Genomic DNA, 53615 nt, shown 5'->3' on the forward strand with positions numbered 1-53615 from the left:
CTGTGACGTGCTCAGGTCAAGCGCCTGTTTCAGCAGGCGGGCATGGACCGGGCCATAGATATTTTCAATAAGCGGCTTATCTTCGGCGGTAAATACCGGCATATCTTCTTCATCAAGCAGGACGTCGATAAACAGCACCACGTCAGCGCTTTTGTTGCGCAGCGCACGTTCGGCTGCGGTCAGCGTTTCCGGCTCGCCTTCCGGGTTAGGGTTAATTATCTGCTGCCACTCCAGCCAGGCCTGACCGGATGGCTCGCGCAGTTTAACTTTTGCCTCTTCCCATTCCGGGACAGAAACGACCTTGCTGCGAAATCCGGCCATCGGAGCCAGCGCCAGCGCGCGTAACGGGTTGGTTGATGCCTTTTTTGACATTTAAATATTCTCTGACTGATACGGGGAAAAGCGGCCTGCGCCGCTGTTATTATGCTGCGGCCGGCGCCGGTACGATCGGTACTGGTTTTCCTTTCACACGCAGGGTAAACGATGCGGTTACCACGCCAGCGGTTGAAAGGCTCCAGCTGTTCTGGCGCACTTCTGCCAGAAAGGCGTAGCCGTTGCCGGACGGAAAGAGCACCTGGAAAGCATGTACCGCGTCAGTGTCGTAGGCGGTGCGCAGCGTGTTCTGCCCGACCTCATCCGCTGACCAGTTCCCGGAAAGCGTAACCTCGCCTGGCGCGGCCAGGCCGTTTGTCATTTCCTGCTCGGTTGAGCACAGCGTGGTGGTTTCAATGTCAGACTTCTGGCCGCCCGTATAGCTCAGCTCTTTGGTCGAACAGTTAATGCTTTGCCAGGTCGCATCCGCCGGGTTCGCTTCCGTGGCCGCATCGGCAGAAACGTTGATTTTCGTTCCCTGCGTTTTTTCATATTTTGAGGTCATAATTCTCTCCGGATAATAAAAAACCGCCAGGCGGCGGTTTCGACAGGGTTAATCCCAGATTTGTACTTCAAGCGTGGCCCGGTAAAGCGACGTGTCAGGCTCGTAATCGTTCATTTCATTCACGGATACCGGATTAAGCACCTGTAGCGCGCTGCGTGCCTGCTCGCGGATGCTGCGGGCTTCGTCCGTGGATTTGGCCCATACGTCAATCTGCAACGTGGTAGAGGTTTCCGCCTGACCGCAAAAAACGTCACCGGATACCGCAGACGGCAGAATATAAACCACCCAGGGCGCTTCCGTGCCGGATGGCGCGACGTAGGGATAAACCTGTAAGTTAGCCAGTTCGGCTATCAGCGGGTAAACATCGGCTTCCGTCATTTTGACAACACCTCATCAATGGCCTGATTCATCCGCGCCAGCGCAACGCGCGTTGCTTCTTCCTGCCTGACGTCAAAGGCAGGACGTACAAACGGATGTGCGGCCATTTTAGACGTGCCCATTTCCACAAAGCGCCAGTAATAGGCGTTTCGCGGATTGCTGGCCTTCATGGTGTTGTCGCTGTTACCTGTGCCGGGGTTAACGCCGCGAATATGCACGCCGGAGGAGATTTCCCCACGTCGGCGGGCCTTTTGCGTCATAACAACCACGTTTTTTTTCAGCTTACCGGTTTGCACGGGCGCTTTTGCGATGACTTCGTCACGGAGCACATCAGCGCCAGCGCGCGTGGCATCACGCAGCACCTTGTTATTTTCTGCCCGGCTCAGCGTTTCAAGATCTCTGGCAATGTCCGTCAGGCCGGAAAAGTCCAGCTTCGTGTCGATCACTGTTTTACTCCCGTTTCACAAAGCAGTTCCAGCCGCTGGCCGTTTTCAGCACGGGTAACTGACTTAATGTCGTATGTCTCGCCGCTGCCGGTTGGCGGTAAATGCACAATGCGCCAGCCGCCGGTAACGGTGACGCCCGGAACACGTCGTATCCAGATGCGGGAAGTGGTGCCGGAAAGGGATGCGCCGGAGTCAAGCAACTCCCGGCCAGAAACATCAACAATGGAAGCGCGTATGCTTGCCACATCCGTCCAGCCGGTAGCCGGTTGCCCGGACGGCAGGCGCCCGGGAGCGGGTTTTTGCAGCGTCACCCGGTAACGCATCGGACCCGCCCTCATACGCCGTAAATCCGGTAGGGCTGAAGAAACGCTTCCACGGCAAAATCCGGCGTGGCCACGCTGACGCCGGTTACCACCGCCTCGCGGTTTGCATACCAGTGCGCTATCAGCATCAGCATGGCCGTTTCAATGTCCTCGCCATAAAGCAGCGCATCCGGATCGGCCAGGTAAACGGGATCGGCGGCGTCATCGTAAAGCGTGCGGCGCGTGTAGTTTTCCACGTACCGCGCCGCTGCCTTAATGCGGGCCGCCAGCCAGGCGTCATCTTCAGTAAAGTCCTGCTCGATATTGCAGTGATGCTTTACCTGATCAACGGTCAGCATATAAGCCCCTTACTTCGTTTTCGCTTTAGCCTCGGCCTCGGCTTCTGCCGCCGCTTTGGCGTCTGCGTCTGCTTTGGCCTTTTCATCAGCCTCTGCTGCTGCTTTGGCTTTAGCCTCTGCCTGGGCTTTCGCTTTGGCTTCTTCCTCGGTTTTAGCTGCGGTATCGTCCTGAACCTGTTCCGCATAACCGATTTTGATTAGCTCGCGGCCGTGCTGCTCCGGCGTTTCAAATTCGGTGCCTTCGGTCAGTACATTGCCTTTATGATAGATAGGCTTAATGGTGCGCATTTTCATGGCTGTTTCCTCATAAAAATGGCGGCACAAAGGCCGCCTTCAGGGGTTACGCAGCGGTGGCGGCCGGTGCGGTAAAGGCGCCATAGATAAACGCCTCCGGGCGCTTAACGGCCAGCGCCAGACGCTCTTCACAGCGGATAGAGATCATGTTCTTCTCGAAGTCGTCGGCGTTCTCGGTGGAGATAACAACGTTAGACTCTTCGCGATCAAAGATTTGCGCGCCCGCGTTGAATGCGCCGGTCAGGAATTTACCCTGGAAGGCGGTGGCTTCAGTGGCCACAACCGGCAGCCCCCACAGCGTCGGGCCGGTCAGCGCCGCTGGATTTGCCAGAATGTAGCGGCCCAGCGAGTCTTTGATCAGTTCAATCTTCGCCCAGTCCAGGAAGTGCAGAACGTGGCCGGATGCCGGGAAGCGCGCCAGCTGCGCCTGTAGCATTGCCAGACGCAGATCGTCGATACCGTTTTGGTTCGCCACGTCAAACGCGGCCTTATAGACGGAAGCCTGCGGAATGATGCCATCCAGATGCGCGCCAGTACCGTCCCCGAACAGGATTTCCTGCTCTTCCACATATTTCAGGCCGAATTGAAGCTCGGCATCAACCGTGGATTGCAGCTGCGCAAAATCATCCAGGATCTGTTTGGATGCTTTAAACAGATGCGCAATGGTGCGCACCGGAGTGATTTTCTCCGCAAACTGGATATCGCTGTACGGCTTGGTTGTGTTTTCCGCGACCGCTGCTGCGTTGTTGGTAAAACCCGTCTGCTGGACCCAGTAAATGGTGTTTGACGTGGTGGTGCCCGGCGCAATCAGATCGCGGATAAAAAGGCGCTGTTTTGGGGTTGTATCGATGCCCGGCAGGCGCTGAGGCGCCACAATCTGACCGGGAACATTAACGCTCAGCAGCGCAGCTTTTACCGGCACGCTGAGGCGCTTATTGCCTTCGATGCTGGATGCAAAAGCTTTCAGCGCTTCTGATGAGATAACCTGCTGACCAACGCTTTCGATTACGGTTTTGGCATTGTTCAGCGGCATGTTAGCAACATGTTGCTCCAGATCCCCGAGAGCCGCTTTCAGTGTTTTTTCCGCTTCGCGCATGGCGTTAAATTGTGCTGCCATTTTGTCGACAGCTGCTTTTGTTTCTTCTGACAGAGAGCCGGATTTTTTGGCTTCTTTCAGGGCTTCTTCTGCCTTCGCGCTGAATTTGCCGTTGGCTTCTTCAATGCTGGCGGTGACTTTCTTCAGGATTTCGTTTACTTCAGACATGGTAATTCCTTATTTGCCGAACGCGGCCAGCGCGTTTTCAAGTTGTGTAATATTTTCAGGATTGATTTCGTCGGTAGCGCCCGGCATACCTTCAGGACTGGCAGCAGCGCCTGGCTTGCTGCCGGATAAAGCTTTAAGAAGTTTTCGACGCTCAGAGCGTGGCGTATCGGTTTTCGCTAACAGCGCGTCAAGTTTGCGCAGCGCAGCGGCCGGACTGTCGTCGTCGTCCGCGATTTCATCAGCGGAAAGCAGCCTGTCGGCAAAGCCTTTATCAACGGCATCGCTGCCGCCGATATAGGTTTCTCCGTCCATCATGGCGGCCACGTCATCAGCGCTGAGGCCGGTTCGAGCCGAATAGATATCACCCATCGCTTTGTCGAAAGGCTCCATATCCGCCGCTATCTGTGCCAGGTCGTGACGGTTTCCCATCGCATAAACCCAGCAGTTGTGGATCATCAGGAACGCGCCGCGGCCAATCTGAATATCATCCCCGGCCATCGCAATTATCGAAGCGGCCGATGCCGCCAGGCCCATCACCTTCACGGTGACCTTGCCCTTGTATTCGCGCAGCAGGTTATAAATCGCCAGGCCTTCAAACATATCGCCGCCCGGTGAGTTAATGTTTACCGTCACGTCCGCGCCGTTCATCGAGCGCAGCGCACCAGCGATACGGCTGGTCGTCACGCCATCACCCCAGTAATCAGCGCCGATCACGTCAAAAATAGAAATGCTGTTGTCATCAGCGTTTGCGGCTCGTATGCCGCCGTTCCAGCGCTCCATAGCAGCAGACGGCAAATCCCGTTTTGAGAGTGCAGAAGGCCGCCCCGCCGGTGCTGCCGGAAGGCTTTTCAGTGTCATGGGAATAGCTCCTAAGCCGCCTGTTTCAGCGGGGATTGCTCGAAAGGTATGTCGGGGAAAATATGGTTATGTAGTTTCAGCAGCTGCGCGGCCTGAGCGGCCTGGCTGTTAGCTTTCAAATCTTCCAGCGGCGTCAGGTTCAGCTGAACGGTATAGAGTTCGCCACCTTCAATCGGCGGCATGTTCTCAAGGCGGCGCACGTCGTTGCGTGACATCCAGCCATTTTGCAGCGCGGTGGTGTAGTAGGCAGCACGCCCCGCGCTGTCGGCGCGCAGCAGACCTTCAACTGAAAACTCTGCGAAATAGTCCTCGTCACCGTCCAGCAGGCAGCGCGCGATTTCCTGCTCAATGTTGACCAGCAGCGGACGCAGCGTGTTGGTCAGGAACTGTAGGTTCATCCCTTCCACGCTGGACGCCCAGCTGCTCTGTTTGTCCGCATGACCCACCATAAACGGCGGAATGCGGAACCAGCGGCAAATCTCCTCAATGCTGAATGATCGGCTTTCCAGCATCTGTGCGGCTTCGGGGTTCATGGTAATGCCCTGATAGGACAGGTCACCTTCCAGAACCATGACCTTGCCTGCATTTTTTGAGCCGACAAAGGCCCCAAGATTTTTCTTTAGCCTGCCGCGCTGCTCCTCGTTCAGCGCCGTTTTCGCGCTGATAAAGCCGGAGTTTTGAATACCGTTCTCGAATATCTTGGCTGCTGATTCCTCAACCGACATGGCCGAGCCAATCACGTCGCGGCCCACCATCATCGGTAACATGCCGCAGACGCCATCGAGGCCGAACCCGCGAATGTGCATAATTTTTTTGACGGGTATGATCCGCTGGCCAAATTTATCGGTGTAGGTGTATTCCAGCTGCCCGCTATCCAGTCGTTTAACCACCATGTTCTGCGGTAAAAGAGGATTGAGGCCCACCAGCCGATCGCCGATCATCAGCTTTTCGATAAAGCCGTTGCCCCGCAGGCAGATGCTGGCCACTACCATCAGCATGAACCGCGAAGGCGTCATTTCCGCGTTAGGCTGTCGGCAAAGCGCGCGATAGGCCGGATGATCCTGGGCCAGCTTTCGCGAGCCATCCTCTTGCCGCTTATAAACTTTAAGCGGAAGCGTAGATACCGATTCGCTTAATAGCCTGGCGCAGGCCCACACGGCAGAAAGCTTGATGGCCTTATCGACCGAAACGGTTTTTCCGCTGCTGCTCGTCCCCATCCCCTCCTGCCAGAAGTCGCCAGTAGTCAGGCTGATAGGGACACCCAGCCAGTTTAAAAGGGCGCTTTTTACGCGTCCAGGTTGTTTATTAGATTTCATCAAACACCTATCATTATCGGATCGTCAAAAAACGCGCTGTTGTCCGGCTTATCACCTCCATTGACGATCAGGCGGCTTTTCGCTGTAAAGAGCGCCACCGGTCCATCAATTTTGTTTTCCGGCGTGGACTTGTTCGGAAAGACGTTGTCGTTTTTGTCGGGCTTGACGGTCACATTGGACATCATCCACGTCATGACGGGGTTGCCGTCGTGATGGAATTTGCAGCCGTATATATCCGCCTGCACCGTTTTCATAGACTCGGACAGGTTTTTGACTGTCTGCGCCACCTCCACCAGCGGCAGGCCCTCATCGGCCAGCGCGAGGCTGAATTGCGTTGCGCTCCACGGGTCAAAAGCTATTTCTCGCAGATTCTCGCCCTTAACCCACGCTTCCACCTCGGCCTTGATATAGCCGTGATCGATAACGTCACCGTCGGTCAGCTCAAGATAACCTTCCGCCGACCATTTCCTGTAAAGCTCGGAGATATGATTCGGTGCGGTTTCAAGCCGCCCTTCCGGTATCCAGAATTTATATTTTGAATAGGTATGGCCTTTCGGCGATAGCCACGTTTTGGCAGCGGCGCAGATGTCGATTTTGTTCGACAGGTCGATACCGACCCACATCGGCCACTTGCCCAGCTGCTCGTCCGTTGGTAAACCTGCGCACTTCGCCCAGCGCTCCATATCCATCCACGCGCTTTCCGCCGTAACCCAGATATTGAGGTGTTTGGTAAAGAAATTGGGACGCGCGGCGATCTGCTCTTTGGCTTTCTTGGCGAGACGACGCATATCGTCCCAGCGCTTGCAAATCCCAAGGCCCGGGTTTGCCTTCGGCCAGTTCTTCTCGTCAAAGAGATCGTCTCCTTCGTCAAGGGTGTAAATCATCGCGAAATAGGTATCGTCCTCCACTATGCCGCGCAGCACCTTGATGGCGTAGTCGCGCTGCTCGAAACAGATGCCGTCTTTGTTGGAACCTGCCGTGGTAATGGCGAAAAGCAGCGATTGCAGCCGCGCGCCGGTTGCCGTTTCCAGCACGTCCCAGACATCACGGGTGCGGTGAGCGTGAAGCTCATCGACAATGCCGCAGTGGATGTTCAAACCGTCGAGATTGTTCGCGTCGCTCGAAAGCGGCTCGAACTTGGAGGCAGATCGCTCTTGGTGAATGTTGAGCTTTACGTGACCAAACAAGCGGCCCAGCGAACGGGGCGCTTTCTTAATCATGTTTTTGGCATCGTCGAAAACGATATGCGCCTGGTCTCGGGTCGTGGCCGCCGAGTAAACCTCCGCGCCGCCCTCGCCGTCCGCGCCGGTCATGTACAGGCCGATGCCGGAGGACAACGTAGACTTGGCGTTTTTACGCGCCACCTCGTCGTAGGCAGTGCGGAAACGGCGCACCATAATGGCATCGCCGTCGTCGTCAAACATCTGCTCGCCGGTCGTCTCGTCAATAAGCGGGATAACAAAGCCAAAAAGGTTAATCAGGATAAAGATGTGCCATGCCATCAGCTTTATCGGCTTTCCGGCCAGCGCGCCTTTGACGTGGGGAACAAAATCATAAAAATCGAGTATGTGCTGGGCGCGACCCTCGTTGAAGTAGATGCCGCGCTCAGGCCCATGCTCTAAATCGTTAAGGAATCGCCGGCACGCAAGCTGTACCAGTTCGCCAGCAACAATCTCGCCAGCCAGCACGCGTTCTGCGTACTGAATACCTTCCGAAACGGTTGCCATTCATCATTTGCGCTTGTTAAGAAATGCTTCTAATGGGTCAGCCTCCGCAGGGCCTTTAGCCCCAACCTTGGAACGGCTGGCGGGTGTCATGCCGAATTCGGCGAGCATGGTTCGAACTCTCTTCCAGGCATCAGCCTTCATAACAGCAGCGGGATGCTGCTTGATCATCCGAATGCTACGCTCCTCGCCTTCGTCCTTATCCTCATCGTCATACACGGCGTAGGTATAACCCTCACGATCAAGTGTTTCGCAGTGATGCCGATATTCGGTATAGGCTTCGACCAGCAATTCCAGTGCCTTGCCATCGAGTGATGTCATCACCCCGATGCCGTTCAGCTCGTCACCGATCCGCTTGAACCAGTATTTCCCCATCTTGTCGAGATTCTTCGGAATTGGGGGTACCCCTGAAGGGGGCTTTGGCTCATTTTTATTGACGGCGCGCTTGGATGGGTTCCCCTTCACCAAAGTCAGGTGTGTCGGGGTTTTCGGCGGTCCTGGCATAATCGAAAACTCCTATTAATGAATTCTTGGGGAACCCCAAAAAAAGGTTTCTAACCTGCGGGTGTGTGAAAAAAACTTAGGCGGCGGTCCTTTAGGCCCAAAGCCCTGAACTCTCGACCCGCCCTCCCCTTGCTTGACCTGATGAGAATGACTCTCATTTGAATGGGTTTCTTTACATTTCAGCAGGTTGCTGGTGGGTACCCTAACGACTCCTCTCGGTTGCCGTCTTGGCCCTGTGACACGGCCAGCATAACGATTGCAGGTTGCTGTCATCGTCTGTACCGCCGTGGGCTTTCGCTATGATGTGGTCAACGGTGGATGCGGGTACAGGCTTACCAGCTCTCAGGCATTGCTGGCAAATGTGGTAGTCACGCTTCAGGACACGAGCACGGATAACATCCCACTTACTGCCGTATCCTCTCTGGTGCCGATTCTGTCCGCGCTGATGCTGCTGCCAGCCTTCATTACGATGGTCATCACAGTAGCCTGAGCGATCTGTTGTTGTCTTAGGGCAACCATGCTTTCGACATGAACGAGGGATTGCTGATGGCATATCGGTTCCAATAAAAAACCGCCCACAGGCGGCTTTGAAAATTCTTATCAATATTCATGATTTCGTAGCGTGTTATGCAATGCCAAACCAATCACTCCTATTCCTATGAAAATCAGAAATCCATATCCAAGTAAATGAAAAAGCCATATTCCTGCTATACCTCCTGCGAGAAATGATAGTAATGTGAAAGCGTGTAGACCAAGTCTCTCAAGATAAATTGGAGCGTCCTTTGGGGACTCTTTTCGCCTCAGCACATCAAACAGCATAGCCAGCTCTATACCGATATCTGTAGACGTCCCTGATATGTGCGTCGTCCTCACTCGTGCATTGGATATTCGGGTCACAACTGCATTTTGTAACCCCATCAAAAAACTCAGGCACAAGATAAGTAATACACCGGGCGAAAGCGGATTCATCCAGCATTCAACAATGCCCAGCAAAACCAGTCCAACTCCTTCAACAACAATATTGAAGGCGTAAATCGTCCGTATATTCCTTCTCCGCCCTGCATTTATAAGGATGGTGGAAAATGCGGAGCCAGTAATGAAAAGACAGACAATCGAAAGGAAAAAAATACCTGGTGTAAGGTCCGCTTTAGCAAGATGATTCGATAGTGAAGAAACGTTGCCAGTCATGTTAGCTGAGAAAAAACCTACAACTTCAAATGCTGCAGTGTTCAGGGCCCCGGCAACGGCAGCAAGAGTACAAGCAAGTTTTCTGTCTGCAGTATTGCTACGTGAATTCTCAGTGCTGATTAGCATGAAGCCTGCTGTATTCAACTTAGGTGATCACATGATCCGCCTATTCCAAATTAGTAACAAGATGGCAAATACAAAAAAAATCTCTGCTTATTGGTGGTAAAAATCCCACTAGTGTGAGGCTCGAGTGTCTTCAATTTGTCTTATTCCGGCCCGATCGACATTACACTGCCCCAGCGCGCCATACAGCTGTGCTGAAAGCTCTACCGACTGGCCGAACGTCATATTATCCGGCACCGGCGGCACGTCAATCGGGCTGGTTAACTCAGCGGGGATCGGCAGGTTTGGCTGACTGATTGTCCGGTACTCCACCAGCGGTTTTTGCTGCGTCCCGCAACCGGTCAGCAGCGCCAGCGGGAACAGCAGCAACAGCGCATTTGTTCGCCGCGAGGTAACGCTTGATTTCATCCTGGAGATTCCTGTTTTGCTGTGCTGTTTCTGCCCGTTGCTCAGTAACCTGAGACATGACGGCGTTTTGTTGCTTCACTGCTGTGACCAGGTTATTTACTGAGGATGCCAGGCCATCGTTTTTAGATCGCAAATCATTAATCTGGTTGTCTTTGCTGTTTGTCAGCTTTTCCAGTCGGTCGTTTGTAGCCGCCAGCTGTGAGTTGCGGGCGTTCAGTCCCCATAGCGCAACGCAGATAAGCCCGATGACGATAACATGCGAGTAGTTTTTTATGGCGGTGATGATATTCATGTGAGGAACAGCTCCCTTTCTCGCTTACGACGCGGCAGAAGCAGATCCGTATTTTTCCCGGCCCGCTTCCATAACAGGAACTGATCGGCGGCGCCTTTATAGTTGCTCAGGTTCAGATAGCGCAGCAGCGTGGAACCGAGGAAAGCATTACCGCCCACGTTGAAAACGAAGCTGCACAGCGCGTCATACTGGTTTTGCGTCAGCGGCACTTTCACATTGCTGTTAATCGCCGCCTCTACCCAGACCAGATCGCTCAGCAGCAGGCCGGTTGATTTGCCGGGCGTTATCGTCATGCCGCGAGTAATAGTTTTCCCATCTACCGTTCCGGTATGGCCGACGCCAATTGTCCAGACGTCAGCAGAGTCCTGATACGACGTCAGCCGTTCGCCTTCCTCGCGCATAATAAATGCGATGCCGTTATTGCTGAGTTTCATTCATGTCCCCTGTCTTTCTGGCTATCCAGCCGTGAAGCTTCGCGCTGATGTAATCATTGCCGACATAACCAATGTAAACTGCAAAGACCTGCGCGGCAGCGTCCGGTACGTTCCAGTTCATCAATACCCCAACAACCTGAAGCGTGGGCGCAGCAAAGAACGCCAGCGCGCTGCATGAAGCAGCATCCAGCACACGTTTACTCCATGAGTTTTTTGCATAAGCACTACGTAGTAGTGAAAACATGCCTGCTACTCCGGCATATCCCCACTCGGTTTTGTGGCTATAGAGCCACAGCAGTACGCTGGCCCAAAAGCCCGGATCCTTTTCTGGAGGCATACATTTGATTCCGGCCGTCAGCAAGACGGTGGCTAATAGTTATTTGCTTATAAAATAAGGAAAAACTTCTTTAAGGAGGATTTAAAAGATAAATATCAGACACAAAAAAACCCGCAATTGCGGGTTTATTGAATCAAAATTATTATTTTTTGTTTTTTTGAATTATTCTTATGGTATTCCCTGGTGTTGGCCGTATTGGCTCCCCCGCTTCACCCAACCTGTCTGTCATGACTAATGGAGCGGGGATATTTTTTTGCCTTTTTATCTTCTCACTGGGGAACGGAAAGAGATAATCGTTTCAGGCAATTACTGGCATCGGTAAGCACTTCCAATCTGTGGCCATTCTGTGTGTTATCAGACACATCATCAACTGTACTTAAGTATGGTGCCAGGAGTCTAGCTCCTTACTCATATAAACCAATTAGTAATGCTCTGAATTTTGCTGATTCATCAGTTAAATGTGGTGCCGGGTGCCTCCCGGTGAACTCTCCAGTCAAAGAGTTCGCGTGGCTCATTCACTAACGTCATTCGGGAGAATGGTAACTGATACGCCCCGCCGCACAGAGGAGATTCACCACAGGTTCCATTGTAGTACAACAAACAGGACCAGTAATAAAAAAAGGCCCTGCCTGAGCAGAGCCTGGAATTTGGTGCGCCTGTTTATCGTCGTTGATTAATGGTCATTCCGTCGTTTGGGTGGCGCATTGAGTTGGTACGTCATTAATCATAGTTATCATTTGGCGAATGACAAATAAAAATCCCAAACTTAAATTTGTTAACGAATGCACAAATCCCATCGTTAGAGAAAATTTACCACAGTTTCGGGAAAAGTAAATAGCCCACGATAAAATATCAGGCCATTTCATATTACGCTATTCAGTCACTTTCAATAGTGAGTTGTTCGCCCACGCCTCTTCAATTTCCAGCTTTATAATTAACTGGTTGTAAAAAGGTTTGACGCTCTTTTTCCAGGTATCAAGGCTTATTAGATCCGTTACATAACAGACGGCGCGGTGTGCTTCAGTGGAAGGTATTCGTTCATATCCCCGGCCAGAGCAGCGCTTACAATCACCCATTACCGGTACGCCTTGTTCCTCCGTATTCTTTCTGTCCATCGCTTTGCCACGCCCTGAGCAGTCATTGCAAGCGGCAGAAACCATGCCGCGCCCCAGGCATGTTTTACAGCGAACCCGGACAATCTCGCGCACGTTCCGCCTGACGCCGCCCACCAGTGGCGATTTCATTGTGAACACTTGCGCTTCAATGAAGCCGATCCCCGTACAGCAATCACACCGTTTAACGCTGGCCGCGCTGCGGCAATAATCCAGGTAAGCATAAGTTGCGAGCACTTGCGCGACTGCTGGTTTAATATCACTTTCGAGTTTGCGGAGGGCTGCAACCCTGTCGCAGGTTTCAAGAGCATATTTGGTTAACAGGTTGATTGCCCGATCGCTGTCCTGCTTACTGATCCCCATCTTTCCCAGAAACGCGCTGTAGCCCATTTCAGCGCGACTTTGAGCCATTCCCATTGCTGCCATAACATCAGTGCCGGTGAGAGCTTCTGAGGCTGTTGCACGCGGTGAATCAGTGAATTGCGGTGATTTTGCGGAGTGGAATTTAATAGCGCTTTCAAGATTCATGCTGCCTCTCTTTGTTTAATCAGCTCTCTGGTTTTCTGCCTGTAATTACGGGCCAGCTCCTGCAATTCTTCCCGCGTCCATTTTTTCAGCTCATGCCCTCCCACCAGACGGTCGAACGCAGCCTGCCCGATTTTGGCGATCAATCGTGGTTTGTATTCACCGATGTTTCCGGACAGGTAGGAATTGCAATGCTCACACTGGAGATGGCAATTGCTCTCGTCGTAGCGGGTTTCTTTACTGGCGCCTACCGTGCGGTAGTGACCGGCGTTCATCTTCGCGCCTGTGTTGCGGCCGCAACTGATACAGGGCTGCCCGGCGTCGCGGGTGCGGATGAATTCGTTAAAGGCTTTCTGGGCTTGACTTTGGAAATAGCTGAGGGGTTTTACTGCGAGCTTGCGAATTTTAATGCTTCGTCGTTCCTGCTGCGCTTCGTCCTTTCTTTTCTTCTCTCTGTCTACCTCCCTTTTCTGAAGAGCAAATCGAGCTCCATGTTCAGGGCAACACCACCACGTTCGGAAATCTTGATAGTGGAACCACTCTCGGCATATTTTGCAACGCCGTCGTTTTGGCTTACTCGTAATAGCCTTCATCATGCCACCTGTTTTTTCCTGAGTTGATTGTATTCGCTATCGGCCGGTACGGTGAGTCTGTACCCAACATTGAGCGCCCATGCTTCTACCTGCGTGAGGTAGTGGTACATATCGCCTGTGTCGAGGTCTGCCGTATGCCGAAGCGTCTGTACCTGAGTTCTTTCACCTGTTACCACATCGACCATCTCACGCGTTTCGTAGCCCAGGTAGGTGTGTTTCATCGCATCCTTAACCCATTCTGGAGACGCGAAGGGCTTGCCACGTCTTATTAGATAAGCGCTTAGCTCTGCGTACCACATGTGCTGTAAGGAGTTCTGAGGGATGCTGCGTTGGTCACGCCATTCTGTGATTTTGATGCGCCAGCGTTTGCCGGAAGATATAAGGTCAAAAAGGTGTTTGGTGAACTGGCTCAGGGTAGATTTGTGAAGACAGAAGTCCTGCAAGGTTCACCTCCCCTTTAACTGCTCCCGGTAGTGCTGGAGATCGATTTCCATCTTCTCAGCAATCAGCCTGCTGGTTTGCTTATTGTGGCCGCCGGTGCGCTCGAACATTTCCAGCAGGGTCAGACCGGCTTTCACATCGGACAGGTAATCACGTTGCTTCATTGGAATGATTTCAGCTGTCATCCGATATACCCCGCGAAGTCCATAAGCCACAGCGCCGCCGTGATGGAAACGGCCACCAGCGCCACGCCTTTGCATAATTGTTGTGTTATCAAAATTTATCCTCTTTCTTTGGTCTACCCTGTTGCTCAAATTGTTGTGTCATTTCATACCAACCCTACCGACTTGCGGCGCTGATACTCTGAATAAAGCCACTGTGCCGGCGTTACGGAACCGAGCACGCGAGCATCCGGCATCCAGCGCATTTTTAAATCGTTACCAGTGGGCTGGTCATTTACCGGAATCACGTCGCGCTTAACTTCCAGACTGACGACCGGATCTGGGATGCTTTGGCCGGCGGCGACCTTTTTCGACCATTCGTCCAGCTGCTTAGCGGCGTACTTCTCAACTTCAGCCTCGCTGAGCTGGCGCTGGTACATGGCGCGGCGGGTATCGCAGACAATCCAGTACATAACCGGCTTCGACCAGGGGAAGCGCTCCGCACCGCCAGTGTGATAACCCTTCTCGCGGCTGTAGCGGTGAAACTCCTGCATGACCTCATCCACGGTTACGCCGAGGATTACCGAGCTGTCTTTGCACCAGCTGATGAACTTGCCTGGTGACGGCCAGAAATCGGAGTTACTCGCCCTGGCGTGCCTGACGCCTGCGGCCAGCTGCTCACGGGTTTTGATGCCGTTCTCAGCGAAGGCAGCGATCCACTGGCGTTTCGTGGTTTTCTCCTCGGCTTCACCGCGCAGGCTTGTACTGACCGCCGCAGGGAAGATTTGCTTCAGCTGTCGAAAAAGCGAATCAACCAGCGTTTCAGCCTCGCTGCTGATTACTTTCTGAGGTTCATAGCGCCCGCCAGCCATGCGAGCCATAGCGGATGCATCACGATTGTTAATCGCCTCTACGAGTTGCAGGCTCATAGGAAATCCTCCCAGCCTTCAAGGCTGTTCCAATGTGGTGTTTGCGTAGTGGATTGTTGTTGCTTACGGGATTGAAACTTCGGCTTAAACAGACCCTGATAGCCGTTTGCGATACTGGTGTTGATTACCTCTGCCGGGTCATGGCCTTCATCAAAACATTCTTTCAGGAGGCTGAAAGCCTTGGTAACCGTCATGGCTGTCTTGATCGGCTTTTTAGACTGGCTGCGGTACTGAACCCATTCTTCCCAAGCCTTCTGGTTTAGCCACTCAGGAACAGGAACCTTAAGCGGATTGAAACCCTTCGATTCCCCTTTGGGGACTATAGGGGCTTTAGGTTCATTGACTGGTTCAAAAGAGTGACTGGTTCTGGGTGACACTGTGTCACCAGGGGGTGGTGACTCTCTGTCACCAGGGGGGTGACTCTCTGTCACTACCCGTGGTGACTCTCTGTCACCATCTAAACTCAGGTGGTAGATGTTGCTGGAGTTCCCTTTTGGTCCCGGCCGATACTCTTTTCGCAGGAATCCAAATTCGCAGAGATCGTCAATATGGCGCATTACCGAGCGCTTACTGATTTCACACTGGTCAGCAATATGCTGGTATGAAGGCCAGCACTCGCCTTTATCGTTGGCGTTGTCAGCCAGCTTAATCAGCACCAGCTTTCTCAATGGATTGCCAACGGTGATGCTCATGGCTTTAGCCATTAAATTCATGCTCATGGTGACGGCCTTACTGTGTTGATGGAGCAATCCCTGCGCGGTACTCAGCCAGAATGCGGTTAATTTCCTCGGACGTGTCCATATACAGCAGGAGATAATCTCCTTCACCGCCACGGTTAAATTCAGCATCCACCAGCAGTTCAACCAGGCGACGAGCTTTCTTGGCGCTGAACTGCGGCATAGCGTCGCTTTTTGTCAGCTTTTTCTTTCCGGCTGCGCGGGCTTTGTCCATCTGCGCCAGCGCTACTGATTCCGCTGCGGCGCCGTGCTGCTGGGAAAGAGCAACTGCCGTTGTCGGTGCCACTTCGCCGGATTTGACCATTGCGATCAGGCCATCGCCACATTCCAGCAGTTGCAGGTGATAATTCACATCAGCTACCGAACGCTTAACTTTCTTCGCTATCTCCGCAGCCTCCCAGCCCTGATTGCTGAGGCGCTGGTATGCTGCTGCCCGTTCCAGCGGGGCCAGAGCCTTACCCTGTGAGCTGGTGACCATGAAGGCAATGCGGTCGGCTTCATTGCCAACAAAATCCTTGCACTCCAGCCTGGCAACTTCATGCCCGGAATCGGTAGCCATCTTTGCGCCGTAATAGCGGTGATGGCCGTCAATAACTTTCACGCCCTGCTCCGTTACCTGTACTGCAAGCGGTGGCACAAACTCACCAGCGATAAATGCATCGCGGAATTCAGCAGCGTGCTCCTGGTCTATCTCGCGGACGTTGTAGCCCGGTTCGACGTACAGCTCGCTCAGTGGAACCAGAAACGTTTTTTTAACGGTCGTTTCGGTACCGTTTTTGTCTTTTGCCTTGTAAAGCAGTGATAAAGAACTCATAATTACTCCTGTGAATTGATCCAGTCTTTTCGCATCAGGCCTCGAAACTGTTCCCGCAGTTCGGGGCTTTTTCTTTTGTCATCTCCAGTTGCAGCCGCGAGTATTCAAGCTGTATCCAGATCAAATGCCGGTAGGTTTCCAGCGGCATTTTCTTTTCCCCGCGCATCACAAAGTCCTCTACACCACTGGCGGCGAGAGTTTCCATAATTTCCGGGTATTTTTCGGTACGGCGAAGGACTGTCGAGTCAGCCACTTCAAGCAGCTTTGCGACTACTGACTGACGGGTGCTTGTTAAAGCCTGGTGAGCGGTAGCCAGAAGATAGCGGCCAATAAACGCAATGTTTGCTGATTTGCGTGGGTTTGCGTGTTCCATTTAATAGTATGTCCGTGTTGGTTAGTTAGTTACGTGTCGGCACCGTGGAGTGCCACATTTGAATGTTTCCCCGCGTTGTCGGCGGGCTAAATTGTGTAAAGAGCGGTATTGCTAAGCGGCTTGAATATCCCGACGAATACTTGGGAAATTCTTTAACTCTTCTGCTGAAACGCTGCCATCTTCATGGACGATGACCGTAATGTTTCGGTTTGACGAAATAGCTTTAAAAATTGCACTTTGGTACACACCCAGATCTTGCGCGGTCTTGGTTTGTCCAAACTGCTTTGCATAGTCTTTTAACTTAATACGCTGCTTCATAAGCTCCTCCTTAGCAGTTAACTCATTATCACCGCTAGAGGTAAAATAGTCAACACCTGCGGCGTTAGTGAAATATCCCATGCGGTGATAAATTTTGCATATGACTAATAAAAAGAAACCTCTATCTACTGAACAACTCGAAGACGCAAAAAGACTTAAGGCGATCTACGAGAGCAAAAAAAGCTCATTGGGTATATCCCAAGAATCAGTTGCGGACGCGCTTGGCGTAGGGCAATCAGCCATTGCCTCTCTGCTAAATGGAGTTAACGCGTTAAATCCAAGTAACGCTGCGGCTTTGGCTAAGGTTCTTAAGGTAGGTATTGATGAGTTCAGCCCATCTTTAGCTGCAGAAATAGCGGACATGTATAGGTCGATTGGCGAGCATAAACCCATTACGACCCACTACGATTACCCCCTATTCACCTGCGTGCAGGCTGGCCCCTTCTCTGAAGTGGGTAGCTACACCGCCAGCGACGCAAAGGCCTGGGTAGCGACAACTAAGAAGGCCAGTGAAAGATCGTTCTGGCTTGAGGTTACGGGTCACTCAATGACCGCTCCGCAAGGCGTCCGGCCAAGCTTCCCGGAAGGCATGCTGATTCTGGTTGATCCGGCAGAGACTGTGGTTTCTGGTGACTTCTGCGTGGCTGCGGCCAACGGAGATTCAGAAGCAACCTTTAAAAAATACGAGAAGGATGCCGGGGTAAGCTACCTGGTGCCACTAAACCCGGCATACAGAACCATCGACTGCGATCATAGCATCCGTATCATCGGCAAGGTGGTTAAGGCGCAGTGGCCGGAAGAGACTTTTATCTAAGGAGCAGTAATGTCCATTTTCCTGAAAATCTCAGTACCTATGCTCTGTATAGCAGGGGTTATGTTTCACCTGGCCTATAAGAGGAAAAACAAAAATTTTCTCATCCCGGGTTTTGCATTGCTGGTTTCGGGTTTGCTTAATGCGGGGATTGGCCTGACCACAGGTTAGTGGCCGGAAGAGACGTTTGGGTGAGATGAGGTCGCAAAGATGCGGCCTTTTTTCTTGCTAAAATACAATTTGCACGTTTATACGTACATATGATTTAATGCTTGTACATTCACAACACGAGCAAATTGCAATGACTGATATTAGCGAAAAAAAAATCGATAACACCCCAGAAGGGAAAGCCAGAGGTGGCAAGGCCAGGGCTGCCAAGATGACACCAGAAGAACGAAAAGAATCCGCTAGAAAAGCAGCAGCAGCAAAGAAGGAGTTAGCCTCCCTTCCAGAAGCAGCATATGGATCACCAGATGAACCGCTTAAAATTGGTGATATTTCTTTAGAGTGCTACGTATTGAATGATGAAAATAAAACTCGAGTACTAGCAGCTGGAGGCGTTGGTAGCGGGTTGGGTTTTCATCCCGCAAGTGCGTCAGCGCGTTTAGTTAATTTAGTCACCAGCGACAGGGTTTTACCTTTTATCAACAATGAGTTAGTTCACCAGCTGCAGAACCCCATAAAATTTAAATATCCATCAAGCAATGTGATAGGAATGGCTTATCCAGCCACGATCCTGGCGGATATTTGTGACGCAATTTTAGCTGCACGCAAAGAAGGAACATTACTCAAACAACAAGCCCATATTGCCAATCGAGCTGAGATTCTCATTCGAGGGTTTGCACGCGTTGGTATTGTTGCTCTTATCGATGAAATTACAGGCTTCCAGCGGGACAGAAAGCGCGACGCCCTGGCTGCAATACTTGAAAAATATATTTCTAAAGAAATGCGACCATGGCTTAAAACCTTTCAGCTGGACTTTTTTGAGGAACTTTGCCGAGTTTGGGGGTATAGCATGCCTGAAAAACCAGGAGCTTACCCACCAGTTTTTGCTGGAGTGATAAGGAATATCGTATATGACAGACTGGCACCTGGAGTAAGGACACAACTTCAGGAAATCAAAAAGAAAAGGGGTGGGAAGTGGCATCAGTGGCTAACTGGCAACGCTGGGTATAATGACCTTACCCGGCACCTTGGCGAACTGACAATGCTCCTAAGAATGACTCCTGATGGAGAAAAAGAGCGGTTTATAGAAACTTTAGATAAATTCAAGCCCGTCCTTACTGTTGAGCAGTTAATCGAGGCTGCTGACAGCAAAAAAAAGTGATATTCACCCCGGCCACCGCGCCGGGTATTTTGTGCTCGCTATATTAATAGCCCGCCCCGAGTGGGCTTTTTTGTACTCGGTGCCAGCCCTTTCGCTACCAGCTTGATTAGCATCAATGCCCGCCCGGCCAAAACATCTATCATACAACCTACAAAAAACGATACACGCTACCTTTGCCCGCAGTCTCCTGCGGGCTTTTTTGTGCCTGCGGTTTGCCATTCCGCGCTGCTGTATGCCCGTCTAAAAAAAAATCTCCTTGAAATTCAACTTAATAATTACCACGAGAGATATTTTATCTCCTGCGGTGTTGACTAAAAAACCACTTGGAGTGATACTAATTCCCATCAGCAGGACGCTGGCAGTTACGAAACGGATAGCATGCTCTTTAACAACATGCAGCGCTGACAAAGCGCGAGACAACCAAACGAGATGGGTTTGGGGTGACTGAATTGCAGCGTGAAAAAGCGCAACCGTGAAGATCAGCGCCACGGCACTTACCACCAAAGTTATTTCAGGAGGCACCATGACAACTATCACTTATGGCAGTTCTGTAAAAGAAACAGCAAAGACTCGTCGCCATGCCCGCCGCCGCGCGGTAGCAATTGAGCGTGGAAAGTTGGAAAGCATTATCGATGAGGCATTCGGCGTTGAGGCTGTAGAGACCGCACCGGTAGCGGTTAAGCACCTTAGCCGCGTACTGAAAGCAGTAAACGCGCCGACCGTACGCAGTAAGCCGCAGCCGAGCGCTGAAAACTTATGCCTGGGCAGAGTAGCTTTATATGCCGCCGGATTCCGTGAAATACGGAAAGGGGCGGCCCATATAGTGAAATGAGATTGTTCAAATGCGCGTTGAAGGCAGCTGCTTAAGACGCAGTAGAAAGCCCATTAATTTCGGCAAGCCCTTCATGATTAATTTCGGGATTCGCCTGATCTACGGCTCTTGATATGGTGAGTAAATCTTGCAGTTCTGTTAGAAGGATAGCCGCATCGGATTTTAGGACATTATCAGAATCAGCGGATTCAATCACCGTATTGATAGCCTTGTTCGCGCTTTCAATCATCTCTGTTACGCCGCCCTTCTTACTGACGGCTAAGACAAGGGCACTTATCAGTAACGATTGTGCTTCTACACGAGCCGTAAGCTGCTTAGTTTCAGCATCTATTTTTGAGATTTTAGCCAGCATGCTCAGAACAACATTTTTCATACTACCTCCCTTGCAAAAGATGAATTTTACTCTAGCAGCATCCAGCTACAAGACAAAAAATCCTAAAAATTTTCCAGTATAAGCTTTAGGACGCCACAACCCATTAATATTCATAAGCTATTTTGTTCCTTAGAGAAACAGACTAAATTCACCCATGAAATTTTCATGATGGATAAAAATCCAAATCGTTATTCTGATAGTACCTAGTGATGTTATTCCCTAACCCACACGTTCTTTTGTTAAGGTTTTTCATGCCGGTATCTCATTGCCCCTTCATTAAATGAGTATCGATTTATAGCCCTTTTACTTAGGAGTCACTAATGCAAATAATTGTTGCAGGGGCGGCATACGATCGTCCTTTCCATCCTATCAACACTATCCAGTATCACCGTTCTAACATCTTGACTAGCGCCAGCTTTACCCCCCCGCCTCGCAAAAGCTGGCTGCAACGCCTATGGGAGAGCCTTCGCCTGGAAGGGCGTTTATGAATGGGTATTTGACAGGGAAACCATAAAGACTGCCCAGAAATAATAATGGCATTTGGCATCGTTTATTAATCCAGATGAATGAATTAATAAAGAAGTAACAATAAATCAGAGACAGGGCACATCAAAAACATAACCCCTTGATAGTTAATAATATACCTTTAAACGAAGAATACAAATTGATACAACTTCAATAAATTTACTCTAACAGAATAGTAGTAATTGCCGATAAATATTTAGGCATGGTTTTTCAAAACTAACGTTGGGAGCAATTACATGTACATAGACATTTATCAAAGCAGCAACGTAAATAAAAAATTTATTATAGTCCCGTCCGGCTCGATTTTTGAAGTAGAAAGTTTTGGGCCCGAGGCAAAAGACTTTACCTCACCCATGCCTTTTATTAAAAAATTTCGTCTTGACTCTGGAATTATTGGATTAAATGCGGAAGAGGCGAGAACTAATCTTGCACGAAAAGGTTTTCACATCTTTTTGTAGAAATGATTGTAATAGCCCTTACAAGCTTATCAATTCAAACCACCCAAGCGGTGGTTTTTTTATACCGAAATGCTAGGAGTTACCTGTGTGTGCTATCGCAGATAAAGCCTTTGAACGTGAAGAATGGGAGCGCACGTTAGCGCTGAAGAATCGCAAGCTGCCAGAACCGCCCTCGCCTGTGTGTAAGAATGGCGATTGTGGTGAGAAGTCGCAGCCAAGCGCAAGCTATTGCTCGCCAGAGTGCCGGGAAGATGCAGAACGGCTGACACGGGCAGAGAGGCAGCGGAGAGTTGCCTAATGGACGCGCTGACTGAAAACGCGTTGCGGTCAGTCGCCCGAAATTGCCGATCGGAAATAGTCAAAGCTACCGCGGGCAAGCCTCGATCAGAGCACGACCGCATTACCACCATTCTGTTAGACAAATACACCAAACTAATCACCGCGCTGCCGCCTGGCAGATACCCTGCCAGACAATGGCTGGTCTACTTCGTGCGCGTGGTGGATAAGGAGATGAACACATGAGAGGAAAAAATGAATGAGCTGGCTCTTTTCGCAGGCGCTGGCGGAGGAATACTCGGTGGACACCTCCTTGGCTGGCATACAGTTTGCGCAGTTGAACGTGATGCCTACGCCGCACAGGTTCTGGCGCAGCGACAAAACGATGGAATTCTCAAGCCTTTCCCGATTTGGTCTGACGTGTGCAGTTTTGACGGAAAGTCATGGAGGAGAATTGTTGACGTCGTTTCTGGCGGATTTCCGTGCCAAGACATATCCGCCGCAGGAAGCGGAGCAGGAATTGAAGGATCACGATCTGGATTATGGAGACAGATGGCAAGAATCATCGATGAGGTTCGACCTCAATACGTTCTCCTGGAAAACTCACCTCTGCTTGTGGGAAGAGGACTTGCCATGGTCCTTGGTGACATTGCCGCGATGGGGTTTGATGCGGAATGGTGTTGTATTTCAGCATCTGAGTGCGGAGCGTCCCATAACCGAGACCGCATCTGGCTTGTTGCCTACCCCACGGGCCAGCATGGGAAGTCATGGGATAGCCTGGTGCAGGGCAAGAACGGGGGAGCATCGGCACAACCTGGAGGATTACCTGGCCTGGCAGCATTTGCTGGAAGGCGGCGAGGAAACGCCTGGCCTGAACGCCTGCCCCGATTACGTCGAGTGGCTGATGATGTGGCCTTCGGGGTGGACAGACTTAAAGCCCTTGGAAATGGACAAGTTCCGCGAGTGGCAGCAACAGCATTCTCAATTCTGAAGTAATCACCCACCCCACATCGCAACCAAAATGAGATCAATATGAACATCGCTACTATCGCTATAACCCCCGTGCTGATTAATCGCGAGGGAGTGCAACAACTGCTTGGCGGAATTTCTCGTACCACTTTTTACAATAAGCGGAAAGAGTGGGCTCAAAAGAACACGCCCTTTCCGCCCGAGGTATCAGAGCTAAAGCCAGCCAAGGGCGGAGCACTTTTCCGCTACGAAGAAGTGATGAAGTTCTGTCACGCGATGGGCTTTATCTCTTCAGAACAACATTGAACCTTGTCGGCCCACAGTTCAGCGGCTGCAATCTGCTCTTTGATGTAATCATGTTGATCGTAAACCGCCAGCATCCCCGCCAGTTTATGCCCTAATATTTTCTCAGAAACATGCGGCGCAACGCCTAACTCTGCCATTTTTGTCTTGCACGTCCTGCGATGGTCGTGAGTGCTCCAGTCTGAAATTCCCATCACATCACCAATCTGACCGGCGAGCGAAACAAGCACGCTGTTAGCCATTGGCCTGTCTTCTCTTATAGCGGCTGGCGGAAAAACAAAATCAAAATTTGGGTACAGAGCGAATGCCTCTTTTAGCAGCGTTACGGACAACGCTGACAGCCCTCGCTTAAATGCCACCCGCGTTTTAGAATTCTCTTCCCGCACTGACCATACTTTCCGGTACAAATCAAAATCAGCCTTTTTAGCAAGCCTCAGTTCTACCCCACGGCACCCGCTCAGAAATACTAACTTCATAAAAAGCTTGTTCTGATAAGCCATGCTGGTTTTATCTACGGAATGCCAGTACAGCCCTATTTCATAATCATTGAAATTGCGGCTTCGCGCTTTTGGTGCTGATCCAACGTCAGACACTGACAAGGTGGCTAATACATTCCGGCTGATCCTGTTACGACGCACAGCATAATTCAGGATCTGCTTCATTTTAACCAGAACGCCCCCGGCCATTACCGGCGCATCGTTTTCAGCAATTCGCGAGAAAACAGATTCCCAGTGAGACATTTTCATATCATCGGCAATCATTTTTCCGACATAGGGTATTACGTGCCGTTCAAGAGCTCTTCGCCAGTATTCGAGCTTTACCAACTTTTCGGCTGCCGGGCTGTCGAGCCATTCATTCACCAGCTCGGAAACATTCGGCGCAGAGATTGAATCCTCCAGGCGCATCTTTTTGGCAACAGAAGGGTCTTTGCCGTCAGCTACTAACTTCCGATACTCTTCTGCAGCATCGCGAGCCTCACGAAGGGAGATAACGCCATAGCGGCCAATCTTCATGCGCTTCAGCGCGCCACCAATGCGATATCTCAGCTGAAATGTGATTACTCCTTTAGGGCTGATCCTGGCGGAGAGTCCACCACCATCGGGCATTTCATCTGGCCCATCGTAAGGCTTACCGGCTATTTTTCTGAGCTTTGTATCATTAAGAGGCATAGTATCGTTTTTGGTACACAGTTTGGTACACAGATACTAACGCACGAACCTGAACAGGGATAGACGAAGTTGAATGGTAGAGGTTGTTAAATTTTGATTTTAAAAGGAATTTTTATTTGTCGATGAATGGATATGGATGGGGATGAATGGGTGTAGTGGCTTATACGCAAGGCTACATACAAAAGTTAGTTTATTTATATATCAGGCGGTTGTCTCTTAAAATCAACTCACATTTGTCAATTTGGAACACAGCCTGGTACACATAGTCAAAAGCCTGCCGTCGGCAAAAACCTTTGAAGGAGTAGTATCTTACACCTCATAGCAACAAATTGCACGGCGGGTCGGTAGAAACAACCTGCTGACCTGTTTTCTTTAGTACGCTGGCGGCACATTAACGCCTCTTAATCCAGCTTAGAGATAAAAGGGACGAACAAACATGGCTATCACCTCTACCGAGCACCTCTGATCCCACTTTGTAAGAAATCCTAAAACCCTCTTCTTTTTATCCCTCGCCGCTACAGTTAAACAACATAGCAAACTTATAGAGAGTATCTTTTATGAAAAGCCAACTGGCCTTTGAGAGTAAAAAGAGTCGTGCAATCGCCATTATGAAAAAGAAAGGTATGTGGCCTGAGCTCTACGCGCCTCCTTGCCATGTTTTTTTATGGAAAATGGGCGTTGCTGTAGCGCCACCGCCCTTCTCCTCTTTTTGGAATAATTTTTTATGTTTTACAGGCGTGAATACACCGTTCTGGGGCATGGTTATGTGGGTTGTTTTCTGGAAAGGTAAGCGTGAAGATCTTCTTTCTGCAACGGTGACAATTCTTACTGTTGGGCTAGTCTGTGGACTCGTTATGGCAGCGCTGGAGTTATGGCGAGGCAAAGCCAATCATCTTCCAGCATGGAGCGAAGTCTAGCGTGCTTTTGATTGTTGTCCTTTGTCCGAATCTACTTAGCCCACCATCGACTGTGGGCTTTTAATTTGTACAATTTCTGAACCATGCAATCGCCGCGCTGCTCCTTACTGCTTCCTCTGTGTTCTGAGAAAAAGAACGTATGGTTAGCTCTGTAAGAATATTTGCAGGGGTTAGCCCAGCGTTTCTTGCAAGCAAACCGCGTACGGCTGCTCCGAGAGCACATTCGACATCTTCCAGCCTGTCAGTATTTTTTAGGGTCATACTTAAGGTACTTACTCCTGCAACTGAATTTAGCTCACTACAAGAGCTTTTTTGCGACGCATCAGGCCAACAATCTAAGCACCGATAATACTTTTATCAGGGGTAAGTTATCCATTTAATAAAACTAAAGGGTGATGCCGCAACGCCGTTGATATATCGCGTTTTCGGCGCAACCACCTGCACATACAGGTCGGGAGCCATGAGCGCCGTTATGTTCAAACTGCCAGATTGGTAAATCGGCATTTTCTTCTCCAGATAAAAAAGCCCACCGGTCAGGTGGGCTGTATTGAGACAGGGAGAGCCTTACGCGGCTCGCCTGATGACGTAAACCGCCTGCTCGCCGCTGAGGATTTCTTCCATCTTCGCGGCGTCGGTAATCTCTTCGCCGATCTGGTAATCAGCAAAGGCGATGTCCGTGCATACAAAGCTTTGGCTGACCTTCACGATTGAACTTAGGCGCGCCGAATTCATCGGTTTGCTGCCCTATGTGGTAAAGCTCATGTTCGACTAACGCACAGAATTCAAGATCGGTGCATTGTGAACAGAAGTCACCAGCCAGCGTGATGATGTAATCCGGCTTGTGGCCGAACCACTCGTAGAGCTGCTGCTCCATTCTGGCCTTTTGCCATCCACCAGTACGCATCATTACCTCTTCCGTCTGGGCGAGAACGGTACGCCCTTGTTTAGTGAATGCGGTGGACACCCACATGAAAGCAATTTCGGCGTCTATCAGGTGAGCATGGTCAGGGGTGTGCAAGTCGCCTTCACCGTCGAGGATGTTCTCTGTCACCCACTCATAATGCCGGTTGCAGGAATCAGCTTAATGTGGGGTGTAAATTCGTCAACGAAATCTTGTGGAGGGATGGGTCTGTAAACAATGCTAGTCTCAGGCATTATTGATTCCTGCGTGTCATCCCGCCTAAAGGAGATATCATGGATTTTTGCTGTGCTATACCATCCGATCATCAAGCTATTGCTGCACTTCACATTAAAGCGAGTCAGGAAGCCTATGCGGGCATCCTGCCGAATCACTACCTGATGGACATTTTGCCAGAGATAAAATCCAGGCTCTGGGAGGCCCGAGTAGGTAATGGCGTTGACAGAAAGTTGATACATCTCCTCCTCGCTAAGGAAGGCACCACATTAGCTGGATTCGCTTGCTTTAATTTCAATGAAGAAACTGAATTTGGTACATATCTGCATAATCTTTATGTTGATTCAGATTATCGGCGCAATGGTGTGGCAAGACGTTTGTTGTCAAAAAGCATTATCAGTCTTCCAGTTGAACGGATTGAATTACCTGTACACCTTTGTACATATACCAACAATTTCAGGGCCCGCTTATTTTACGAAAACCTTAAGGGCCAGGTTATTCAACAAAATGTAAACATGATAAAACATCTTCCTGAAATCAGCGTCACTCGCTACCAATGGCCTGGTGCGTGCTTTTTATACAATGCTCTTGCCACTAATGACCTATAGCTAACATAGCCTGATAAATGCGTTCAAATCGATGAGGTACTCGCGACAGAAGATTTCTTGTAGTCGGTGAGCGCCATTTAATTTCCTAAGGAGATTTATGTCTTACTCGTTTGGTGACATCACTATCCATTTTACCATGGCGCAAGGTGACACCTTTGTGGCATCCTGGGATGGTGGACAATCTGCAAACAAGGACTGGAATTTATTCATTGGATGGATTCATCAACAAACAGGCATAAACAAGGAAGAAATAAATAAATCCGCGGCTAAATGCTACGGCTTAACTGATGCCGGATAATCATCATCAGGCGCACTCACAAATGCACCTTGTGATGGTCAGGCTATTTAAAATAATTTACACCTGATCCAAAATTTCTCCATATTTTAAATGCAATATTTCCTATAAAAGGAGAATTTATGGAAAAAATCATTATTTCAGCGCTTTTATTAACCAGCTTTGCTGCATCTGCCGATTATTCAGAATGTGAAATTGTTAATGGGCAAATTTTTATCTGCGGTCTTCCGGCACAGTCAGAATCAGTCCCTGTAAAGCAATCTGATGATTATTACTACGACTGCTCGATTATCAGTGGGTCGGTTTTTTCATGTAAATCATGGGCACAGGCGGAAAACGTGCCAGTCCTACAATCTGATGGATATTACTCTAGTTGCTCAATTGTTAACGGGGGCGTCTCTTTTTGCGCTTCGGTGTATCAGGGTAAAGCAATACTTTTCCGTGATTAGATGATGAAGTCTCGCAGGTGTGGGGCTGATAGTGCTGTAATGCAGAGATCAATTCTTCTTAGGAATTGTCATGTTTTAATAAATGAAAAACTCAGGCAGTAGATGCCAGTACCGGCGCTGCCAGGCTGGCCAGTATCGGGGTGCGTTGCGCCGGAATGTAGACGGTTCGTGTAGTCGAGCAACCTGCCAGCAATATCAGCAGGGATAGCGAGGCTGCACGTAGGCTGGTTTTTGAGAATGGTGCGATACTCAATCTCTTTCTCCTGCGTGTTGCCGGTGATGGTTGCCGCATACTGCTGCGCGGTAGCCGCTATCTCGTTGGCGTGCTGAAAGTTGAAAGCCTGTGATGAAATAATGGCTGCCTGACTGGTTGTCTGGTTCTGAAGCTCTTTTACGCTGTCCTGGGCGGTAATTGCTTTGCCGTGGTAATACAGCAGCGCCCATATCAGGAACAGCGCGGTAAGGATCAGAACGAGCACGGCAACAGCTGACCACTTAATTCGGCTTAAGATCATCGGTGCTCTCCGCCAGGCAGAGTGAGCGCTCCCTGTTACGGCGGGTTGACAGAAACAGCTGGCTGCCTGTTTTCTTTAATGCGATGGCCAGCCATTAACGCCTCTTGATCCAGCTTAAGGATAAAAAGGGTTCATCGTCATCAAAAGCTGCCCCCTTTCGCCCGCCTGGTAGCACAGCATTGTAAAAAATCCTAAAAATAAAACAGTTTTGACTCCTGCTACTATAATTAGATAACAGGGTAAACTATGTGGGATTATTTTTATGAACAGCCATATTGCCTTTGAAAGTAAAAAAAGCCGTGCGCTCGCCCTTATGAAAAAAAAAGGTATGTGGCCCAGCCTCTATGCACCGCCTTGTCACGTTTTCTTGTGGGAACTAGGTATCAGCGTGGCGCCACCTCCTTTCTCTCCATTCTGGACAAATTTTGCGTGCATAACAGGCGTAAACACGACGTTCTGGGGAATAGTAATGTGGTTTGTTTTCTGGAAAGGTAATCAGGAGGATCTTCTTTCTGCTACGTGGACCATCCTTACCGTCGGGGTTTTGTGCGGGCTTTTTATGTCAGCCTTAGAATCCTGGCGGGGAAAGGCTAACAACCTTCCACCCTGGAGTGAGGTTTAGCGTGCTGCTTATTGTTACCCGCTGTCCGCATCCGCTTAGCCTACAATCCACCGTGGGCTTTTTAATGGGTAAGGTTCTGAAACCACTCAATGACAGCGCTGTTGCTTAAACTTGAGAAAACTTAATATCCACTCCGTCAGCCGTCTGGTGCTAAAGGCAGAATTTTAAGAATACGAAGGTCTTACAGAAAAAAAGTGGTTGCAGGTTGGTATGATGTCCGCACTGCACGACTCGCTATTGTGAAATTTTTCAATTGCCAAGGGTTAGGTTTGAATTTAAGAATACTTTCATTAATTACCTGCTCGCGACATCCACCTTCACGATTAAATACATTAATTTTTTATATACCGGGAGCGAGCTTTTACAGCTCAAAATTAAGAAATCATATTTTGCTGTGACGACACATAAAAATGCCACGGTATTGTTAACAAAATCTTATAATAATCACTTAACTTTTGAGTAGCGTTACCGGAACTGAAATCCAGCTTCCAATAGCTGACTGCACGACAGCCCGGTATACGGCTTCTGGTAAATCTTTACCGATCGACGGGGCTCTTTCATCCAGATAGGCAATGAACAAGTTTTTCCGTCCGCCGCTGCTCAGGTAAATGTTCAAATTATCTATAAGGTATCCTGTCTTATCCCATGTACTGGTCGCGCTATTGGGCCAGGATCCACCTATCGCCTTCAGGACGGCCCATTCTAAAGCTTTACCTTCCAGCGCATCGGTTTGTACAGTTTCAGTCAGCATACTTTCCCCAGAAATCCTGCCCTCTGGACAGGAAACAATCACTCATTAACAGGACGATATTAATCCATATTCCTGTACTGTTTTCACCCCAATATTGCGATAGCAATATATATTCAGATTTTGACCATATGAATGCCACTGAATATTCCGCTTTGCTTAAGATCCCTGAAACAGAATTTTCTTATTTAATTAAATTATTCTTTATTGTTGCTTCCTTAATAAATTATTGCTGATATCAATAATATAACTTCAGGAGTACCAGCCAGCAGACAGGTCGATGACGACGAGATTTGAACAGCCCTGTCAATCAGATACCAGTCGAACCCGTATTGCAGTACCTTGCCGAGCCATGCCTGGAGGGGATGTTATTTGAGAGCACCCAGAGCATGCCTGAAGCGACGTTACCTGAGAGCACGCAGAGCATGCCTGAAGCGACGTTACCTGAGAGCACGCAGAGCATGCCTGAAGAGACGTTATCCGAGAGCACGCAGAGCATGCCTGAAGCGACGTTACCTGAGAGCACGCAGAGCATGCCTGAAGGAACGTTATCTGAGAGCACGCAAAGCATGCCTGAAGTGACGTTATCGAGAGCACCCAGAGCATGCCTGAGGGACATTATCTGTGATCATACAGCCCATGGCTGAAGGGGCATTATTGTCACCACACAGAGTTGAAGAGGTCGCCTCAGCATAGCCATTAACTTGCCCTCTTAGCTCTTTTCATTGTGGCTATGTGGAAAGAGTGAGGATAGTGACATATGTTAATAGTCAGGCACCGATCCGAGTTATCTGAAGAAGGAAGGTAAATGAAAATAACTGTGACGTTTGAAGATACCGGTATTGAAGAGGAGCATGATTTTGATTCTAAGCCTCGCGCCGGGGAGCTGGTAACGTTAGTGCGCAACGGGAAAGAAGCAGACTATATCGTTATCACTGAGCCTGATCCGGACCATACTCATGACAATGGAAGTACCGGGCATCCGACAAAGGCCACGGTTCGGCCAGCTTAACAACCGGGTTTGATGAGGAGCGCGGCGCGATCCAGAATCAGAAAAGCGCGCCGCCACTCTAGCCACCAATGGCTTTCAGCAAAACGATCGTATTAGCCATAATCTGTTGCCGGTTGCTCTCCAGCTCAAGCCGGGCACTGCTTAATATATCAACAGCCTCGTAATAGCTGTAAAGATCTGTGTAGCCAGCCTCGTAACGTGCGGACAATTTTGCAAAGTTCTGCTGATGTTGAGCAACTTCACGCTCAGAAGCGGCATAAGCCTGCTGATAAACATTCAGGTTATTAGTGGTATCCTGAATATCCAATAGCGCCTGGGCCACCGTTTTACGGTATTCGATGACAGCAATCGCCTGCTGCGTTTTAGCATAATTCAAATTGGCGTAGTTTTTAGGCCAGCTAAATATCGGCACTATTACCGACGGCGTCAACGTCCAGTTTTCGCTCAAATTTCCCAGCACATGGTTAAAAGTGTCCGACGTATGATAAGCGCTGGCAAACAAGTTAAAGACCGGCAAAAAAGCGGCGCGAGCCATGCCGATAGTGCCGTTAGCAGATTTGATTTTCATCTCTGCGGCCAGAACATCCGGCCGGTTAAAGATAACTTCGGACGTAAGCTGCTGCGGTATATCAGGGTTGTTAAATTCGCCGGAAAGCGTTTGCCAGCTCTCCGTATTCAGCCAGGGAGAACGATAGCCTGACAAATATTCAAGCTTGTGAATACGGTTAACGATCTCCTTTTGCAGGTTCTGGCGGCTGCTTTCATCACTGGCTCTGCCACGAATGAATTTAGACAGAGTAACGGCATCTACCCTGGCCGCCTGCTCCAGCACCTGTAACTTGCCGGCTATATCATCAAGGACGGCTATTTTATGGTTTAATAAGTGCCAGGCCTTAATCATGTAGAGCGCTTCATACCAGCTGTTAGCCAGATCGGCCATAAGCGTCAGGCGCAGCGCGGCCGCTACGCTTTCATAGCTCTGTTTATCATGTTTTAGCGCCGCCACTTCATTCAGTTTCTTTCCCCATATATCCACCTCATAAGAGTCAACGCCGATGCTACTTTGATAGCTTTCGCTTTTTTGCTTAATACTCGCGCCGGTATAAGGCGATGAGCCTGTCGCCATAGCAATATTTTTTGCCGCTGAAAATTTCAGGCCGGGGAGCAAATCATATAAAGAACTTTGCCTCTGGGCATGGGCAGCGCTGACGCGTATCATGCTCTGCTGAAGGTCATAGTTATTAATTAGCGCATGCTCAAGCACCGCCAGTAAAGGCTGGTCATTGGTAAACAGATCTTTAAAACTGTAATGACGATTTCCTTCACCTGCTTTAAGCTCCACATCAGAATCTGCCACCGTGGCAGGCTTGATGTAGTCGGGAGCCAGCGAACAGCCGCTCAATAAAGAGATGGTTAACAGAAGAGTGCTTTTTTTAATCATAGTCGATGAGAATACTTGTCATTTAACCGGGCAAAATGTGAGGCTTCACGGCTGTTTTTCGCATTCAACGAAAAGAGCGAAAGGTGATAATAAGCATCCAGAGAGGAGATAAAACTCCATTGCCAGGGCGTGGTACGAAGATACCCTTCCAGGAATGCCAGCATTCCTTTTGTTGCCTCCTGCGTTTCCGTAAGCTGAACCGGTGGCGTAATTTCTACCAGATACTTTTCTTCTTCACTGGCGTAAAAACATGAGACAAAGCTAACAGCTAACCCTAAGCGCTTTGCTACATTTACTATCCCCGTCGTCATCTGCCCTTTTTTATTAAAAAACTCGACGGATTCCGTTGCGCCATTATATACGCCAGCTGAATAGCCAAAGAGATCGTAAAATATCGCCACAACGGAATCTTCATCCCTGAGGCTGCGATTAAGTTTGAGAAGCATTCCTTTCTGATGAATATTAATAAATATAATATTTACGCCAGGAATGCTTATCTTATTATACATTTGCTGCAGGTCATCAGTGATTGCCTGGTAAACGGGTACGATAAAATCACAGCCGCTCCCCTGATACTGTCGTGCGGCGCCGAGGATCGCCAGCCAGTAGTCTCCCGTATGGGTACAGAGCAGCAGCTTAGCTGGCTTATGCTGGCCGCCAGTTATCACCTTGCAGTTACGGTCAAGAAAAGAAAGCGTCTGCTTCCAGCTCATATCGTGCAGGGCAATTTGTATATATTTTGACATCAGCTTATTTAAAATCATTAGCCTGGCAAAACGTTCTTCTCTGACGCCAAGGATTTTTTCGCTTAAATATTCTGCGCTTGCCACTGAATAAAATTGAGAAAAATGGCTGAAGAAAATCGTGGCTAAAACATTTAAAAACGTATGTACCAGGCCCACAGGGCTACGGTCAAAAGTTGTTTTTGCCATAAGCCGAATAAGTTTTGCTATGAGCAGATTTTTCAGCCTGCTTCCCATTGTTTTCGAATGATAAAACAACGTTTTTTTAATGCGGTGCGCCAATGGTAATTTCCTTATCAATCGCCTCGATCAGATGTTTGTCGTGTGACACTATGATGCAGGTCATCGGCAGGCTCTTTATCAGGCTAATGATTACCTGCCGGGCCTCGTCATCCAGATGCGAGGTGGGTTCATCCAACAGAATCAGCGAAGGTTTACGATATAAGGCTCTGGCTATCATCAGACGCTGCTGCTGACCGGAAGAGAGCCTGGCGCCATTGACGCCGAGTCTTGTATTTAACCCTGCGTTCAGGCTCCGAATAACCTGCCCCAGGTTGGCACTTTCGATGCAGTCTTCAAGCAGCTGCATGTCAAAATGTTCGCACTCATAGATAATGTTATCCATAATGCTGCCATTAATTATCTTATCCAGCGGCGTGACGACGGAGATTTGCTCCTGATATTGATACACCCCAAACTTCTGTAAGGCGATATTGTTAATCAGAACGTCGCCGCTTCCCGGCGTAAGCAGCCCGGAGATAATATTGAGTAACGTGGTTTTTCCGCAGCCCGAGGGGCCGGTAATAACCATTTTCTCACCTTTAGCAAGAGTAAAGGTGATGCCTTTAATAAAAGCCTCGTCCAGATTAGAGTAACCAAACGCAAGATCTTTAACCGCGATAGTTTCAACCGGCTCTTTTTTATTTTTAGTACTGCTGCGAAACTCGCTCGTCGTGGCCGGTGCTTCCGGCATGATATCTTTCAGGCGCTTTACCTCAACCGAGCATATTTTAAGGTTAACGTGATTTTCCACCAGCGTCTGAATGTTGCTCATCAGGCAGTTTTTATAAAAAATAAATGAGATCAGCTGACCGGCCGTGTTCTGGCCTTTTAGCACGCTATAGGCCCCTGCTCCCATAATAATTAGCGTCTGGATATGCGAGATAGTCGTTACCGATAGCTGGATTAGCGCATTGAGTTTTTCAATGGCGGAGCGGTTATCTTCCAGCTGTGCATGATGGTAAAACCAGCTGCTGATTTTGCGATGCTCGGTATGGTTGATTTTAATCGTATTAATATTGTCTATGGCTTCCAGCAGGCTGTTATCCCTTCTGATTTCTGCATCCAGCGCGGAATATTGACGCGACATCAATGTTGACAGCAGCATAACCCTCACCAGTACCATCAAAGCAGTCACGGTCAAGGTTAACAGGGCCAGCTCAAAGCTAATCATAAACAGCAGCACGACAAAAATTACGGCGAAAAAGGCGTCAATAATAATATCGACCCAGCCGTGTGTGTAAATGACGTGAAAAACATCTACAGACTTTATTTTTCGCAGTAAATCTGACGGCATTCTTTTATTAAAGAATTTAAGGTTCATCCGGAAGAGTTCGCTAACCGTTTTAACGCCTTCCAGCTGCGAAATTGCCCGCCTTAAACGCTGGGCGATGACAATCTTCAGGTAGCTCCCGAAAGACTGGATCAGATAGACAAAAGCAAAGATATAGATCAACAACCAAAGAAAATCTTCATCGTTCTTTGGGAGGACTTCATCAAACACCAGCGACATAAATTTAGGAATAGCCACGTTGGTCAGCTGGATGACGATAGCCATAGCGGCAAAGGGCAGCATATAGCTTTTGTATTTGAGTAAGCCCTGGCTAAATGCCTGTAGATCGAAAAAGTTCTTCGGCTTCTGTGCGGTGACGGCCTCCTCATCGGCCAGCAAAAAACCTTCCGCCGGCACAATTTCCAGCGCTACGCCGGAAAAGTAGTTCTGGACCTCGTTCTGCGTAAATCGGCGGCTGCCAATGGCAGGATCCATTACTTCGATAGCGTGCCCGTTCGTCTTTTTGAGCACCACAAAGTGACAGTTGTCCCATAAAAGAATGGCCGGTTTTTCCAGTTCATGGAGTGCATCAGCCGATACCTTCACGCCGGTGGCAATCATCTGATGCTCTGAGCATATTTTCATCAGGTGGTAAAAAGAAAGCCCGTCCAGCGTGACATCATATTTATTACGAAGCGCCTCAAGGCTAAGGTTTTTGCCATACACACTGGCGATGTAGCTAATGCAGGCCAGGCCGCACTCGGCGGCTTCGTCCTGTATGATATCCCTGGTTTTAAATTGTTTTTTCATTCGACAAAATCCGGGTTGCGTTTAAACGCTTTTTTCACGGGTAAAAACAGCCATTCTAATAAGCTTTGCTTAGGCTGACGTAGAGAGGTGGTCACCGACATACCATCATTAAGCCATGCAATTGGAATTTTATTATGTTTATCGTTTTCATTTATTCTTAGCTTAACGCGGAATAATGACTCTTTCTCGTCAAGGCTTACGTGCGTCGGGGTGTTAGCTACATTAATAATCTGCGCACTTAACATGCCGTAGTTCTCATAAGGGAAAGTGTCCACGCGCAGAAAGACGTTTTCACGCCGATCGATTAACCCAATCTGGCTGGCAGAAAGATAAAGAATGACGATGGGCTTTTCCTTACCCTCCTCTTTAACAATGATGGCGGGCGATTTACCATCAACGAAATCCCCTTTCAGGATGCCAACGTCGTGTACCGTACCCGTAACCGGAGAAGAAACGATATACTCCTGTTCCATCTGGATTTTATTCAGCTCGTTAATGACTTCCCGCTTTCTACGCTCCAGCTCGCTTTTGTTCTTCAGCAGCTCCCGTTCCATGCGCAGATAATTTATCTCTTGTTCGGCCTGGCTTTGCAGCAGATTCTGGTACTCAACGTCAGTTTTCTTTAATGCCAGATTATTATCGATAATAATCTGCTTTAAATTTTCTACTTCTGCCTTGTTAACCGATTTATTTTTCAGAAGATGATTAAGCTCATCAAGCTGCTTGTTATAAAGCTTGCTCTTTTGCTGATAATCTTTTTTTACTTCGTCGATCTTTTTTATTTTTTTATCAAACTGGCTGAAATAGATTTCCTTCTGCTTGATTAATGTTTCCCACTCCTGCTGCTGGTGCTGCTCTTCGGTCTTTATATCCTGCTGCGTTTCAAGCAGCCTGTTGATGGTTTCACCGAGCATGCTTTTACCATTCTGCCGATCTTTAACATCTTGCCAGGGCAGCGCAACCCGAAAAAGCGGCATTCCTTTATCTACCTTATCGCCTTCTTTAACATACAAGTCCATGACGTTCCCCACCTTGCTGGCAGCAACGCGATAAAATGCTTCATTACGGATTAGCCCTTTAGCCGTTTCCTGTTTGCCGTAGCTTCCCTGCATAAGAAGAAAAACAAAGATAGCGGTGAAAATAACCGTGGTTGCGGCATAGATTTTTAGCCCCAGCGGAGATTTTGCCAGGTGCTGATTAAACCCGTTATTCATAGCTCATATCATTTAAGAGGATAAGCAGGCACATAATCGTTATGTGCCTGCTGGTTAGCATTGCCGTCGCATTTCAAATTAATTATGTTGTACGCCGACTTTGCAGTAAAGGTGTAGAGGACGCTTTATGTTTATGATGATGTTTTCTCGATTGCCACGCCTGCTACACTTCCCACCAGGGTGCCAATTACTGCGCCACCCGGTCCCCCCATTGCCGCGCCAGCGACTGCTCCGCCCAGGGCGCCAATAATTCCGCCGCCCCAGCCGCTACCCCAGCCACCACGAATTTCCTGACATTGCTCGAGCGTCATTTCAGTTTTGGTTGTCATGTTTATTCCCTTTCTAAATTAATTGGACCAGATATAAATATACAGCTGTTGCGCTGTCCGACCAGTTAACTAAATAAAATCCTCTCTCGCAAATTAAAGTGCTTAACCTGAGTAAAACCTTCTTAAGCTGCAAAAGAAAAAATAAAATAAAAGGTGATGAGCTATATTTAACATAACCCTGATGAATCAACACGGGAAGGATATAATCAGGAATATTTTTTAAAGCGGAGATATATAAAGGGCAGAAGCGGATGGATGAATAAAGGGCCAGACTATTCCGGCCCGATAAATTACATAGCGTAGGAAAGCTGAATAGTTGTTTTCGTGTCCGTCTTATCCGGTGCGGATGAAGGTGGGTTCTGGTTCCACGTAACGTTATAGGCCATTTTCAAAGAGAAATGCGAGTTAATAGCGACCTGTAAACCGGTTTCGGAGTTGACCGTCGTATCATCGCTACCCAGCACGGAAACACCCTGGATAAATTTAGTGGTGTCGGTCAGCTGCCACTGGTAGCTGGCTGCACCATAGGCTAATGCGTGAGTCTCGTGGCCACCGTCATGGTAATCGTCGTAACGTACACCAGGACCGGCTTCCAGACGCAGTGAGTGCACCGGACCGTTCAGAATCTGACGACCGTAACCGGCAGCCAGCACAGAACGACCGTCATAACCATTGAAGCGATCGCTTAACCAGCTGGCCTGGCCGAACAGGTAATCAGAAGGGTTCAGGTTATAACGTGAACGGCCACCAACCTGATAAGTTTCTGAAGAACGCTCATCGTTAGAAGACGTGTTGCTGGCGTTGCCCCACAGGCTGTAGGCCATCTGCGCCTGGTACCAGGTCATATTGGTGCTGGCCGTCAGTGAAGAGCTGGTGGTGTTGCCGGTCTGCGCCAGGTAACCGGCAGCAGCATTGCCCTCAAAACTTTTTTTGGCCGTGGAGGGATCATCCATGACGGTAAAGACGTTGTTATCCGCCAAAGCCTGCTGGCATAAGGCCCCGCCAGAGAGTAAAAGGACTACCGACAACTTATTAAGCGCTTTCATTAAATGTTGATCCATACGACTAGTGAAAAAAGGTGAGTCTGAAGAGTTTTGCGAGGCAATCAATGCCTTTTAAGGAAAGAATCGTAACATTTTATGTAGATATATAACCTGTTGTTTTTGCCAATCTAATTTGTAGATAATTGGGAGAATTCCCATTAACACGCGACAGTTCTGAATAGCTTAAGTGTTTCACCAGCGCTTCTTTTCCGGAAAGGTTCACTTCAAGCCAGCTAGCCCCGTGAAAACCTTGTCATATGCGACCCAATGTAAACAGATTTTTCAGGGGTATCCTGCTTTGTTTTCCGGCATCGCGCAGCATGAACTATGCTGAAAAATAATGTTTAAACAACGAGGTGTACTATGGTTTCTTCAGATATTGAACAGTATGTGGTCACTTTTCGTTTTAAAGAAGAAAGCCTGGCAGACGCGCTTGAGCTAAACAGCGCCCTGGCTAACGGCGGCTTTACAACTTCGTTAAATGATAAGGACGGCCATCCGCACGAACTGGGAACGAACAGCTTTGGCATTGTCAGCGCACTGACCCAGGAAGAGATCCGCGAACAGGCTATCAGCCTGGGGGAAATTGTGTTGGGTGAAAAGCCGGAGGTTGAAATTCAGACCTGGAAAACTTTTCAGGCCGAGGCCGCACGCTAAGGTTTTGTAAAAAATACGCTGCATTATGCGTAAGCGCTGGTTTTGTTTATTATTTAAGCGTTAGTATCAACATGTCCTGCAAGACACAGCGAAAAGAGGAACCCGCTATGTGGTCAGCCATTAGTCGTCTGTTGAGTGAGCATTTTGGTGAAGCTGAAATCAGCCAGCGCACAGAGCTTCCCGGTGGTGACGTGCATCCAGCCTGGCGCATCCGCTATGGCGACCGCGACATTTTTGTAAAATGTAACGGTCGCGAAATGCTGGATCTCTTTACCTGGGAAGCCGATCAGCTTCAGCTTCTGGCGCGCACTGCAACCGTGCGAGTCCCTGCCGTCTACGGCGTTGGCTACGATCGCGACATTAGTTTTCTGTTACTGGAATATCTTTCACTGTCACCGCCAGAGGGGCAGAGCGCTTTTCAGCTCGGTGAACAGCTGGCTCGCCTGCACCAGTGGAGCGAGCAACCACAGTTTGGACTCGATTTTGATAATAATATTACTACCTCGCCGCAGCCAAACAGCTGGCTTAAGCGCTGGTCCGTGTTTTTTGCCGAGCAGCGCATCGGCTGGCAGCTCCAGCTGGCGGCGGAAAAAGGCATTCAGTATGGCGATATCGAATTAATTATTCGCTGTACCCAAAACCTGCTGGATGCCCATCATCCCCAGCCTTCCCTGTTACACGGTGATTTGTGGCCGGCCAACTGCGCGATGAGTCCGGAGGGCCCCTGCGTTTTCGATCCGGCCTGCTACTGGGGCGACAGAGAGTGCGATATGGCGATGCTGGCTTATTTTCCAGGCTTGCCAAAGCAAATTCTTGAAGGCTACGAATCAATATGGCCGCTGCCGCACGATTATCAGCAGCGACAACCTGTTTATCAGCTCTATTATTTGCTTAACCGGGCCAACGTTTTTGGTGGGCACTGGCTGGGAGAAGCCCAGCAGGCGGTTGGCGCGCTGCTGGATCAGGATGAACTGAATAAACGCCCCGCGTAGCGGTTTTAATGGATAAAACCAGCCAGCTTAAGGACAAAGTAGCCTGCAACGGCTATCAGCACGGGAAGGACGTAGAGCGGAAAGAACTGCAGGAAAATGGTGTGGCGCGGTACCACTATCTTCTCTTCCAGCTGCTGGCGGCTGCGCCCTTCTTCACCTTTCGCCTTCTCTAAAATCATCTGATCTTCGATTCCCTCGCGAAGATGCCGCGACTGACGCCACATTCTTGCGCCAGACGCCTGTAGCGCCAGGCCGACAAAAATCAGGATATAGACTACCCAAAACAGCCAGTTTCCGCCCTGATTGAAATCCGGCACCGGTGAATTGTTCCAGAAAAAGTTCAGGAAACCGGTATTGAACCGCACCATATCAATCATGACGTGCGAAAAATCCTGCATTACCGCATTAATCCCTGCCTGTTTTTCACGGCTGACTTCTACAAAGCGCATCAGTGAAATCAGCGTGGAAACCAGCGCCGGAATAAAAATAATCCAGCCAGCGATGCGCTTAAGTACCGCGACCCGCCCAGCTTGTTGATAAGTCATGCTTTCTCCTGTCCTTATGCTGTGAGGCTGTTAGTTTACCTTTGGCTGGCAAACTCTGCCTGGAAAAATAATACCTTCAGGATGACGCACGCTTTAGCCTGCCACCCTGCCGCACCTTTAACTTCATGTTAATGTGTCAAAAAACGACTAACGGAGCCGCATTATGTCTTATTCACGTCCCGTACTTGCCGCAATTTTTGATATGGATGGGTTACTAATTGATTCAGAACCGTTATGGGAACAGGCGGAGCTGGATATTTTTGCCACGCTGGATGTCGACCTTTCCCGCCGCAGCGAGCTGCCGGACACGGTTGGCTTGCGCATCGATCAGGTTGTGCGGATGTGGTATGAAACTCTGCCCTGGAGCGGCCCCACTCAGGATGAGATCGCCCAACGTATTATTACTCGCGTTATTAACCTGATTGACGAAACGCGGCCGCTGCTGCCGGGCGTTGAGGCGGCACTCAAGCTCTGCCAGGCTGAGGGGCTGAAAATGGGTCTGGCTTCCGCCTCGCCGCTTTTTATGCAGGAACACGTGCTGGAGATGTTTGGCCTGCGCCACTACTTTGAGGTGCTGGCTTCGGCAGAGGGGCTTCCTTACAGCAAGCCGCATCCTCAGGTTTATCTTGATGCAGCGGCGCGTCTCGGCGTCGATCCGCTTAACTGCGTCACGCTGGAAGACTCTGTTAACGGTATGATTGCCACCAAAGCGGCGCGAATGCGTTCCATCACTGTACCTGCCCCTGTCCATGCCAGCGACGCGCGCTGGGCACTGGCGGATGTAAAGCTGGCCTCGTTAACTGAATTAAGCAGCCGTCATTTGTTGGGCAGTTAATACGGTGGCTGCCAGGCTCATTTCGGGTCTGGTAGCCCGCCCGGGTTATACGGTAGATCATCTTAAAAACGGTTATCAGCAGCGGTTTTCTTCTTAAGATAAAAAAGGCAGCCATCTATTCATCTTTCGTTACAGCGTAACGTGTTTATTCTACTGTATATATCACCTATACTGGATGAATTGACAGTTCTGCTACCGAGTGTTTTCCATGACGGCCGAAGGCCATCTTATTTTTGCTATCGCCAGCGCAATTTTTGCCAAACGAGCCGACTTAACGCCCGTTCTCGGCAGTGCCGACTGGTGGCATATTATTCCTGCCACGTTGCTTACCTGCCTGCTGCCGGATATCGATCACCCACGCTCGACGCTTGGTCAACGCTTTCGCTGGCTATCGCAGCCCATTGCGCGAGCGTTCGGCCATCGCGGCTTTACGCATAGTCTGCTGGCCGTGATCGGCGGCGTTATGCTGCTACGGCTACAGTTGCCAAAAGAGTGGGTACTGCCTGCGGATGTTTTTCAGGGGATGGTGCTGGGCTATCTAAGTCATATTGTTGCCGACATGCTGACGCCCGCAGGCGTTCCTTTGCTGTGGCCCTGCCGCTGGCGTTTTCGGCTGCCGCTGTTAAACAGCCGTAACGGTAACCAGCTGGAGCGGATGCTGTGCCTGGCGTTAGTTGGACTGGCAATGTGGTTCCCGGCAGGCGCGCCCTCTTTTGGTGCAAACAGCTGGCCGTTACAGGCGCTGGAGCAGGTACAGGATAACGTTAGCCGCTTTATAAATGCACGCCTTGCTCACTAAGCAGTCGATTTAACCCAATGAGTTATAAACTATTCCTTTTGATTATATAACGCCTTTTCGCCGAGCTGATACCATCGTCCCACAGCGTACCCGTTGCGCAATAATTCTATCTTACTGACGAAGCCAGCATAAAGCCTCGTTAAAACTGGAGATCCGGGATGAACCTTCCACTCATTGCAAACCTGGCAGCATTTATTGTGCTGCTGGTATTGCTGGCGAAAAGCGGTAACAAGAACTGGAGCCTGGCAAAAAAAGTCCTGCTGGGCCTGGCAACCGGCGTGTTGTTTGGCCTGGTTTTACATACTATTTACGGTGCCGACAGCGCCGTACTGAAAGAGTCTATCAGCTGGTTTAATATCGTCGGTAACGGCTATGTGCAGCTGTTGCAGATGATCGTTATGCCGCTGGTTTTTGCTTCTATTCTGAGCGCCGTCGCGCGGCTGCATAATGCCTCGTCGCTGGGCAAAATTAGCCTGTTAACGATTGGCGTATTGCTGTTCACGACCGCTATCTCGGCGCTGGTAGGCGTCTTTGTCACCTGGCTGTTTGGTCTTAACGCCAACGGTCTGGTTCAGGGCGCACAGGAAACCGCTCGTCTGGCCGCGCTGCAATCTACCTATATGGGGAAAGTAGCCGATCTTTCCACGCCGCAGCTGCTGCTCTCTTTCGTACCGAAAAATCCTTTTGCCGATCTGACCGGCGCGAACCCTACTTCTATTATCAGCGTGGTCATTTTTGCCGCTTTCCTGGGCGTGGCCGCACTGCATCTGCTGCGTGATGATAAGCCGAAAGGCGAACGCGTACTGGCGGCAATAGATGTGCTGCAGGCCTGGGTCATGAAGCTGGTTCGCCTGATCATGAAGCTGACGCCTTATGGCGTCATGGCGTTAATGACCAAGGTTGTCGCCAGCTCAAACCTGGCCGATATCATCAAGCTGGGCGGTTTTGTGGTTGCCTCCTATCTGGGGCTGGCAATCATGTTCGCCGTACACGCGCTGCTGCTGTCGGTAAACGGCGTGAACCCTAAGCGCTTCTTCCGCAAAGTCTGGCCGGTGATTACTTTCGCTTTTACCAGCCGTTCCAGCGCGGCGACTATCCCGCTGAGCGTTGAGGCACAAACCCGCCGTTTAGGTATCCCGGAATCGATAGCCAGCTTTGCGGCATCGTTTGGGGCGACTATTGGCCAGAACGGCTGCGCGGGTTTGTACCCTACCATGCTGGCGGTGATGGTCGCGCCGACGGTGGGCATTAACCCGTTCGATCCTGTCTGGATTGCTACGCTGGTCGGTATCGTGACGCTAAGTTCCGCTGGTGTAGCTGGCGTTGGCGGCGGTGCGACATTTGCCGCGCTGATCGTGCTGCCGACGCTTGGCCTGCCGGTCACGCTGGTGGCGCTGTTAATCTCTATCGAGCCGCTTATCGATATGGGCCGTACCGCGCTGAACGTAAACGGCTCAATGACGGCCGGTATGCTTACCAGCCAGTGGCTGAAGCAAACGGATAAGAGCCGCCTGCATGCAGAGGCAGACAGCGAAGCCGAGCTGGCGCACAGCTAATTCCAGAGGCCGCTTTGCGGCCTCTTCTCTTTACTTAACCCTGTGGTTTTCAGGCGTACCTCGCTCACTGTTCTATAGTTACTGGAGAGAAATAAACACCACAGGAGCAAGTGAGCATGTCAAAAGAAAAAGACAACAAGGAAATCACCCATAACGCCCCTTTAACCGGGCCGGATTCGGCAAAGCCGGGGATGGACTCTCTGGCGCCTGAAGATGGTTCGCATAAGCCTCTGTCAGAACCTACGCCGCCGGGCAAGCAGCCTACTGCGCCGGGCAGCCTGAAATCTCCTGATACCCATAACGCCAAGCTTGATGCGCTGGAAACCTTCCGTAAAGGCGGTGAAAACTTTCCGCTGACCACTAACCAGGGCACGCGCATCGCTGACGACCAAAATTCGCTGCGCGCCGGTACGCGTGGCCCAACGCTGCTGGAAGATTTTATCCTGCGCGAAAAGATTACCCATTTTGACCATGAGCGTATCCCTGAGCGCATCGTGCACGCACGTGGCTCGGCGGCGCACGGCTACTTCCAGCCGTATCGTGATATGAGCGACGTAACGAAGGCGGACTTCCTGCGCGATCCTGAAAAGCAGACGCCGGTTTTTGTCCGCTTCTCTACCGTTCAGGGCGGCGCAGGCTCGGCGGACACCGTGCGTGATATCCGCGGCTGGGCTACCAAGTTCTACACTGATGAAGGCGTTTTTGACCTGGTCGGCAACAACACGCCCGTCTTCTTTATTCAGGATGCCCATAAGTTTCCCGATTTTGTGCATGCGGTGAAACCGGAACCCCATAATGAAATCCCGCAGGGGCAAAGCGCGCACGATACTTTCTGGGACTATGTTTCGCTTCAGCCAGAAACGCTGCATAACGTCATCTGGGCCATGTCCGATCGCGGTATTCCGCGCAGCTACCGCACGATGGAAGGCTTTGGCATCCATACCTTCCGTTTTATCAATGCCGAAGGCAAAGCCACCTTTGTTCGCTTCCACTGGAAGCCCGTCGCCGGTAAAGCTTCGCTGCTGTGGGATGAATCACAGAAGCTCACCGGACGCGATCCGGATTTCCATCGCCGCGATCTGTGGGAAGCTATCGAAGCAGGCGACTATCCGGAATATGAGCTGGGCGTACAGCTGATCCCGGAAGAGGACGAGTTCAAGTTCGATTTCGACCTGCTCGACGCTACCAAGCTGATCCCGGAAGAGCTGGTGCCGGTGCAGCTGATTGGCAAAATGGTATTGAACCGCAATCCCGATAACTTTTTTGCCGAAACCGAGCAGGTCGCCTTCCATCCGGGCCATATCGTTCCCGGCATGGACTTTACTAACGACCCGCTGCTACAGGGACGCCTGTTCTCCTATACCGATACGCAAATCAGCCGTCTCGGCGGGCCCAACTTCCATGAGATCCCGATTAACCGCCCAACCTGCCCTTACCACAACTTCCAGCGTCAGGGCATGCATCGAATGGATATCGATACCAACCCGGCCAACTACGAGCCGAACTCCATTAATGATAACTGGCCACGCGAAACGCCGCCTTCGCCACATCGCGGCGGTTTTGAAAGCTATCAGGAGCGCATTGAAGGCCATAAAGTGCGCGAGCGCAGCCCTTCGTTCGGCGAATACTATTCGCAGCCGCGCCTGTTCTGGAACAGCCAGACGCCTGTCGAACAGCAGCATATTATTGATGCGTTCTCTTTCGAGCTAAGCAAAGTCGCGCGTGCTTATATCCGTGAGCGCGTGGTTGATCATCTGGTGCATATTGATGTTTCGCTGGCTAACGGCGTAGCGGAAAATCTGGGCATCGCGCTTTCCGATGAGCAGATGCATACCGCGCCGCCAAAAGATGTTAACGGCCTGAAGAAGGATGCCAGCCTGAGCCTCTATGCCGTGCCGAGCGGGTCAATTAAGGGCCGCCAGGTTGCGCTGCTGATCAGCGACGGCGTGGTCGCGGCAGACGTGCTGGCTATTTTGCAGGAGCTGAAGGCGCAAGGCGTTCACGGCAAACTGCTGGCACCGCACATGGGTCAGGTACGCGCTGACGACGGCTCTAACCTGCCGATCGACGCGACCTTTAGCGGACTTCCATCGCTGACTTTTGACGCGGTTATCGTGCCGGACGGCAATATTGATGCGCTACTGCTTAGCGGCGACGCGCGTTATTTCCTGCTGGAAGCCTATAAGCACCTGAAAGTGATCGGCCTTAGCGGCGGCGCACGCCGTTTCAAATCGCAGTTTGGCCTGGGCGACAGCGAGCAGGAAGAAGGTCTGATTGAAGACAGTAAAGCGGAAGGCGTACTGATGAGCGAATTCCTTGCCGCGATGACCGCACACCGCGTCTGGTCGCGCAGCCAGAAGGCGTTAAGCGTTCCGGCTTAAAGCTTAAAACCGCGCTAAAAAGGTGCAGCCCGCCACGGCTGCACCTTTCAGATAGCTGACAAACCAGGACAGTCCGTGCGTTCTGGTTTTTTTTTTGCAGCAACACCGCAGCCTCCTGGCAGCGGAGGCCAAACGTGCTTACATGAACGTAATAACGGCGTGTTCGTGTTCCGGTTGATCTCTGCAGCTATTCACTGGCCTGAACGCGACCTGATGTTTAAACAGGAGTATGTCAACGACCTCAAGGTGTAATAGCCATTCTGGCATTGAAGTTGCTTTCTCTTAACATCACTCGTTGTTCAGGAGAAGCGCCATGAGAGTTGACACCCGCTACCGCTATCGTATTTTCGCCATGCTGTTTTTTATTGCGCTGATCAATTATATCGATCGCGGCGCCCTCTCCTTCGCGGCTAACGCGATTTCCGCTGAGTATCATTTCAGTAAGGTCCAGCTGGGCGTAGTGTTGAGCTACTTCGGTTTTGGCTATCTGTTTGGCTCCCTGTGCGGCGGTTTTCTGGCTGACCGGCTGGGCACCAAAAAAGTCTGGCTGCTGGCGGGGATTTTCTGGTCGCTGCTGGAAATAGCGACGGCCTGGGCTGGCGATCTGGGCATGGCGCTGTTTGGCGGCTCGGCGATTATGGGCTTTGCCGTGATGCGCATCCTGTTTGGTTTTGCCGAAGGCCCGGCCTATGCGCTGATGAATAAAGCTATCGCACACTGGGCCCCCGATAATGAGCGAGGAATGGCTCTGGGTATTGGCCTGCTCAGTACCCAGGTTGGCGCGCTGCTCACTGCGCCGATAGCGGTCGGCCTGCTGCTGCTGACGAACGACTGGCGGCTAATGTTTATCCTGCTGGGTGTGTTCTCGCTGATAGCCATGGCCATCTTCGCTCGCATATTTACCGACAGCCCGTTACAACAGCCGCGCGCCAGCCAGGCCGAACGGGAACTGATTATCAAAGGTCAGGCACAAAGCACCGTCGGGCCGCGCCTGCCCTGGTGGCGCTTTTTCGGCAGCCGTACGCTGGTTTGCAACGCGCTGGGCTACTTCTCTTTTCTTTATGTCACTTTTACCTTGGTCACCTGGGGGCCAAAATATTTGCAGGACAGTTTTCATTACGATCTGCACTCGCTCTGGTATGTGGCGATGATCCCGTGGAGCGGTGCCTGTATCACTGTCCTGCTGGGCGGGAAAATAGCCGATGTGCTGCTTAAACGTACCGGTAACCTGCGTCTTGCCCGCAACCTTTTTGCCGCCATCGGTTTGCTCTGCACTGCACTCTGCTTTATGGCGATCCCGTGGATGGCCTCTGCGGCAGGTATCATTTTGCTGATGACGTTGGGCAACGCGCTGAACGCGCTGGTGAATAACGTCTACTGGTCAGTAGTTATAGACGTTACGCCTAAATCCACGGTCGGCAGCTACAGCGGCATGACGCTGGCGATAGCGAATCTGGCCTCCATTATTTCGCCCATGCTGAGCGGCTGGCTGGCCCAGCACTTTGGCTATAACGCGATGTTTAGCGCAACGGCGGCAATTGCCTTTGGCAGCATGCTGGCGATGCTGCTCCTGCAGCCGGAGAAAAAACTCGTTGCTGAGGCACCAGCGGGCAGCAATCTGACAGTGAACATGGAGACAGAGTTAAGAATACGTTAAGCAGTGTAAGCAACGGACAACAGCAGGCTGCTGACGCTTGCGTTTTGACTGGCCCGGAGTAATGTTAATCTCAGTCAGAACCAGGAGAAAATGTATGAAAAAGGTGATGAGTGCTTTATTCGCCTTAACGCTGTTGTCGCCCGCGCTGGTATCGGCGCATCCTGGCGGCTGGGGGCCTGGGCCAGGCTGGGATCGGGGTCACGGTTGGGATCGCGGTCACGGCGGCCCCGGACGCCTTTCCTTTTTGCCGGAAGCGGCGGCGGCGGTCATTATTGGCGGCCTGACCTACTACGCGCTTAACGGTAACTATTATCAGCGCCAGAACGACAATACCTACGTGGTGGTACAGCCACCGGTTGAACGCGTTAGCGGTGATATGCACGCGCTGGACTATAACGGCGAACGCTTCTATGTCCAGGATGGTCATTACTACCGTCGCGATATCGACGGTCGCTATCTGGAAGTGCCAAGACCGCCCGGACTTTAACTGTGGACGTAAAAAAACCGGCCTACCGCCGGTTTTTTATTGCTGTAAATCAGCTTAAAGCAGACGCGCACAGGACAGAGAGCGAAGCTTGCCGGCACGCTGTCGACAATAAAAAAACCGGCTGGCAGGCCGGTTTTTTTATTACTGCATTCGTTTACTGACCAGCTTGCGGGTCGGTATCGTACTCTTTGCAGCTCTGGAAACCGTAGTTCATTACGCGTCCGGTGTCGCTGTAGCTGACAAAGTAAGTCTGCTGCTTGCCGTCACGCTGGCCCAGCACATAAGTCTGGCAGGTACCGCGCGCGTGAACCATGGTGATTTCAGTAGAAGGTGGGCCAGCAATATCGCGAACCTGCTGACGAGTCATACCTTTTTTCACGTCCTGAACAACAGGTTTAGTAACATAGCTTTCCGCACGGTCATAGGCTGTACAGCCAGACAACACGGCAAGCGCCACCGCAGCACCAATAAATCCTGTAACCTTCTTCATGTTTTTTATTCCTCGTTTATTTTTCCATGTCGCTCTAAGCCTGGAACAGAAAGTCTGATTTATCAACTTTATGGCGAAAAAAGAGGGATAAAATTCTTATGATAACGACGGCAAGATGTTTATAATGCCGGCGCCGAGAATGAACGTTCGTTCTCACAGACTAACGCGCATGGCGGTGCCAGCTGGCTTAACGCCCGAGCGCGCCGTGAGGTAAAGCATGACCACACCAAATGAAGCCCGCGATGCCCGTCACCGGCAGCGCCAGGATGAAATTATCGCCGCCGGCCGCCGCTGCTTCCGCAAGGATGGCTTTCACGGAGCCAGCATGGCACAGCTTGCCGCGGAAGCACAGCTCAGCGTCGGCCAGATTTATCGTTATTTCATCAACAAAGACGCCATTATTGAAGAGATGGTCAAGCGCATTATTGATGCCCGGCTGCAGTATATTAACGACACCGCCACGGCCGATTTGCCAAAGCTGCTGGCCTGGCGTCACGCGCAAAATGAAGATGATGATGCGCTGATGATGGAGGTGGCCGCAGAAGCGACCCGCAATCCGCTTGTCGCCCGCATGATGGCGGAAGCCGACCAGCGAATGTTTACCCAGGCCTGCCTGAACGTAAAACGCGACCATCCCGAAATGAGCGATGAGCACATCCGCGCCTGCGTAGAAATTTTTGCCGTTCTCTCTGAAGGCACCTCGTGGCGTCGCCTGACGCCGCAAAAAGCCCCGCCGGAACAGCTTTACGCTTTTTATCAGCAATTTCGTACGATACTTTTTAAAACAGAGGATTCATGACACCTGCACACTCTAACCGTTTTGGCTATGCCATCACGCTCGGCCTGCTTGCCGGGCTGGGGCCGCTCTGCATCGATTTTTATCTGCCCGCCCTGCCCGCGCTGGCTAAAGAATTAAGCGCGCCCACGGCGACCGCCCAGCTCAGCCTGACCGCAGGCCTGATTGGACTGGGTGCTGGCCAGCTGGTATTTGGCCCTATGAGCGACAAATATGGCCGCGTAGGGCCATTATTGCTGTCACTGGTTCTGCTGTTAATCGCTTCCGTTGGCTGCGCGCTGGCACAGAACATTGACCAGCTGCTGGTGGCTCGCCTGTTGCAGGGCCTGTTCGGCGCTGGGGGTGCCGTGCTGTCACGCGCTATAGCCAGAGATATGTACAGCGGCCACGATTTAACGCGCTTTTTTGCGCTGCTGATGCTGGTTAACGGGCTGGCACCTATCGCCGCCCCGGTAATGGGCGGCATGCTGATGACGCTGTTTGGCTGGCGCGATCTGTTCTTAGTGATTGCCGCTGTCGCCTTACTGCTGTTCTTCCTGGCGCGCATCAAGCTACACGAAACGCTGACGCCAGAACGCCGCAGCACAGGCAGTATTTTTGCCGCCTGGGCCGCGCTGGGCCAGATAATAACGTACCGTCCTTTTATGGGCTTCTGCCTCACGCAGGGTTTTATGATGTCCGGCATGTTTGCCTATATCGGCGCATCGCCTTTTGTTTTGCAGCAGCTTTACGGCCTGTCGCCTCAGGCTTTCAGCTTTTGCTTTGCCGCTAACGGCGTGGGCCTGATCATAGCCTCACAGACCAGCGCGCGTCTCAGCCCGCTATGGGGAGAGTATCGCGTGGTGAAAGGCGCGCTGACGCTGGCATTTGTCTCTTCAGGCAGCCTGCTGATCGCCGGCTTAACCGGCGCGGCGCTACCGTTCGTGCTGATCGCGCTATTTTTTAGCGTGGCGAGCAATGGCGCGGTCGGCGTGGCGGCGGCCTCGCTGGCGATGCAGAGCCAGGGGCACCGTGCGGGCAGCGCTTCCGCCGTGATGGGCGTCATCATGTTTACCCTGGGCGGCATTGCCGTACCGGTAACGGGTATCGGCGGCACCTCGGTGCTCACCATGACCGCCACCATCTTTGGCTGCTATCTGCTGGCCATCGCCATGTTCGTTTTTCTGGCGCAAAAGCCAAAAAAGCCTGATTAATCAGCAAAAGGCGTGCAAACAACGGGTTTGCGCCTTGTTGTTTCACGCCTGGCGCGTTAGTTTTAAAGCAGTGACTGTCCCGACATCTACTCCGAGGAGAGGTAAATGGCTCTGCAACAGGAAATTATCGACGCGCTGGGTGTTAAACCCACGATTGACGTTCAGCAAGAAATCCGCACCAGCATCGACTTTCTGAAGTCTTACCTGAAGGCCCATCCGTTTCTTAAATCGCTGGTGCTGGGCATCAGCGGCGGTCAGGACTCTACGCTGGCCGGCAAGCTGAGCCAGCTCGCCATCAGCGAACTGCGCGAAGAGACCGGCAACAAGGACTATCAGTTTATTGCCGTGCGTTTGCCTTATGGCGCACAGGCTGACGAACAGGACTGCCAGGATGCGCTCCAGTTTATCAAGGCCGATCGTACCCTGACGGTGAACATCAAAGAAGCGGTACTGGCCAGTGAAAAAGCGCTGCGTGAAGCAGGCATCGACCTGTCAGACTTCGTACGCGGCAACGAAAAGGCCCGCGAAAGAATGAAAGCCCAGTACAGCATTGCCGGTATGACCTCTGGCGTGGTGGTGGGCACAGACCATGCCGCAGAAGCGGTAACGGGCTTTTTCACGAAATATGGCGATGGCGGCACCGATATTAACCCGCTGTTTCGCCTGAACAAAGGCCAGGGAAAACAGCTGCTGAAAGCGCTGGGCTGCCCGGAACATCTTTATCTTAAACATCCTACCGCAGACCTTGAGGACGACCGTCCGGGCCTGCAGGATGAGGTGGCGCTGGGCGTGACCTATGAGATGATCGACCAGTATCTGGAAGGCAAAAAGATTGACGATGCCGCCGCCAAAATTATTGAAGGCTGGTACCTGAAAACCGAGCACAAACGCCGTCCGCCAGTTACCGTTTTCGATGATTTCTGGCAGAAATAGCGCTTATTTCTCCTGGGCAGCCATTCGGTTGCCCTTTATTTTCCCTGCTTTTCTGCCGTGGGTTTAGCTTGCCGCTGCCTCCTTCGTCTCTGCCTTAATCGCCGCTGCGTCATTATTCAGCGCCTTCTGACTCTTTTTTATCCGGCAAACCCCTGATACACTGTATAAGCAAACAGTAAGCGGAGTGCAATGTGGTCAGACGTACAGCCAGCCATCGCCTGTCATTTGAACCGGCGGCAATTTATCAGTATCCCGAACATCTGCGTCCCTCGCTTGAAGGGCTGCCTTCTTTGCCGGGCGTGTACACCTTTCACGGCGACAGCGAATCTCTGCCGCTGTACATCGGTAAAAGCATCAATCTACGCAGCCGCGTGATGTCCCATTTCCGCACGCCGGATGAGGCGAAAATGCTGCGCCAGTCGCGCTACGTCAGCTATATCACTACGGCTGGCGAGCTGGGCGCGCTGCTGCTGGAAGCGCAGATGATCAAGGTTCAGCAACCGCTATTTAATAAGCGGCTACGTAAAAACCGCCAGCTTTGTTCGCTACTGATAAGCGAGATGAAGCCCAGCGTGGTCTACGCCAAAGAAGTGGACTTTTCGCATACCTCCAACCTGTTTGGCCTCTATTCCAGCCGCCGATCCGCGCTGGAAACGCTGCAAAAAATCGCCGACGAGCAGCGTCTTTGCCTGGGGCTGCTGGGGCTGGAAAACGTCAGCAAAGGCCGCGCCTGCTTCCGTTCCAGCCTGGGGCGCTGTGCCGGTGCCTGCTGCGGAAAAGAGACAGTCGAAGAGCATCACGCACGCCTGCTGGCGGCGCTTGAACGGGTGCGCGTACAGTGCTGGCCGTGGGAAGGCGCGGTGGGCGTAGTAGAGGAAGGCGTACTGAAGACGCAAATCCACATTATCAACAACTGGTTTTATCTGGGTTCGGTGGACGATATTGCCGAAGCGGGAAAACTGACCTCTACGCCGCAGGGATTCGACAGCGACGGCTATAAGATCCTCTGCAAGCCAATTCTTAGCGGCAAGTTTCCTATCATTCCTCTTGGCGGATAATACCGTAAAGGGCATGCAGAGTTGTCTGCTGGCCCTTTACGACAAATAACGCAAAAAAAACCGCCGACGCTGTCCACGGCCCTGAGGCTATAAACAACGTCGGCGGTCTTCACTAATGGCGTTACCTTGCCGAATGGCCCGGCGGCTTATCCGCTACGGCTTATGCGGCAGCAGGTAGCGCTTTACTTATTACGGCTTGTGCTGCCCCAGGTAACAACTTACTTATCAAGGCTTGTGCCGCAGCAGGTAACGCCTTACTTATTACGGCTTATTCAGCCGCCGGTAGCGCGGCTGGTCCGCTACAGCTTATTCAGCAGCCGGTGGCGCTGGCGGCATACCGTCGTGATGCGGCTTTTCAGTCAGACGCTTTTCAAAGTTCGCGTTGAACTCTTTTTTCTGCTCGGGCGTCAGTACGTTATACATCTTGTTCTGCGTTTCCAGCATGGAAAGCGCGCGTTCTTTGCCGTTAGCTGACATTTTGTCCGCCTGCGCTTCCGCTTTCGTACGGTCGAAGCTGTCGGACGCGATAATGCTGTGCAGCGCGCGACGCTCTTCCAGAGAAGGACGCGGCATCTCCTTGTGCGACTCTTTCATAATGGTACGCATCTGCTGTTTCTGCGCGTCGGTCAGGTTCAGCCCTTTGAACATATCGTGTGGGCCACCGTGACGAGGCGGTTTATGCATCATCGGCTTATCAGCACCGGCTGGCGGTGGCGTAATGTTATCCGCTGCCGCATGAACAATGTTCGCAGCGCCCATAGCCAGTGTCATTGCTACAACCAGAGAAGTTAATTTACGCATTCGATTTTCCTTTTGCATTTCTGTGACGACAGCGTTGTCGTGATGTCGAAAGCTAGTGTATTGCGCTGAACGTCAAGTACTCAGAGCGTGGGTAAAGCCTTGAAAGCATAAAAGATAAAAAAGCGGCAATCATGGAGAGAATGCGAAGAATAAAGTGAGGAATTGCAAAAAAATATGACGAACGTGCGGTTAATGCAGAAATTATGGAGGAGTGTAATACAGCTGACAGCAACCAGAAAGGAAAAAGTAAAGATGAACGGGCAACGGATAACCAACGGCGGTGGCTGGTATCCGTTATGTAAACCGCTAGCGGCTGCCGCTGGTTTCGTTATGGGCGTTATCTTCCACCAGCATTAGCCCTGCGCGCTGCCCTTTTGCCACGTTGGGATTCGGGAACAGCACGTACTCTCTCGCCTGCTGGACGTAGCAGCGTTTATCACCGTCTTCAGCCAGCAGCGTACCCTGAGGGAAGGCGGTAAAGTTAAGCGTTGCGGAATTCATATGCAGCACAAAAGCTTCCGAAAAACGGGTAATCTGCTGCGAAACCCGGTAGCGCAGCGGCGGCTCGTTGACCGGTGGGAGCGCCTCGCCAGACAGCAGCGCGGCCAGCGCATCCCGCGCCGCGCTAAAGAGACTCAGATCGTTGCTGCCAAAAGGCAAAGCCTTACCCAGCTCCAGCGTGCAGCTGGCGGCATTAAAGTGCTGGGAACTGTAATGGGTAAAGGTGCCGCCCGGCGCGCGATGAAACACCAGCGCCTGCAAGCCCGCAGCGGCCAGCCAGTGTAAGAAATCGTCTGGCCAGGCGCTGTCACGCAGCGGCATCACGCCAAACTGGGTATGCCAGGAGCCGCG

The 53615-nt window shown here is 50.9% G+C and carries 67 protein-coding genes and 1 pseudogene (2 of these 68 cut by a window edge); 25 read left to right on the forward strand and 43 right to left on the reverse strand.

Going from position 1 to position 53615, the window contains the following annotated elements; genetic code table 11:
- The 26 genes from ACMGGR_RS11295 to ACMGGR_RS11420 form a co-directional block, all read right to left on the reverse strand.
- Window positions 1-372, reverse strand: the 5' portion of a protein-coding gene (locus ACMGGR_RS11295) for a phage tail assembly chaperone (RefSeq protein WP_414146880.1). 21 nt of this gene lie to the left of the window's left edge; 372 of the gene's 393 nt are visible here — the first part of the coding sequence; its start codon is at window positions 370-372; its stop codon lies off the left edge, out of view.
- Window positions 373-421: 49 nt separating this feature from the next.
- Window positions 422-877 carry a phage tail tube protein gene (locus tag ACMGGR_RS11300; protein WP_414146881.1) on the reverse strand — a complete coding sequence of 152 codons (456 nt, stop codon included), beginning with the start codon at window positions 875-877 and terminating at the stop codon, window positions 422-424.
- 48 nt (window positions 878-925) lie between these two features.
- Window positions 926-1255 carry a tail completion protein gp17 gene (gene gp17, locus ACMGGR_RS11305; RefSeq protein WP_414146882.1) on the reverse strand — a complete coding sequence of 110 codons (330 nt, stop codon included), beginning with the start codon at window positions 1253-1255 and terminating at the stop codon, window positions 926-928.
- Entirely contained in the window at window positions 1252-1701 is a 450-nt protein-coding gene (locus ACMGGR_RS11310) for an HK97-gp10 family putative phage morphogenesis protein (RefSeq protein ID WP_414146883.1), read from the reverse strand. The genes gp17 and ACMGGR_RS11310 overlap by 4 nt, the downstream gene beginning before the upstream one ends.
- A complete protein-coding gene (locus ACMGGR_RS11315; protein ID WP_414146884.1) occupies window positions 1698-2024 on the reverse strand; it encodes a phage head closure protein in 327 nt (108 codons plus the stop codon). Before ACMGGR_RS11315 ends, ACMGGR_RS11310 begins: the two co-directional genes overlap by 4 nt.
- 11 nt (window positions 2025-2035) lie before the next feature.
- Entirely contained in the window at window positions 2036-2362 is a 327-nt protein-coding gene (locus ACMGGR_RS11320; protein WP_414146885.1) for a head-tail connector protein, read from the reverse strand.
- 9 nt (window positions 2363-2371) lie between these two features.
- Entirely contained in the window at window positions 2372-2656 is a 285-nt protein-coding gene (locus ACMGGR_RS11325; protein ID WP_414146886.1) for a hypothetical protein, read from the reverse strand.
- Window positions 2657-2702: 46 nt separating this feature from the next.
- Window positions 2703-3920 (reverse strand): phage major capsid protein, encoded by a 1218-nt coding sequence (locus ACMGGR_RS11330; RefSeq protein WP_414146887.1) that lies wholly within the window; start codon window positions 3918-3920, stop codon window positions 2703-2705.
- Window positions 3921-3929: 9 nt separating this feature from the next.
- Window positions 3930-4778 (reverse strand): head maturation protease, ClpP-related, encoded by an 849-nt coding sequence (locus ACMGGR_RS11335; protein WP_414146888.1) that lies wholly within the window; start codon window positions 4776-4778, stop codon window positions 3930-3932.
- Window positions 4779-4789: 11 nt separating this feature from the next.
- On the reverse strand, window positions 4790-6094 hold the full coding sequence (locus tag ACMGGR_RS11340; protein ID WP_414146889.1) for a phage portal protein: 1305 nt from the start codon (window positions 6092-6094) through the stop codon (window positions 4790-4792).
- Window positions 6094-7821 (reverse strand): terminase large subunit, encoded by a 1728-nt coding sequence (locus ACMGGR_RS11345; RefSeq protein ID WP_414146890.1) that lies wholly within the window; start codon window positions 7819-7821, stop codon window positions 6094-6096. The genes ACMGGR_RS11340 and ACMGGR_RS11345 overlap by 1 nt, the downstream gene beginning before the upstream one ends.
- Before the next feature lie 3 nt (window positions 7822-7824).
- On the reverse strand, window positions 7825-8322 hold the full coding sequence (locus ACMGGR_RS11350; RefSeq protein ID WP_414146891.1) for a phage terminase small subunit P27 family: 498 nt from the start codon (window positions 8320-8322) through the stop codon (window positions 7825-7827).
- 202 nt (window positions 8323-8524) lie between these two features.
- Window positions 8525-8875, reverse strand: a complete 351-nt coding sequence (locus ACMGGR_RS11355) for an HNH endonuclease (RefSeq protein WP_414146892.1) — start codon at window positions 8873-8875, stop codon at window positions 8525-8527.
- 47 nt (window positions 8876-8922) lie between these two features.
- Window positions 8923-9636, reverse strand: a complete 714-nt coding sequence (locus ACMGGR_RS11360; protein WP_414146893.1) for a YoaK family protein — start codon at window positions 9634-9636, stop codon at window positions 8923-8925.
- 108 nt (window positions 9637-9744) lie between these two features.
- Window positions 9745-10041, reverse strand: a complete 297-nt coding sequence (locus tag ACMGGR_RS11365) for a peptidase (RefSeq protein WP_414146894.1) — start codon at window positions 10039-10041, stop codon at window positions 9745-9747.
- Between the two features lie 288 nt (window positions 10042-10329).
- Window positions 10330-10767: a lysozyme gene (locus ACMGGR_RS11370; protein WP_414146895.1), complete on the reverse strand. Its 438-nt coding sequence runs from the start codon at window positions 10765-10767 to the stop codon at window positions 10330-10332.
- A complete protein-coding gene (locus ACMGGR_RS11375; RefSeq protein ID WP_414146896.1) occupies window positions 10751-11104 on the reverse strand; it encodes a phage holin, lambda family in 354 nt (117 codons plus the stop codon). The genes ACMGGR_RS11370 and ACMGGR_RS11375 overlap by 17 nt, the downstream gene beginning before the upstream one ends.
- 872 nt (window positions 11105-11976) lie before the next feature.
- The gene (locus tag ACMGGR_RS11380) at window positions 11977-12744 is read right to left on the reverse strand and encodes an antitermination protein (protein ID WP_414146897.1); all 768 of its coding nucleotides are present in this window, start codon (window positions 12742-12744) and stop codon (window positions 11977-11979) included.
- Complete coding sequence (locus tag ACMGGR_RS11385) at window positions 12741-13337, reverse strand: recombination protein NinG (protein WP_414146898.1); 597 nt, start codon at window positions 13335-13337, stop codon at window positions 12741-12743. Before ACMGGR_RS11385 ends, ACMGGR_RS11380 begins: the two co-directional genes overlap by 4 nt.
- Window positions 13334-13777, reverse strand: coding sequence for a YbcN family protein (locus ACMGGR_RS11390; protein WP_414146899.1), 444 nt, complete (start codon window positions 13775-13777; stop codon window positions 13334-13336). Before ACMGGR_RS11390 ends, ACMGGR_RS11385 begins: the two co-directional genes overlap by 4 nt.
- 3 nt (window positions 13778-13780) lie before the next feature.
- Entirely contained in the window at window positions 13781-13960 is a 180-nt protein-coding gene (locus ACMGGR_RS11395; RefSeq protein ID WP_414146900.1) for a hypothetical protein, read from the reverse strand.
- A 143-nt stretch (window positions 13961-14103) separates the two neighbouring features.
- On the reverse strand, window positions 14104-14865 hold the full coding sequence (locus ACMGGR_RS11400) for a replication protein P (RefSeq protein WP_414146901.1): 762 nt from the start codon (window positions 14863-14865) through the stop codon (window positions 14104-14106).
- Window positions 14862-15584 carry a helix-turn-helix domain-containing protein gene (locus tag ACMGGR_RS11405; protein ID WP_414146902.1) on the reverse strand — a complete coding sequence of 241 codons (723 nt, stop codon included), beginning with the start codon at window positions 15582-15584 and terminating at the stop codon, window positions 14862-14864. The genes ACMGGR_RS11400 and ACMGGR_RS11405 overlap by 4 nt, the downstream gene beginning before the upstream one ends.
- A gap of 10 nt (window positions 15585-15594) precedes the next feature.
- Window positions 15595-16416 (reverse strand): ParB/RepB/Spo0J family partition protein, encoded by an 822-nt coding sequence (locus ACMGGR_RS11410; protein WP_414146903.1) that lies wholly within the window; start codon window positions 16414-16416, stop codon window positions 15595-15597.
- Between the two features lie 34 nt (window positions 16417-16450).
- Window positions 16451-16789 carry a hypothetical protein gene (locus tag ACMGGR_RS11415; protein WP_414146904.1) on the reverse strand — a complete coding sequence of 113 codons (339 nt, stop codon included), beginning with the start codon at window positions 16787-16789 and terminating at the stop codon, window positions 16451-16453.
- 111 nt (window positions 16790-16900) lie between these two features.
- A complete protein-coding gene (locus ACMGGR_RS11420; RefSeq protein ID WP_414146905.1) occupies window positions 16901-17107 on the reverse strand; it encodes a Cro/CI family transcriptional regulator in 207 nt (68 codons plus the stop codon).
- Window positions 17108-17207: 100 nt separating this feature from the next.
- Between ACMGGR_RS11420 and ACMGGR_RS11425 the strand changes: the two genes are divergently transcribed.
- The 3 genes from ACMGGR_RS11425 (at window position 17208) to ACMGGR_RS11435 (ending at window position 19245) form a co-directional block, all read left to right on the forward strand.
- On the forward strand, window positions 17208-17921 hold the full coding sequence (locus ACMGGR_RS11425; RefSeq protein WP_414148954.1) for a LexA family protein: 714 nt from the start codon (window positions 17208-17210) through the stop codon (window positions 17919-17921).
- 9 nt (window positions 17922-17930) lie between these two features.
- Complete coding sequence (locus tag ACMGGR_RS11430; protein ID WP_414146906.1) at window positions 17931-18089, forward strand: hypothetical protein; 159 nt, start codon at window positions 17931-17933, stop codon at window positions 18087-18089.
- A 130-nt stretch (window positions 18090-18219) separates the two neighbouring features.
- Window positions 18220-19245, forward strand: a complete 1026-nt coding sequence (locus ACMGGR_RS11435; protein WP_414146907.1) for a P63C domain-containing protein — start codon at window positions 18220-18222, stop codon at window positions 19243-19245.
- A gap of 240 nt (window positions 19246-19485) precedes the next feature.
- On the opposite strand, the gene ACMGGR_RS11440 is transcribed toward ACMGGR_RS11435, so the two are convergent.
- On the reverse strand, window positions 19486-19770 hold the full coding sequence (locus ACMGGR_RS11440; protein ID WP_414146908.1) for a hypothetical protein: 285 nt from the start codon (window positions 19768-19770) through the stop codon (window positions 19486-19488).
- On the opposite strand from ACMGGR_RS11440, the gene ACMGGR_RS11445 reads away from it, so the two are divergent.
- Entirely contained in the window at window positions 19769-20077 is a 309-nt protein-coding gene (locus ACMGGR_RS11445; protein WP_414146909.1) for a regulator, read from the forward strand. The two genes, ACMGGR_RS11440 and ACMGGR_RS11445, sit on opposite strands and share 2 nt — an antisense overlap.
- A gap of 31 nt (window positions 20078-20108) precedes the next feature.
- On the opposite strand, the gene iraP is transcribed toward ACMGGR_RS11445, so the two are convergent.
- Window positions 20109-20450, reverse strand: a complete 342-nt coding sequence (iraP, locus tag ACMGGR_RS11450) for an anti-adapter protein IraP (RefSeq protein WP_414146910.1) — start codon at window positions 20448-20450, stop codon at window positions 20109-20111.
- A gap of 1280 nt (window positions 20451-21730) precedes the next feature.
- On the opposite strand from iraP, the gene ACMGGR_RS11455 reads away from it, so the two are divergent.
- From ACMGGR_RS11455 to ACMGGR_RS11465, 3 genes are read left to right on the forward strand one after another with little or no spacing between them, the layout of a single operon-like run.
- The gene (locus ACMGGR_RS11455) at window positions 21731-21955 is read left to right on the forward strand and encodes a hypothetical protein (RefSeq protein WP_414146911.1); all 225 of its coding nucleotides are present in this window, start codon (window positions 21731-21733) and stop codon (window positions 21953-21955) included.
- A 9-nt stretch (window positions 21956-21964) separates the two neighbouring features.
- Window positions 21965-22705, forward strand: coding sequence for a DNA cytosine methyltransferase (locus ACMGGR_RS11460; RefSeq protein ID WP_414146912.1), 741 nt, complete (start codon window positions 21965-21967; stop codon window positions 22703-22705).
- A 36-nt stretch (window positions 22706-22741) separates the two neighbouring features.
- Window positions 22742-22984, forward strand: coding sequence for a helix-turn-helix domain-containing protein (locus tag ACMGGR_RS11465; RefSeq protein ID WP_414146913.1), 243 nt, complete (start codon window positions 22742-22744; stop codon window positions 22982-22984).
- Here the strand turns inward: ACMGGR_RS11465 and ACMGGR_RS11470 are convergent.
- Window positions 22948-24150, reverse strand: coding sequence for a tyrosine-type recombinase/integrase (locus tag ACMGGR_RS11470; protein WP_414146914.1), 1203 nt, complete (start codon window positions 24148-24150; stop codon window positions 22948-22950). The two genes, ACMGGR_RS11465 and ACMGGR_RS11470, sit on opposite strands and share 37 nt — an antisense overlap.
- A gap of 557 nt (window positions 24151-24707) precedes the next feature.
- On the opposite strand from ACMGGR_RS11470, the gene ACMGGR_RS11475 reads away from it, so the two are divergent.
- Window positions 24708-25067 carry a DUF6404 family protein gene (locus tag ACMGGR_RS11475; protein ID WP_414146915.1) on the forward strand — a complete coding sequence of 120 codons (360 nt, stop codon included), beginning with the start codon at window positions 24708-24710 and terminating at the stop codon, window positions 25065-25067.
- A 670-nt stretch (window positions 25068-25737) separates the two neighbouring features.
- Here ACMGGR_RS11475 and ACMGGR_RS11480 read toward each other — a convergent pair.
- A pseudogene (locus ACMGGR_RS11480) lies at window positions 25738-26222 on the reverse strand (putative metallopeptidase); the annotation flags it as partial.
- Between the two features lie 39 nt (window positions 26223-26261).
- On the opposite strand from ACMGGR_RS11480, the gene ACMGGR_RS11485 reads away from it, so the two are divergent.
- From ACMGGR_RS11485 to ACMGGR_RS11495, 3 genes are all read left to right on the forward strand, one after another.
- Entirely contained in the window at window positions 26262-26810 is a 549-nt protein-coding gene (locus ACMGGR_RS11485; RefSeq protein WP_414146916.1) for a GNAT family N-acetyltransferase, read from the forward strand.
- A gap of 97 nt (window positions 26811-26907) precedes the next feature.
- On the forward strand, window positions 26908-27108 hold the full coding sequence (locus ACMGGR_RS11490; protein ID WP_246759122.1) for a hypothetical protein: 201 nt from the start codon (window positions 26908-26910) through the stop codon (window positions 27106-27108).
- A gap of 119 nt (window positions 27109-27227) precedes the next feature.
- Complete coding sequence (locus ACMGGR_RS11495) at window positions 27228-27554, forward strand: hypothetical protein (protein WP_246759121.1); 327 nt, start codon at window positions 27228-27230, stop codon at window positions 27552-27554.
- Window positions 27555-27622: 68 nt separating this feature from the next.
- On the opposite strand, the gene ACMGGR_RS11500 is transcribed toward ACMGGR_RS11495, so the two are convergent.
- Window positions 27623-28069, reverse strand: coding sequence for a hypothetical protein (locus ACMGGR_RS11500; RefSeq protein WP_414146917.1), 447 nt, complete (start codon window positions 28067-28069; stop codon window positions 27623-27625).
- A gap of 262 nt (window positions 28070-28331) precedes the next feature.
- Between ACMGGR_RS11500 and ACMGGR_RS11505 the strand changes: the two genes are divergently transcribed.
- The gene (locus ACMGGR_RS11505; RefSeq protein ID WP_414146918.1) at window positions 28332-28691 is read left to right on the forward strand and encodes a DUF6404 family protein; all 360 of its coding nucleotides are present in this window, start codon (window positions 28332-28334) and stop codon (window positions 28689-28691) included.
- A 448-nt stretch (window positions 28692-29139) separates the two neighbouring features.
- Here the strand turns inward: ACMGGR_RS11505 and ACMGGR_RS11510 are convergent, their stop codons facing one another.
- Together ACMGGR_RS11510 and ACMGGR_RS11515 are read right to left on the reverse strand one after the other, a co-directional pair.
- Window positions 29140-29442 (reverse strand): hypothetical protein, encoded by a 303-nt coding sequence (locus tag ACMGGR_RS11510; RefSeq protein WP_246759118.1) that lies wholly within the window; start codon window positions 29440-29442, stop codon window positions 29140-29142.
- 307 nt (window positions 29443-29749) lie between these two features.
- Complete coding sequence (locus ACMGGR_RS11515) at window positions 29750-30058, reverse strand: hypothetical protein (protein WP_414146919.1); 309 nt, start codon at window positions 30056-30058, stop codon at window positions 29750-29752.
- Window positions 30059-30247: 189 nt separating this feature from the next.
- On the opposite strand from ACMGGR_RS11515, the gene ACMGGR_RS11520 reads away from it, so the two are divergent.
- Window positions 30248-30451 carry a hypothetical protein gene (locus tag ACMGGR_RS11520; RefSeq protein ID WP_414146920.1) on the forward strand — a complete coding sequence of 68 codons (204 nt, stop codon included), beginning with the start codon at window positions 30248-30250 and terminating at the stop codon, window positions 30449-30451.
- Between the two features lie 58 nt (window positions 30452-30509).
- Here the strand turns inward: ACMGGR_RS11520 and ACMGGR_RS11525 are convergent, their stop codons facing one another.
- The 6 genes from ACMGGR_RS11525 to ACMGGR_RS11550 form a co-directional block, all read right to left on the reverse strand.
- Window positions 30510-31892, reverse strand: coding sequence for a TolC family protein (locus ACMGGR_RS11525; RefSeq protein ID WP_414146921.1), 1383 nt, complete (start codon window positions 31890-31892; stop codon window positions 30510-30512).
- Entirely contained in the window at window positions 31889-32917 is a 1029-nt protein-coding gene (locus ACMGGR_RS11530) for a hypothetical protein (RefSeq protein ID WP_414146922.1), read from the reverse strand. The genes ACMGGR_RS11525 and ACMGGR_RS11530 overlap by 4 nt, the downstream gene beginning before the upstream one ends.
- On the reverse strand, window positions 32901-34997 hold the full coding sequence (locus ACMGGR_RS11535; RefSeq protein WP_414146923.1) for a peptidase domain-containing ABC transporter: 2097 nt from the start codon (window positions 34995-34997) through the stop codon (window positions 32901-32903). Before ACMGGR_RS11535 ends, ACMGGR_RS11530 begins: the two co-directional genes overlap by 17 nt.
- Window positions 34994-36211, reverse strand: a complete 1218-nt coding sequence (locus ACMGGR_RS11540) for an HlyD family efflux transporter periplasmic adaptor subunit (RefSeq protein ID WP_414146924.1) — start codon at window positions 36209-36211, stop codon at window positions 34994-34996. The genes ACMGGR_RS11535 and ACMGGR_RS11540 overlap by 4 nt, the downstream gene beginning before the upstream one ends.
- A gap of 131 nt (window positions 36212-36342) precedes the next feature.
- The gene (locus tag ACMGGR_RS11545; RefSeq protein WP_414146925.1) at window positions 36343-36540 is read right to left on the reverse strand and encodes a glycine zipper 2TM domain-containing protein; all 198 of its coding nucleotides are present in this window, start codon (window positions 36538-36540) and stop codon (window positions 36343-36345) included.
- Between the two features lie 290 nt (window positions 36541-36830).
- Window positions 36831-37586: a YdiY family protein gene (locus ACMGGR_RS11550; protein ID WP_246759111.1), complete on the reverse strand. Its 756-nt coding sequence runs from the start codon at window positions 37584-37586 to the stop codon at window positions 36831-36833.
- Between the two features lie 360 nt (window positions 37587-37946).
- Between ACMGGR_RS11550 and ghoS the strand changes: the two genes are divergently transcribed.
- Together ghoS and ACMGGR_RS11560 are read left to right on the forward strand one after the other, a co-directional pair.
- The gene (ghoS, locus tag ACMGGR_RS11555) at window positions 37947-38240 is read left to right on the forward strand and encodes a type V toxin-antitoxin system endoribonuclease antitoxin GhoS (RefSeq protein ID WP_246759109.1); all 294 of its coding nucleotides are present in this window, start codon (window positions 37947-37949) and stop codon (window positions 38238-38240) included.
- A 107-nt stretch (window positions 38241-38347) separates the two neighbouring features.
- A complete protein-coding gene (locus ACMGGR_RS11560) occupies window positions 38348-39232 on the forward strand; it encodes a fructosamine kinase family protein (RefSeq protein WP_414146926.1) in 885 nt (294 codons plus the stop codon).
- Window positions 39233-39237: 5 nt separating this feature from the next.
- On the opposite strand, the gene ACMGGR_RS11565 is transcribed toward ACMGGR_RS11560, so the two are convergent.
- On the reverse strand, window positions 39238-39777 hold the full coding sequence (locus ACMGGR_RS11565) for a YniB family protein (RefSeq protein WP_246759107.1): 540 nt from the start codon (window positions 39775-39777) through the stop codon (window positions 39238-39240).
- 163 nt (window positions 39778-39940) lie between these two features.
- On the opposite strand from ACMGGR_RS11565, the gene hxpB reads away from it, so the two are divergent.
- The 6 genes from hxpB to ACMGGR_RS11595 all read left to right on the forward strand — a co-directional run bounded on the left by hxpB (window position 39941) and on the right by ACMGGR_RS11595 (window position 47492).
- The gene (gene hxpB / locus ACMGGR_RS11570) at window positions 39941-40612 is read left to right on the forward strand and encodes a hexitol phosphatase HxpB (RefSeq protein WP_246759106.1); all 672 of its coding nucleotides are present in this window, start codon (window positions 39941-39943) and stop codon (window positions 40610-40612) included.
- A gap of 208 nt (window positions 40613-40820) precedes the next feature.
- Complete coding sequence (locus ACMGGR_RS11575; protein WP_414146927.1) at window positions 40821-41411, forward strand: metal-dependent hydrolase; 591 nt, start codon at window positions 40821-40823, stop codon at window positions 41409-41411.
- 158 nt (window positions 41412-41569) lie between these two features.
- Window positions 41570-42967, forward strand: coding sequence for an L-cystine transporter (locus ACMGGR_RS11580; RefSeq protein ID WP_246759104.1), 1398 nt, complete (start codon window positions 41570-41572; stop codon window positions 42965-42967).
- A 116-nt stretch (window positions 42968-43083) separates the two neighbouring features.
- Window positions 43084-45348: a catalase HPII gene (gene katE, locus ACMGGR_RS11585; protein WP_246759103.1), complete on the forward strand. Its 2265-nt coding sequence runs from the start codon at window positions 43084-43086 to the stop codon at window positions 45346-45348.
- A 313-nt stretch (window positions 45349-45661) separates the two neighbouring features.
- A complete protein-coding gene (locus tag ACMGGR_RS11590) occupies window positions 45662-47005 on the forward strand; it encodes an MFS transporter (protein ID WP_414146928.1) in 1344 nt (447 codons plus the stop codon).
- Window positions 47006-47099: 94 nt separating this feature from the next.
- Window positions 47100-47492, forward strand: coding sequence for a DUF6515 family protein (locus ACMGGR_RS11595; RefSeq protein WP_246759101.1), 393 nt, complete (start codon window positions 47100-47102; stop codon window positions 47490-47492).
- 154 nt (window positions 47493-47646) lie between these two features.
- Here the strand turns inward: ACMGGR_RS11595 and osmE are convergent, their stop codons facing one another.
- Window positions 47647-47982 carry an osmotically-inducible lipoprotein OsmE gene (osmE, locus tag ACMGGR_RS11600; RefSeq protein ID WP_246759100.1) on the reverse strand — a complete coding sequence of 112 codons (336 nt, stop codon included), beginning with the start codon at window positions 47980-47982 and terminating at the stop codon, window positions 47647-47649.
- A 217-nt stretch (window positions 47983-48199) separates the two neighbouring features.
- Here osmE and ACMGGR_RS11605 point away from each other — a divergent pair, with 217 nt between their 5' ends.
- The 4 genes from ACMGGR_RS11605 (at window position 48200) to cho (ending at window position 51962) form a co-directional block, all read left to right on the forward strand.
- The gene (locus ACMGGR_RS11605; protein WP_414146929.1) at window positions 48200-48781 is read left to right on the forward strand and encodes a TetR/AcrR family transcriptional regulator; all 582 of its coding nucleotides are present in this window, start codon (window positions 48200-48202) and stop codon (window positions 48779-48781) included.
- Window positions 48778-49971: a multidrug effflux MFS transporter gene (locus tag ACMGGR_RS11610; protein WP_414146930.1), complete on the forward strand. Its 1194-nt coding sequence runs from the start codon at window positions 48778-48780 to the stop codon at window positions 49969-49971. The genes ACMGGR_RS11605 and ACMGGR_RS11610 overlap by 4 nt, the downstream gene beginning before the upstream one ends.
- A 105-nt stretch (window positions 49972-50076) precedes the next feature.
- Window positions 50077-50904 carry an ammonia-dependent NAD(+) synthetase gene (gene nadE, locus ACMGGR_RS11615; RefSeq protein WP_414146931.1) on the forward strand — a complete coding sequence of 276 codons (828 nt, stop codon included), beginning with the start codon at window positions 50077-50079 and terminating at the stop codon, window positions 50902-50904.
- A 191-nt stretch (window positions 50905-51095) separates the two neighbouring features.
- Complete coding sequence (gene cho / locus ACMGGR_RS11620) at window positions 51096-51962, forward strand: excinuclease Cho (RefSeq protein ID WP_246759093.1); 867 nt, start codon at window positions 51096-51098, stop codon at window positions 51960-51962.
- Window positions 51963-52268: 306 nt separating this feature from the next.
- Here the strand turns inward: cho and spy are convergent, their stop codons facing one another.
- Both spy and astE read right to left on the reverse strand, forming a co-directional pair.
- On the reverse strand, window positions 52269-52763 hold the full coding sequence (gene spy / locus ACMGGR_RS11625) for an ATP-independent periplasmic protein-refolding chaperone Spy (protein WP_414146932.1): 495 nt from the start codon (window positions 52761-52763) through the stop codon (window positions 52269-52271).
- A 306-nt stretch (window positions 52764-53069) separates the two neighbouring features.
- A protein-coding gene (gene astE / locus ACMGGR_RS11630) for a succinylglutamate desuccinylase (RefSeq protein WP_414146933.1) crosses the window boundary here: on the reverse strand, window positions 53070-53615 show its 3' portion. Its footprint extends 453 nt past the window's final position; only the last 546 of its 999 coding nucleotides appear in the window; the start codon falls outside the window, past its right edge — the gene reads right to left on this strand; it ends in the stop codon at window positions 53070-53072.

Source organism: Erwinia sp. BNK-24-b (assembly GCF_047456155.1).
Classification (GTDB): domain Bacteria; phylum Pseudomonadota; class Gammaproteobacteria; order Enterobacterales; family Enterobacteriaceae; genus Erwinia; species Erwinia phyllosphaerae.

Coding starts and splice junctions, on each gene's coding strand:
- ACMGGR_RS11300 (WP_414146881.1), bottom strand. CDS start 877: ATGACCTCAAAATATGAAAAAACGCAGGGAACGAAAATCAACGTTTCT.
- gp17 (WP_414146882.1), bottom strand. CDS start 1,255: ATGACGGAAGCCGATGTTTACCCGCTGATAGCCGAACTGGCTAACTTA.
- ACMGGR_RS11315 (WP_414146884.1), bottom strand. CDS start 2,024: ATGCGTTACCGGGTGACGCTGCAAAAACCCGCTCCCGGGCGCCTGCCG.
- ACMGGR_RS11320 (WP_414146885.1), bottom strand. CDS start 2,362: ATGCTGACCGTTGATCAGGTAAAGCATCACTGCAATATCGAGCAGGAC.
- ACMGGR_RS11325 (WP_414146886.1), bottom strand. CDS start 2,656: ATGAAAATGCGCACCATTAAGCCTATCTATCATAAAGGCAATGTACTG.
- ACMGGR_RS11330 (WP_414146887.1), bottom strand. CDS start 3,920: ATGTCTGAAGTAAACGAAATCCTGAAGAAAGTCACCGCCAGCATTGAA.
- ACMGGR_RS11335 (WP_414146888.1), bottom strand. CDS start 4,778: ATGACACTGAAAAGCCTTCCGGCAGCACCGGCGGGGCGGCCTTCTGCA.
- ACMGGR_RS11340 (WP_414146889.1), bottom strand. CDS start 6,094: ATGAAATCTAATAAACAACCTGGACGCGTAAAAAGCGCCCTTTTAAAC.
- ACMGGR_RS11345 (WP_414146890.1), bottom strand. CDS start 7,821: ATGGCAACCGTTTCGGAAGGTATTCAGTACGCAGAACGCGTGCTGGCT.
- ACMGGR_RS11350 (WP_414146891.1), bottom strand. CDS start 8,322: ATGCCAGGACCGCCGAAAACCCCGACACACCTGACTTTGGTGAAGGGG.
- ACMGGR_RS11355 (WP_414146892.1), bottom strand. CDS start 8,875: ATGCCATCAGCAATCCCTCGTTCATGTCGAAAGCATGGTTGCCCTAAG.
- ACMGGR_RS11360 (WP_414146893.1), bottom strand. CDS start 9,636: ATGCTAATCAGCACTGAGAATTCACGTAGCAATACTGCAGACAGAAAA.
- ACMGGR_RS11365 (WP_414146894.1), bottom strand. CDS start 10,041: ATGAAATCAAGCGTTACCTCGCGGCGAACAAATGCGCTGTTGCTGCTG.
- ACMGGR_RS11370 (WP_414146895.1), bottom strand. CDS start 10,767: ATGAAACTCAGCAATAACGGCATCGCATTTATTATGCGCGAGGAAGGC.
- ACMGGR_RS11375 (WP_414146896.1), bottom strand. CDS start 11,104: ATGCCTCCAGAAAAGGATCCGGGCTTTTGGGCCAGCGTACTGCTGTGG.
- ACMGGR_RS11380 (WP_414146897.1), bottom strand. CDS start 12,744: ATGAATCTTGAAAGCGCTATTAAATTCCACTCCGCAAAATCACCGCAA.
- ACMGGR_RS11385 (WP_414146898.1), bottom strand. CDS start 13,337: ATGATGAAGGCTATTACGAGTAAGCCAAAACGACGGCGTTGCAAAATA.
- ACMGGR_RS11395 (WP_414146900.1), bottom strand. CDS start 13,960: ATGACAGCTGAAATCATTCCAATGAAGCAACGTGATTACCTGTCCGAT.
- ACMGGR_RS11400 (WP_414146901.1), bottom strand. CDS start 14,865: ATGAGCCTGCAACTCGTAGAGGCGATTAACAATCGTGATGCATCCGCT.
- ACMGGR_RS11405 (WP_414146902.1), bottom strand. CDS start 15,584: ATGAGCATGAATTTAATGGCTAAAGCCATGAGCATCACCGTTGGCAAT.
- ACMGGR_RS11410 (WP_414146903.1), bottom strand. CDS start 16,416: ATGAGTTCTTTATCACTGCTTTACAAGGCAAAAGACAAAAACGGTACC.
- ACMGGR_RS11415 (WP_414146904.1), bottom strand. CDS start 16,789: ATGGAACACGCAAACCCACGCAAATCAGCAAACATTGCGTTTATTGGC.
- ACMGGR_RS11420 (WP_414146905.1), bottom strand. CDS start 17,107: ATGAAGCAGCGTATTAAGTTAAAAGACTATGCAAAGCAGTTTGGACAA.
- ACMGGR_RS11425 (WP_414148954.1), top strand. CDS start 17,208: ATGACTAATAAAAAGAAACCTCTATCTACTGAACAACTCGAAGACGCA.
- ACMGGR_RS11430 (WP_414146906.1), top strand. CDS start 17,931: ATGTCCATTTTCCTGAAAATCTCAGTACCTATGCTCTGTATAGCAGGG.
- ACMGGR_RS11435 (WP_414146907.1), top strand. CDS start 18,220: ATGACTGATATTAGCGAAAAAAAAATCGATAACACCCCAGAAGGGAAA.
- ACMGGR_RS11445 (WP_414146909.1), top strand. CDS start 19,769: ATGACAACTATCACTTATGGCAGTTCTGTAAAAGAAACAGCAAAGACT.
- ACMGGR_RS11440 (WP_414146908.1), bottom strand. CDS start 19,770: ATGGTGCCTCCTGAAATAACTTTGGTGGTAAGTGCCGTGGCGCTGATC.
- iraP (WP_414146910.1), bottom strand. CDS start 20,450: ATGAAAAATGTTGTTCTGAGCATGCTGGCTAAAATCTCAAAAATAGAT.
- ACMGGR_RS11455 (WP_414146911.1), top strand. CDS start 21,731: ATGGACGCGCTGACTGAAAACGCGTTGCGGTCAGTCGCCCGAAATTGC.
- ACMGGR_RS11460 (WP_414146912.1), top strand. CDS start 21,965: ATGAATGAGCTGGCTCTTTTCGCAGGCGCTGGCGGAGGAATACTCGGT.
- ACMGGR_RS11465 (WP_414146913.1), top strand. CDS start 22,742: ATGAACATCGCTACTATCGCTATAACCCCCGTGCTGATTAATCGCGAG.
- ACMGGR_RS11470 (WP_414146914.1), bottom strand. CDS start 24,150: ATGCCTCTTAATGATACAAAGCTCAGAAAAATAGCCGGTAAGCCTTAC.
- ACMGGR_RS11475 (WP_414146915.1), top strand. CDS start 24,708: ATGAAAAGCCAACTGGCCTTTGAGAGTAAAAAGAGTCGTGCAATCGCC.
- ACMGGR_RS11485 (WP_414146916.1), top strand. CDS start 26,262: ATGGATTTTTGCTGTGCTATACCATCCGATCATCAAGCTATTGCTGCA.
- ACMGGR_RS11490 (WP_246759122.1), top strand. CDS start 26,908: ATGTCTTACTCGTTTGGTGACATCACTATCCATTTTACCATGGCGCAA.
- ACMGGR_RS11495 (WP_246759121.1), top strand. CDS start 27,228: ATGGAAAAAATCATTATTTCAGCGCTTTTATTAACCAGCTTTGCTGCA.
- ACMGGR_RS11500 (WP_414146917.1), bottom strand. CDS start 28,069: ATGATCTTAAGCCGAATTAAGTGGTCAGCTGTTGCCGTGCTCGTTCTG.
- ACMGGR_RS11505 (WP_414146918.1), top strand. CDS start 28,332: ATGAACAGCCATATTGCCTTTGAAAGTAAAAAAAGCCGTGCGCTCGCC.
- ACMGGR_RS11510 (WP_246759118.1), bottom strand. CDS start 29,442: ATGCTGACTGAAACTGTACAAACCGATGCGCTGGAAGGTAAAGCTTTA.
- ACMGGR_RS11515 (WP_414146919.1), bottom strand. CDS start 30,058: ATGTCCCTCAGGCATGCTCTGGGTGCTCTCGATAACGTCACTTCAGGC.
- ACMGGR_RS11520 (WP_414146920.1), top strand. CDS start 30,248: ATGAAAATAACTGTGACGTTTGAAGATACCGGTATTGAAGAGGAGCAT.
- ACMGGR_RS11525 (WP_414146921.1), bottom strand. CDS start 31,892: ATGATTAAAAAAAGCACTCTTCTGTTAACCATCTCTTTATTGAGCGGC.
- ACMGGR_RS11535 (WP_414146923.1), bottom strand. CDS start 34,997: ATGAAAAAACAATTTAAAACCAGGGATATCATACAGGACGAAGCCGCC.
- ACMGGR_RS11540 (WP_414146924.1), bottom strand. CDS start 36,211: ATGAATAACGGGTTTAATCAGCACCTGGCAAAATCTCCGCTGGGGCTA.
- ACMGGR_RS11545 (WP_414146925.1), bottom strand. CDS start 36,540: ATGACAACCAAAACTGAAATGACGCTCGAGCAATGTCAGGAAATTCGT.
- ACMGGR_RS11550 (WP_246759111.1), bottom strand. CDS start 37,586: ATGAAAGCGCTTAATAAGTTGTCGGTAGTCCTTTTACTCTCTGGCGGG.
- ghoS (WP_246759109.1), top strand. CDS start 37,947: ATGGTTTCTTCAGATATTGAACAGTATGTGGTCACTTTTCGTTTTAAA.
- ACMGGR_RS11560 (WP_414146926.1), top strand. CDS start 38,348: ATGTGGTCAGCCATTAGTCGTCTGTTGAGTGAGCATTTTGGTGAAGCT.
- ACMGGR_RS11565 (WP_246759107.1), bottom strand. CDS start 39,777: ATGACTTATCAACAAGCTGGGCGGGTCGCGGTACTTAAGCGCATCGCT.
- hxpB (WP_246759106.1), top strand. CDS start 39,941: ATGTCTTATTCACGTCCCGTACTTGCCGCAATTTTTGATATGGATGGG.
- ACMGGR_RS11575 (WP_414146927.1), top strand. CDS start 40,821: ATGACGGCCGAAGGCCATCTTATTTTTGCTATCGCCAGCGCAATTTTT.
- ACMGGR_RS11580 (WP_246759104.1), top strand. CDS start 41,570: ATGAACCTTCCACTCATTGCAAACCTGGCAGCATTTATTGTGCTGCTG.
- katE (WP_246759103.1), top strand. CDS start 43,084: ATGTCAAAAGAAAAAGACAACAAGGAAATCACCCATAACGCCCCTTTA.
- ACMGGR_RS11590 (WP_414146928.1), top strand. CDS start 45,662: ATGAGAGTTGACACCCGCTACCGCTATCGTATTTTCGCCATGCTGTTT.
- ACMGGR_RS11595 (WP_246759101.1), top strand. CDS start 47,100: ATGAAAAAGGTGATGAGTGCTTTATTCGCCTTAACGCTGTTGTCGCCC.
- osmE (WP_246759100.1), bottom strand. CDS start 47,982: ATGAAGAAGGTTACAGGATTTATTGGTGCTGCGGTGGCGCTTGCCGTG.
- ACMGGR_RS11605 (WP_414146929.1), top strand. CDS start 48,200: ATGACCACACCAAATGAAGCCCGCGATGCCCGTCACCGGCAGCGCCAG.
- ACMGGR_RS11610 (WP_414146930.1), top strand. CDS start 48,778: ATGACACCTGCACACTCTAACCGTTTTGGCTATGCCATCACGCTCGGC.
- nadE (WP_414146931.1), top strand. CDS start 50,077: ATGGCTCTGCAACAGGAAATTATCGACGCGCTGGGTGTTAAACCCACG.
- spy (WP_414146932.1), bottom strand. CDS start 52,763: ATGCGTAAATTAACTTCTCTGGTTGTAGCAATGACACTGGCTATGGGC.